We start from the raw sequence: 57,671 nt of genomic DNA on the forward strand, positions 1-57,671 counted from the left end.
GGCGAAACACCAACAGATCCTAACGATCCATGTGACTTAAATGGAGATGATATATCTTTAACACAAAGTTTAGAATGGATAGAAGGTGACTGTGATGGAGATGGTATACCAAATGATCTTGAAGGAACTCAAGATACTGATGGAGACGGAATCCCTGACTTCTTAGATATTGACAGTGATAATGATGGAATTATTGATACAGTGGAAGCTGGTAATGATCCAACAATGCCTGTTGATACTGATGGAGATGGAATCCCTGACTATCTAGATCAAGATAGTGACGACGATGGTATCTTAGATAACGTTGAAGGTCAATCAACAGACGGATATATTCCACCAAGCGGAATGGACACTGATGGTAACGGACTAGATGATGCATATGAAGTAACACCAGGATCTGGAGAAGGAATTGATCCAGTAAATACGGATGGAACTGATAACCCAGATTACACGGATACCGATAGTGATAATGATGGAGCATTAGACAGTGTAGAAGGTCATGATTATGATGGAGACGGAATTCCAGATGTAGTACCATCAGGAAATGATGTTGACAACGATGGAGTAGATGATGCATATGATGGAGACACTTCTGGGTATGGTGATCCAAATGGAGCAGCTGTAGACGATCCAACAGATGATTTACCTGATACAGATGGAACAGAAGATCAAGATTATAGAGATGACGACGATGATGGTGATGGACTTCCTACATCAGACGAAAACCCAGATCCAAACGGAGATGGAGATAGTAGTGATGCAACGGATGCCAATGGTAATGATATTCCAGATTACCTAGAACCAAACAACTCGAATCCTTCAGAGGATGACTTGGAAATCTTCAACGCGGTAACGCCAAACGGAGATGGAGATAACGATGTGTTTACAATAAGAAACATCGAATTATTCCCAGACAACCAAGTACGTATCTATAACAGATGGGGAGTGCTAGTATACGAGACACAAGGATATGGACAAAATGGAAACTATTTCACAGGAATATCTAACGGTCGAGTTACAATTCAGAAGAACAAACTGTTACCAGTAGGAACATATTACTACGTTGTAGACTATGTAGCCAACGGTGTAAACAAAAGTAGAGCCGGTTACTTATACATACAACGATAAACAATACAAGCGTACATACTATTTCGGTAGTATGTACGCTATAACTAATAAACAAAAACATACCATACTATAATGAGAAATAAAATCATCATCATCATAGTCTTATTGAGCACTGTATTTTCCATAGAAATGAACGGACAACAGGACGCTCAGTATACGCAGTACATGTATAATACCATGACTATCAATCCAGCCTATGCCGGATCGAGAGGAGTACTTAGTATTGCGGGATTACATCGTTCACAATGGGTAGGTTTAGAAGGTGCACCACGCACGCAAACACTAAACTTGCATACACCAATAGGAAGAACAGGAAAAGTAGGATTGGGAGTCTCAATTGTTAATGATCAATTAGGACCAACCGATGAAACCTATTTTGATGTAGATTTCTCGTATACAGTAAAAACATCTGAACAAGGAAAACTATCTTTCGGAATAAAAGCCGGAGGACACTTATTAGATGTATGTTTTGACTGTTTAAATCAATACAATCCTAATGATGCTTTATTGCAGAGTAATATAGACAACAAATTCTCTCCAAATGTAGGAGCGGGAATTTACTATAGAAACTCTGAAAAATGGTATGTTGGATTATCAGCACCAAACTTATTAGAAACAAAACACTTTGATGAATCTTCACTATCTGTAGCAAAAGAACGTATCAATTTTTACCTAATTGGTGGATATGTTTTTGATATGAGTGATAGTGTACAATTTAAACCAGCAGTACTATTCAAAGCAGTATCTGGAGCGCCTTTACAGGCAGATTTATCAGCCAACTTCTTAATCAATGATAAACTAACACTAGGAGCCGCCTACAGATGGAGTGCCGCCTTTAGTGGATTGGTCGGATTGCAACTATCAGACAGTTTTATGGTCGGTTTTGCGTATGATCGTGAAACTACCGAACTAGGAAATACAAATTTCAATGATGGTTCGTACGAAGTCTTCTTACGTTTCGAACTATTCAATAACCGCGACAAAATAATCTCACCAAGATTCTTCTAAAACTAACTATGATGACACGAACAAAATATCTCATATACACTGTACTGTCTTTATTCGTACTTGTTGGTTATGCCCAAGAACGAAAACTTGACAAAGCAGATAAAAAATATGATAGCTATGCTTTTATCAACGCCATAGAAATCTATGAAGAAGTTGCGGAAGAAGGGTACAAATCAAAAGAACTGTTTGAAAAACTAGGAAACGCATACTACTACAATGCCGATTTAGCAAGCGCAGCAAAATGGTATGACGAACTATTCAAACTAGGTGAAGAAGTAGCACCAGAATATTACTTTCGTTACGCACAAGCATTAAAATCAGAAAAACGTTATGCAGAATCTGATCAAAAAATGCAGGAATTTAGCAAGCTTACAGGAAGTGATATCAGAGGAAACAAATTCATAAACACACGAAACTATCTAGATCAAATTGCAGAACAATCAGGTCGTTTTCGTATCACAAACTTAGGCGTAAACTCTCCTTATTCAGACTTTGCACCATCATTCTATCTAGAAAACAACTTAGTATTCTCATCAGCAAGAGATACAGGTGTAGCAAAACGATACAAACACAAATGGAATGCACGTCCATTCTTAGACTTATACGGAGCTGAAGTTGCAGACAATGGAAGCTTAGCAAATGTTGACAAGTTCTCAAGTAAACTCAATACAAAATACCACGAGTCTACTACAGTGTTTACCAAAGATGGAAACACAATGTACTTTACGCGTAACAACTATTACAAAGGGAAGTACAAAAAAGACAGAAAAGGAATCAACAAACTAAAAATATTCAGAGCAACACGCGAAGATGATCGTTGGACAAACATTGAAGAATTACCATTTAACAGTGATTTATACTCAGTTGCTCATCCAGCGTTAAGCGTAGACGAGAAAAAATTATATTTCGCTTCAGACATGCCAGGAACAGTTGGTCAGTCAGATTTATTTGTGGTTGATATTAATGATGATGGAACTTTTGGTGAGCCAAAAAACTTAGGAAAAGGAATCAACACAGAAGCACGCGAAAACTTCCCGTTCATAAGCAAAGACAATGAACTATACTTTTCATCAGACGGACATGTAGGTCTTGGAGGATTGGATATTTTTGTAATGCGTTTAGATGATGAAGAACAAATAATTTACAATGTTGGTGAACCAGTAAACAGTCCTGTAGACGACTTCTCATTCATCATCAATACAAAAACTAAAAAAGGATACTTTGCGTCCAATCGTGATGGCGGACAAGGTGATGATGATATCTACTCATTCGTAGAAATGAAACCAATTCAATGGGAATGTGAGCAAGAACTTGTAGGTGTCATAAAAGACAGCAAAACGAATGAAATTCTTGCAGGAGCACAAGTAAAACTATTCAGCAATGACAATACAGAATTAGAAAATACGTATAGTGACGATCAAGGTAATTTCAGATTCAAAACAATTCTTGAATGTGAGGAAGTATACTTTGTAAGAGGATCTAAAAAAGATTACAACACTGCGGAAGTATTATTGCCAAAACAAGAAGAACCAGGAGTGCGTTCAACAGTTTTACTACTTGAAAAAGAAGAAGTTCCTTTTGAAGTTGGTGATGATTTAGCGAAAATCTTAAACATTCCAATCATATACTTTGACTTTGATAAATCTAATATTCGTCCTGACGCTGCGGCGGAATTAGAAAAAGTAGTCACTGTGATGAAAAAATACCCAACACTTAAAATCGACGTACGCTCGCATACGGATAGTCGTGGAACTGATAGTTACAACATGAAGCTATCACAACGTAGAAACGAATCTACACGTGCATACATCGTTTCAAGAGGAATTGACGCAAGCAGACTCATCGGAGCTGGTTACGGAGAAACACGCCACGTTAACAAATGTAGCAATGGTGTAAAATGTTCTGAAGAAGAACACCAACTAAACAGACGAAGTGAATTCATCGTTACAGAACGATAAACTAAAAAACCGACAACATATCAAAAAGCATTCTAATTTACTTTAGAATGCTTTTTTTATTGATTTTGATTTTAATCGAGAAAGAAGTAGTTTCGATTCATATAAAAAAATGCAATTAAAATGACACATCCGTTGCGCCAACATATTGAAGAAATCATTCATCTCACAGATGAAGAATTCAATTTTGTGTTGAGTCATTTTCAACAAATAAAAAAACGGAAACATCAATACATTGTTCAAGAAGGTGAATATGTAAACAGAGAATATTGGATCATAAAAGGCTGTCTCAAAAGTTATTTTATCACAGACAGAGGAAAAGAACACATTCTTCAATTTGGAATGGAAAACTGGTGGATTACAGATTATGAAGCCTTTATAAAACAAACAAAATCTAAAATCTCTATTGATTGCATTGAGGATAGTGAACTCTTATACATTACGTATGAAAATAGAGAAAAGCTAACTGCAGAAATGCACAAAATGGAACGCTTCTGGGCAAAAAAAAGTAAGATGGGACGAATTGCGCTTCAAAACAGAGTCTTATCACTACTCAAAAATTCAACAAAAGAACAATATGAAATGTTGCTTGAGCAATATCCTAAGCTCTTTCAACGCGTCCCTAAAAAAATGATTGCAGCTTATTTAGGTGTTTCAAGAGAAACGCTGAGTAGGTTAAATTCTTAATTAGCGTGAGTTCGCTATAAAAGTCAATAGATGATTTTAACTTTGAATATGATTATTGTAGTCATAATTAGTATTGAACTTCTATAAAAAAAGGTTTAGTCATCATAAAAATAACAGAAATTCTAGTTATTCATACATTGCCACACAGTATAATGAAGTATTTTTTTTTCTGAAACAATTTGATTAAAAAATGTTCAAACACCTTTTAAAACAAGGGTTTGCTAAGCTTGATTTGTTATTTACTTCTTTCCTTATTTTGATTAATCAGTTAAAGTAAACACATAATCGATTCAAGTACTCCGATTATCAACTTGCTATAAATTTAGATCTGTTGACTATCTAAATTTATAATTGATTTTAAAATCTAAGGAGTAACCCGAAAATCCGAATTTTATAAAGAGTAGGGAAAATTAAAATTTTTTATTATGCCAAATTTAGTAGCAGAATTAAACAGTTTGGATTTCAATAATTATATTGGAGGTCCATTACAAGCAGCTGTGCAAGCTCAACATGCAGCAGCGATGTCCCAAGTTCAATTTATTCAAGAAGTAGGTTTTGAATCTGGAACAGATCCATCTAAATTAAGATATGTTGATTTCAAATACATAAAGTCTGTCCCTAACGATGCAGGAACTGATTTTATAGATAAAACGGTTGAAATAAAAGTTCCTTTTCTAACGATGTTAACTATTCCTGCATTACGTATAGAAGAAATGACAATAGACTTTAATGCGAAGCTTACTTCAACAGAAACATCAAATGTTTCTAGTGAATTTGCAGCTTCAGCTTCTTTAGGGATTAATTACAAGGTTGTTAATTTTAAAGCAAGCGCATCATACAAAAGATCAACCTCTAGAGGAACAAACGTAGAAAAAACATATAATTTAGGTGTTCATGTACGTGTTGTAAATGATGAAATTCCAGCTGGACTTGATAGAATTCTAACAATGCTAGAAGATAGTATTGCAAGTGTTAACGAAGCAGCCTAACCTAAAAACAGTAAATTATGATAAAGCTAAATGATTATTTAGGAACATTAATCTCTAGCATAAATCAAGCGCGAGTAATGGCAGACATAGAGTCTGCCAGGGTCGCGAAAGCTTATGCTAATGATGATTTATTAAAACATTTTTCAATCCCAAGATTTAGAGCGCAAGACATAGAGTTGGACATACCAGTTGCAATAGATAGCTTCAATGAAAGCCCAGTAAAAGATTACCAACCTATTGATAACAAATCATTCAATTCGCATTGTTATAACACAATGAAAGAGGTAGCAAAAGTTTCTTCTTTTTCTAGAAAGACATCAAAATTCCTCAATTCTGATATAGCAAGTATTTCTAGAGAATTAGAACAAAACATGAAAGCAAGCATCTCAAAAGAAAAAGCTTATAAAAAGTATGAAGAAAAAATGAGTGATGTTTTTATAAGAGGAATACAATCCGATAAACTAAAAGTTAGGGATATTCAAAAAACTAAAATAGTATTCCAAAATTCGTTAAAAGAAAAATTATACAACAGTATTCAAACTAAAGAATCAACAAATCAATTAGAAGATGCAAATGTAGTTGTTGAAGCTTCAAAGTTACGGGAAATACCTAGCGAAAATATTATTCGAATTAAAATGAAATTATTTGAAGACGGTATGGAATGGCATACTTCCGAAAATACTAATGGAGATATAGAGTCTCGACTATTACCTGAATAATTATGAAAAAATCAGTTATTGAACCAGCAAATGTTCTTCAAGAAAAATTATTTGAAATTCCAGCCATTGTGACTTCTTTCGGAAAACAAGAAAGCAATATCTTAAAAAAATGGCTACATTGGTTAGAAGAACTAGAATCAATTTTCGAAAAATATAATTTCACCCAATGCGCAGAAATAGCAGGATATAGAGCTTCCCTAATATCCAGTTATAGCTTCCCTACTGAAAAACGCACACAAAAACGCAAACAAGTAAATCATGCTGCCTTAGTAAGTGTGCAACCTGTACAGCAAATTTTAAGTGATAAGAGTAATGAGTTGAACGAAAAAATAAATCAAGTAAGAACGCTTATCAAACAAATACTGATACCAGCAAAAGATGCTGGAATGATAAATTATGACCCTAAAACTGATTTTACTGCGTTTATGGAATCTTTGCTTATTCAATTTAAATCACATGAGCAAGTACGACCTAGCATAAATAGTGCAATAGCATTAATTGGAAAATATGATGTAATAAGAATACTCGCGGAGGAAATAGAATTATAAAATAAAACCTGTAGCAAGTCGTGTATAATTAATTGCTGGTTTTAGTCAAGTAATGAAAGTCCTCGCGGACTTTCTATCTGTGATTTATTTGCTAACTTTAATCCCTAAGTACACAACTAATCATACACAAACGTTAGTAATCATTTATAGAACGCACGTGAAAATTGAATGCAATGAACATTTTAAGTAAAAAAGATGAAATTTTAGCAGCTCTTGGAAATATAAGAGCAATGGAAAGATTACACGTTGATACCCATACTGAAAAGAAAATTAAAAATATTTCTGGAATTAAAATCGCAGAATCAAAACAAGGCCAAATTTGGGTAAGTTTTCAGGAGTTAAACGGGTTTTTATTTATGAATTCTACTATTCTGAGTCATCTGAATTTAAAAACAATACGTGGAACTAAAATAACCATACTTACAAACGATTATGAAATTGAAATTGACTCAGATGAAAAAGAAATAGAATCTGACTTTTCGAATGTTTCAAATACTTGGATAACTAAAGTAAGTTTTGTTCTTGACGCAAAAGAAAAGGAAATAATTGAAAATAGGAATTTTGAGGAAATTGAATATCAATTAAAAAAAGGAAAACTGAAATTCCTTATGAAAAAATAAACAAAACCATACACAAAATCTTTAGCTATATTAATGAAAAAACTAACTCTGATACTAATGCTACTTGGATTGACATGTACTCTAAATGCACAATCAAATTATGGAAAGGGAAGGTATACAGTAAAATTTGAAACAGCAATTGGATGTCTTGGTGAAATTCAGAGTAACAATTTAAAATTCACAAAAGAAAAGCTAAATCAGATTATTCCTTTATTGGTTAATTTCCCTTCAATGGATAAAGGGTATTTCAATGAATTTAAACCATTATCAATCTTTCCTTTCAATAAAAAAGGGCTTACGAAAAAAGATTATCAAGAATTTGCACAACAGCAGTTTGATTTAATAAAACTAAGAACTAAAAAACTTTTAAATTTAGACATCCCAATAGAATTTGAAAGTTTAAGAAATGCTCATTTGAATAATAGAAAAATAAAAATGCCTTTTTATGAAGCATTAGTAGAATGGACTAAAGATGGTAATGAAAAAGTGTTTCGTGAAAAAATAATAGCGCTATGCAATAATAATACTGAAGTGAAAGCTTTACTAGACACAATATTTAATCTGCCTGAATGGGAAGAACAATTCTTAAAATTAAGTGTTGAAATGAGTAACTTGTACAATAAAATTAATCGAGAATCTTTTATTTCTGCCAGAGAAATTGAAAAGCAATTATTCTTGAAATATGATATCAAATGTCTGACTGATCCAGAATGTACAGACTGTTAAAAATTACTCTGACTTGTATGTTAGGCTAATTTAGTTACTGAAATACACGATGAGATCGTTAAAAACAATATTAAAAACCGCTTATGGGAACTTACGGAACAGGAATTTCTTCAAATGATGTTTACGAAGATATAAACTACAAATTCTTTGAATTATACAATCAAGGAATGAAAGTTCCTGCAATTACAAAAAAGTTAATCAAAGAAAATAAGGAGCTAATTGACTCTTACGAAGACCAAAATAATTTTTGGATTACCATAGCCAAATCTCAATGGGAATGTAAAGCACTTGAACCAGAAATATTCAATCGAATTAAAGACATTGTTGCGTCTGGAAAGGACATTGAATTATGGAAAGAATTGGAGTCTTCTCAATCTGACGTAACAAAACGGAAAAAAGTATTAGAGAACTTTCTTGAAAAAATATCGACTGAAAAGAAAACTGCCAGAAAGCGAAAAGTAAAAAAAATAAGAAATGCAATTTTTGAAAAAGGAGACTGTTTAGTTTTCAAATTAACTAACGGAGATTTTTGTGGTGTTTTTGTTCTAGAATCGGAAAAAGAAACTGAACTTGGACTAAATTTAATTGCTGTTACTAACATAAAAAAAACTGATAAACCTAACTTAGAAGACTTCGAAAACTCTACTATTTTGTTTGGGTTAGAGCAATTTGGAAAAACTGAATTTAGACCTAGAAAAAAGATAAGTTGGTATTATGCACAACATTTCAAAAAATCAGAAACGGAATTTGAAAAAATTGGACAATTAGAAGTTGATAAAAAATATGATTCCTCTAAAGATTATCAGAGCTTTTCGAATTGGGATAATTTAAAAACGTTTCAAGACTACTATTACGCTGACTTGAAAAGAAACAAGTACGAAGGTAATGTTTCACTACAAAGTTTAAGAAAAAATACGAGTTACAAAAACGAGCATACTTCATTTTGGCAAAAACTTAAAAGAAAGTTTAGTTCATAAATCACTCTTCTCACGCTAAAACAGCTCACAAAAGTGACATACATCACATCAAAATAGTGATTCAGCTCCTATTGGATTGACATTCAATCACTGAATTTTGCATCATACTAATTTAAAAACAATTAAAAATGGATGCACAAAAAAAGGAACAGTACAACAACATAGGATTGTTAGTACTAAGATGTACCATTGGAATACTCATCTTATTTCATGGTATAGCTAATATGAGTTCTAATTATGCCTTTGTAAAAGGACTATTGCAAGGATATCAAATTCCAAGTCTTTTAGCCTATGGAGTTTTTGTTGGAGAAATTATAGCGCCTATTCTTATTCTAATAGGATATAAAGTTAGACTCAATAGTTTGATTGTTGCTTTTAACTTTCTCGTAGCAATATTACTCGCACACAGTTCAGACATATTTGCGCTCAATCAATTTGGTGGCTGGGCAATAGAATTGCAAGCACTATACTTATTTGGAGCTATCACCTTATTCTTTACAGGAGCAGGAAACCATGCAATAACAACAAACTCAAAATGGGATTAATACAAACGCTTAAAATCATAAAATTATGCCATACGTAAATATCAAAATCACAGACGAACAAGTTACAAAACAAGAAAAACTTCAATTAATAGAAGGAGTTACAAAATTGTTAGTAGATGTATTAGACAAAGATCCAAAAACCACACATATAGTCATTGATGAAGTGCAATTAGAAAATTGGGGTTTTAATGGAGAACAAACATCTAAAAAGGAAAAATAACAATGGTGTAAAATGTATAGAAGAGAAAATCAATTCAAAAAAAGGATAAGTTTATAATCATAGAAAATTGAAAAAGAGAACATTTATAAAGTAAAACTTATAAATGTTCTCTTTTTTTAAAACTTAATTAGTTGTATTACAAAGATCACTATGGCAAATACCATAGCACGATTTAGCTATCGTTAAAGTTATCTTTCTACCTCCTGTTACTTCATTAGACTTAAAGTTAGAAACAGCTCTTTTGTTTAATTGTAATGAATTTAAATGTTGTTTTTTCATAATAAAAAATTTTAAAGATTAATTACGATAAAACTAAATCAAAACAATATTTTTTTAATCATGCAAAGTGTAGTATTTCTTTAGAATACACATAAAAAGTGGATTGAAATTTCTTTTAACAAAGAGTACGTAAAAAAACAATTTATTAGCGTTTCAACATTTTAAACACTTCCTTTTTTTGTTTGCTCGTTATTTCAATAAAATACATTCCTGCTTCAAACTTCGATACAGGAATTTTGATGTCTTCATTTACTGCTGGATAAAAATTCAACAACATTTTCCCTTCTATATTAAATAGTTTAATGGAATCAATATGTTCTTTGGATTGTATATTCACAAAATCATCTACTGGGTTTGGATACAAAACAATTCCTAAATCTAAATTCACTTCAGAAGTCGATAATACTTGAAATTCATCAACCTGAATTTGATCAATAGCTATATCACTTGAATGTGCAGCAGTAGCGCTTGGCATAGCTGTAAATCGGAGCCTTATTTCACCAGAAAAAGCACTCAAATCTACAAGTGCACTTAACCAAGGATCATTGCTAGCAGTTTGTTGTTGTCCAGAAATAACGTGTACATCTTGTGTCCAACTTCCATTACTAAAAACATCAACTTTCAAGGTACCTATATTAACTCCATACATATGATAATAAAACTTCAAAGCAGGAGCTGACAAACTCGATACATCTATAAAAGGCGAATAGATAGTGGTAACAGCGCTAGCAGCAATAATAAAACTATTACCGCCATTAATATGAGACGATTCAATATGAAAATAATTAGTTCCTTCATACGCTTGTGAAGGTCCAGTATTAACACTAGTAGTTCCACCACCATTGTTCACAATATCCCAACGGTATAAATGTGTGTCATATCGATCCGTTTTCCAACAATTATTTATAATTCCTCTTGTGGTTCCTGATTGCGATTCAACATCTTCTGTCCAAGGTGCCATAAAAGAACAAACCGTTTGAAAACTTGAAGCTACGAGTGCACTATCATTATCACCAACCATTGCTCCACATACAGCTTGTACATATACATCATAATCTGTTCCTGCCGTTAGTCCAGTAAGCATATAAGAAGCTTGAGAAGTCTGTATAATTGTTCCAGTTCCTGGCGTAAAACCAATTGGACCATATTCTATTTCCCAATTCGTTTCTATATGTCCAGCATTCCAAGTGATGTTTGCAGATTCTTTTGTAATTTCTTCGTAACTAATTGCAAGATTTTTTGGGGAAGGACAAGCAGGAGCTTCCTTTACTTCAATCATATCAATTCCTGTAAAATTTGTATTACTATAATCTCCAGAATACCAACTAACCCAATCAGTGTCAGAATATGTAAATCGAATTTTGACAACGCCATCATATCCATCTAATAAAATCGTTTTCTTTTTCCAAGGATCACTTATTTCCAATTGCCTTTCTTCTTCGGTTATGCTTCCAATAGTATTTGTCCATGTTCCGTTATGATAAATATCGATAGTTACGGGACTTTGATATTGTCCATACACATGATAATCAAAACTTAATTCGGCTAAACTTAATGTGCTAATATCTATCTCCGGACTAACTAAATGGATTTTACTAAAAAGATTAGATCTCCGAGTAGGTGAAAAAACCTTCGTTCCGTTTACTGGTGTTGGAGCATTTGATAAAGTATTTACATCAACAATTCCCCATGTGGAGTAGGTGTCAGGTTGCCCATTTAAATCAATCGAATAAAATTCCCAACAAGCTATATTATCTCCGGGAGTAGCGTTAGGAGTAAAACTCTCAATATCTTCTGACCAAGGTGTTGCGGGATTATTCAGAGTAAGATCAAATTGGATGGTAACTTCGTTGTTAGAAGGATCTGAATCTCCTGGTAAATCTGTCCAAACTCGCAAAGTGTTCATTCCTTGAATAGGACTAATCTCCTGTGAAAAACCGATGTTTAGATTTAAAGATGAGATAAAATTAAAGTCTTCTTGAACTATAGCATCACCATTTAATTGATAAAAACAGGGCACTATTCCGTTATAGCCTGAACTATAATCTGGTTTTATCCTAACAGTGAATGTTTCAGAAATATTTGCGCAGTTATAATCTGTATCTGGCGAAATGATTTCGGTAATTCCTACATTTTGAGCAGGAACAAATAGAGAAAAGAGCAATAAAAAAAGTAAAATGTAATTTTTTTTCATAAATAATTTTTGGTTAGGTTGTTAATGTAATGTACCCTATTAATATAGCGGAAAATTATAGACACTTATATGGTAACTGTTTCTAGAAGAGCGAGGAAACAGGAAAAATTGTCTTTACAAATTACTATAAACTTATTAAAAAACTTAATGATGCTAAAGAAACTTATGTTAATTTTAACTAAAAAATAATAAATAAGTGCAATCTTCACAAAAAGCGATTTCGTAAATTTGTGTCCCAACAAAAAATATGACAAAAGAAAACGTAATCTTAGTAAACGAAAATGATGAGCAAATCGGTTTAATGGAAAAAATCGAAGCGCATGAAAAAGCATTGCTTCACAGAGCTTTCTCAGTATTCATTCTCAACGACAAAGGCGAATTGATGTTACAACAACGCGCCTTACACAAATACCATTCTCCTGGTTTATGGACCAATACGTGTTGCAGTCACCAACGTGAAGGTGAAAGTAATATAAGTGCAGGTAAACGAAGATTACAAGAAGAAATGGGATTTGTTACGGAACTTGCGGAAGCAGTTTCGTTCATATACAAAGCAGCTTTTGATAACGGATTAACAGAGCATGAATACGATCATGTAATGACAGGAACGTACAATGACGAACCTATCATTAACCCAGATGAAGTAGCTTCTTGGAAATGGATGGATGTGCAAGCAGTTAAAGATGACATTACGGAAAATCCAGATCAGTACACAGCGTGGTTTAAAATAATATTTGAAAAATTTTACAAACACATAAAAGTCGATAGATGAAGGTAACCGTAAGTAGAAGAGCACACTTTAACGCAGCGCACAGATTATATCGACCAGATTGGGACGATGCTAAAAACAATGAAATCTTTGGCAAATGTAACAATCCAAATTATCACGGTCACAATTACGAAATGATTGTAAGTGTAAAAGGTCCTATAAATCCAGAAACAGGATATGTATTAGATGTAAAGATTCTAAAAGATTTAATTCGTTCGGAGATAGAAGATGCGTTCGATCATAAAAATCTAAACTTAGATGTTCCAGAATTTAAAAATTTAAACCCAACGGCAGAAAACATTGTAGTTGTTATATGGAACAAACTAAGAAAGCATATCAGTCCATCTCTAGAACTAGAAGTAGTACTGTACGAAACGCCAAGAAATTTTGTAACATACAACGGAGAATAAAAATATGATATTACATCCTTTAAAATTTGAATCAATCTACAAAGAACGTATTTGGGGCGGTGAAAAATTACGAACGCAGCTCAACAAAAACATTTCGGGAGAAGCTATTGGTGAAAGTTGGGAAGTATCGGATGTAAAAGGAGAACCATCTGTAGTAGCAGAAGGCCTACTAAAAGGCAAAACACTACAAGAACTTAGTGAAACATACCAAGAAGAATTATTGGGGAAAAAAGTATATGATGCATTCGGAACAAAATTTCCATTACTCATCAAATACATAGATGCCAAAAGTGATTTATCTATTCAAGTACATCCAAACGATCAATTAGCGAAAGAACGTCACAACTCGTTCGGAAAAACGGAAATGTGGTATGTAATGCAAGCAGATAAAGGTGCCAAACTTATGGTAGGTTTCAATCAGGAAGTCACCAAAGAACAATATCAAGAACATCTTGAAAACAATACGCTTACCGAAATTCTAAACTTTGAAGAAGTAAAAAAAGGCGATGTATATTTTTTGCCTACGGGCAGAATTCATGCCATTGGTGGCGGAATTGTATTAGCGGAAATTCAACAAACATCAGATATCACGTACCGTATTTACGATTGGAATAGAGTAGATGCACAAGGGAACGGGCGCGAATTGCATACAGCTTTAGCATTAGATGCGATCGATTACAAATTATACGATAACTACAAAACGGACTATCAAGAAACACAAAATGAAATTACAACCATTGTTGATTGTCCATACTTCACCACAAATCTTATTCCCTTTACGAGAGAATTGGTCATAAACCATGATGAAAAAGATTCTTTTGTAATATACATGTGTGTAAAAGGAAACGTAACCTTTGAAACCAATATGTACAAAGAAGTGCTCAAATTTGGAGAAACGTTATTACTGCCAGCAACGCTCAAAAACATAAAAATAAGCACAGACGAAGCTTCTGAACTCTTGGAAGTATATATAAAGTAGTATTGAGAAATCAGTATTAAGTATTCCCGATTGTCATTTCGAGTGGCAAATCTATGATTTATTGTATCGAGAAATACTTTGAAACTCTAGCGTAAATTTAATTTATCTTGAACTTATTGAAGTAACTCATTCCCTTCTAGGCGGGAATTCTTGGACACGCTTTGCTTTAGTATCGCTGTCGCTCTTAGATTGTTGAATATGTTTCACACAAACGCTAGCGTGAGTTTCCAACTCGTGCCGACAAATAAGCTTAAAGTATTCGTGCCAAAAAAAGTAGACTAAGAAACAGATTGCCTCGTCATTCTTCCTCGCAATGACGTTTCAAACACGCTATAAATCTAAGTAGTCTAACAATCTAAGCAAGTCTAAGTCAGTCTAAAAATCTAACCAAAAAAAATCCCAAGCATAAACAACTTGGGAATTTTATAACTCACGATACTTTACGTATTGGTCTTTCTTTCAAAGGAAACCCAAACAGCGCATTACAAATAATCTCTTCGGTATTTGATTTTCTTTTCGATTTGGTGACCATAATGCGCACCATTAACCTTTTTTCGTCTTGTTTAATCAATTGTGCTTGAATTGTCAAAGAATCGTTTAAACGAGCGCTTTTGGTCATTTTAAAGTCATAATCAACAATACTTGGGACGTCATGAATATAAAATTCTCTAATTGGATACGTCGCTACTATTTGAATTTTATCAAAAAGTATATGCGGATGTAAAAATCCATTACTATTTGTCACTTTCTTCGTGACTAAAAACTGAATATTAGTTTGGATATTATTTTGTGCTAATGTGTTCATACTGTAAAAGTTTAATGGTGTAACAAAAGTGGTATTGGTTCAATTGGTGTATGTGGTTTTGGATTACCAAAAAAAGATTGATAAACACGAATAGATAAAGAGATCATTTGGGTGTAATTAAATGTACGTTTCATAAAAAAAGGTTTTAAAAATTAAACTGATTAAAAATAAAAAAGGTGCTTTGTAAAAAGCACCTTATAAGTTTATGATATAGATATATAATTGTTAACTAATACTTACGTTGATGCTTGTGGTACGGACGTTTCATATTCGATACAGGAATACAAATCATAACACGTTGGGTTTTCGTATTGCGATTCATTAATTGGCGATATATGTGTACTAAAGCATTCATAGGCTAAAATTAAAAAAATTAAATGAGACCTTGTAATATTTGTGGTATTTATAACAAATCATATGCCATTTTAGTTTAAATTTGCAAAAAATTATAAATCATGTCAAATAAAAGAGATTTAAAGAAAGACTTAAATTACGTTTTTGGAGATATTATTGATGCTGCTCTAATATGGCAAATTGCTAATCCAGGAGAAGATACTTCAAAGAGTGAAGCAATCATCGATGAGTCTATCAAAAGCTTTGATGAATTGATCGCAGAAGCGAACAAAAGAGGCGTTGAAAATGCAAAGGCACACTTCAAAGGAATTAGACAATCATTAGAGACAAAAGCAACAGATTTAGTAACAAAAATCAACAGTCTTTAAAAAAATAAAAAAAAGGTTTGCAAAAAATAAAAAGGTTTTTATATTTGCAACCGCTTTGCCGATGTAGCTCAGCTGGCTAGAGCAGCTGATTTGTAATCAGCAGGTCGTGGGTTCGAGTCCCTCCATCGGCTCAAAGTTTAAAAGCTCCTTTTAAAAGGAGCTTTTTTTATGCCCAAAAATTAAGTGCGTTAAAAGTATACTATTTATTTGTTGAGTATTAGTAATCAGTTATTAATATCAAAAAATAGTGCCTTCTTCTTCTATAATCATATCTTTTTTGAAGTCATAAATATCAAAAAAACATAGGCTGAATAAACAGCTATTTCTTTCAAGATCGATTTTAAAAATGGAAAAAATGGACATTCAGAGAATTCAAAATCACATATAGAAAATGTGAGGATAGGTAGAATGTTTAGGTTTTAAATAAAAAAACAACCTAAAATTTGACGTGATTCTTATAAAAATATTGAATTATTAAAAAAAGTTTATAAAAAAAGCGAAGATGGTTCATTAGAAATCATCTTCGCTTTTTCAGTTTACTATTTATTTTTCAGCTATAAAAACTGCTTTATAAACTCCTTCAGACATTTTTAGAAATTCGGAACTCTCTAATAGGTATTGGCGGTCTTTACCAAACATTTCCTTAGCACGTACATCATATATTTTTTCGAAACCTTGAAATACGTCTGCAAGGTTGGTTAGATAATTTACAAATGTATCGTTATCATCATAAGTTACGCTGATTAAATATGCTATTGATTTTTTATCAACATGCTTTTTTACGAATTGATATACTTCTTCTTTATAATTTACTCCAGTACTACTTAAATTAAGCTGAAGATACTCAATACCATTTAGTGTCGCTACATTACCTTCTATTGTGGCATTCGTTAAATCAAATTTTGGATATAAAGAATCGTCACGAGAAGGATTTGCCCAATGAAAAGGCGGAACTAAAAATGGCTGAATCATTTGCTTCCCTGAAGCTGTTTCTCCATAATAAATGACCTTTCTTCTATCTAACTTTCTTAACTCTGTCTGAAACTCTCTTACCTTCTTCATTTTCTGATTGCCATCTATTTTTAGCTGTACAGTATAATGTCGACCTATACCTGTTTTTTTAGGTGTAGACTTAACTTTATTAACTTCAGAAGGCTTTCCGTTATTCTTCGTTATTTGAATACTGTCTATTTTTGAGGCTAGGAAATTATTTAGATCTATTGCTGCTTTTTCAAGAACAGGTCCAACTTCACTAATTTCAGAAGGTTTTCCATCAACAAATAACTTGTCATTTGAAATAACAAACATGGGTCTTGGTGGCATATTAGCTGTATAAATACTATTTTTATCTATCTTATACTTTTTCAAACTAGCTTCTAATTTATTCGAAACTTTTTCTTTTTCTCCGTCAGTTATTGAGTTACACTGAAATAATACAAGGCTAAATAAGATAGCACAAGTTATTGTTAGCGCTACTTTTAATTTTCCTTTAAATCCTGATTTTTTATTTTTCATCATGGTGATTCTTTTTTTTATAAATGATAAATTAAAATTGTGTACCAACCCGCATGAGTTGTTGCTAACTAATTGTCTCAAAAGTAAGGTCTGGTAATCAACTAAAGAATAACCTGCTTTAATTATTTTCTTGTCTGCTATATATTCATGTATTGCTTTTAAAGAGTTAATAAGCATCCAAATCAGTGGATTAAACCAAAGAAATGCTGCTAAAAATTGTATACATATTAAATCAATAGAATGTTTCTGTTCAATATGTGCTTTTTCATGTGCAATAACCTGACCCTGTTCTGGTGTATCAAGTATTCCTTCATAAACAAAAGCGTATTTTAAAAATGAAAATGGAGCAATTGGCTGTGAAATCTTCACAACAGTTATTCCATCAATTTGTTCCTGAGGATGCATCAAAATCATTTTTCGAAGCCTTCTAAAATTCCAAAAAAGTTTAGATAAGCAGAATAAAACCCCAATGATATATATGCCAATTATAGATATTAATAAAATGGATATCCAATCGACGGAAGCTGTTTCAATCACTTGCGTAGTAGAATCATCTAAAGAAACTGGTTTTTTATAAACTTGATATTCTAGTGTTTCTGCAGTTTCATAAAAAGACATTCTAAATTTACTAAACTCTTCAATAGAGTTATCTATCACGGCTATTTTACCTTGGCTAAAATCAAAACTCATTAAAGGCAATAGCAATGAAAAAACGACAATTCCCAGAAGGAAAAAACGATTCAGATTAAAAAAAGTCTCCCTTTTCATCACAACATAGAGTAGATAAAATACGGCTAATATGGCACTAGACTCTAAAAGATATATGAGAAATTTGATCATTTTTTCTTAGCCTTTAGTTCTTCTAACATTCTCATTGCTTCATCCAATTCCTTTTCATCTAATTTTTTACTTTCTGTAAAAAAATTGACTACTTGAGAAAGTGAATTGTTATAATAATCAGTCACTAAGCGCTTCATTTGCCCTTTACTATATTCTTTCTTACTAATTAATGGATAGTATTGGTGTGAATTTCCATAAGCTTTATAACCTACAATCTCCTTTTGAACCAATACTCTTACAATTGTAGATACAGAATTGTAAGGTGGCTTTGGATTCGGATATTGTTCAATAATATCTTTGATAAAACCTTTTTTAATATCCCAGAGAATCTTCATTATTTTCTCTTCTCCCTTAGTTAAAGTGACCATTACCTTATGAGTTTTATTAATTAGCTTTACAAGTATACAACTTAATTTTAAGTTAACAAACTTATTTTTAAGTTGAATAACGTAAAATTAAGTTGAGGTATTTATTTTTAAGTTGAATTAAAATGTATTTATCAAAATGAATTTAAAAGAAAACAGAGTTAATTGTTTTATAGTTAAGTGTTTGTTGAGGTTTATTAATTTAAAAGATTTGATGAAAAATATAGCAGCATAAAACGAAGCTTCATGTATCTTTGCGCAAAATCGTTTTTATAAAAATCCAGTTGCATGAACTTCAAAGAACTAAAACTCAATAAACCTATTGTACGCGCTTTATTCGAAAAAGGATATGAAGAACCGACTTTAGTTCAAGAACGTGCCATTCCTGTTATACTACATAAAAAAGACATTATTGTCTCTGCGCAAACAGGAACAGGAAAAACAGCTGCGTATGCATTGCCTATCCTACAATTGTTATTCGACAAGCAAGACGCACCTAAAAAAGGGAAAAAAATTAGAGCTTTAATTGTGTGCCCTACGCGGGAATTGGCTATTCAAATTGAAGAAAATTTCAAAGTGTATAGTGCGTATACGAACTTACGTACAGGTGTAATTTTTGGAGGCGCTTCTATACAACCACAAAAAGAAATGCTCAAAAAAGGTGTGGACGTTTTGGTTGCTACACCAGGACGATTGTTAGATTTACACAAGCAAGATATTGTCAATCTCGATTATGTAGAAACATTAGTTTTAGATGAAGCCGATTTAATGTTGGACATGGGATTCATCGACGATGTCAAAAAAATAGAGCGTTTATGTCCAGACGGAAAACAAACGTTATTATTTTCTGCAACAATGCCGTACAAGGTAGAACTCTTAGCAAATTCTATTCTAAAAGAACCAGAATACATTGAAGTATCACCAACTTCTTCAGCAGCAAAAGGTGTGCATCAAGTAGTGTATTATGTGCCAAAACCTAAAAAGATAGAATTGTGCCTGCACTTACTTCGAAACAATATAAAAGGAAGTGTTATTATATTTAGACGTACCAAATACGGAGTTGACAAACTGGAACAAACCTTATTGCGTAATAACTACAAAGCAGTAAGTATTCACGGAGATAAAGCACAATCACTTCGACAACAAGCACTGAACGAATTCAAAAAAGGAGAAGCTAGAATTTTAATTGCAACAGATGTAGCTGCAAGAGGAATTGACATCAAAAATGTAGATGCAGTGATTAACTTTGACATTCCAAATATAGCTGAAACCTACGTGCATAGAATTGGTAGAACAGCTAGAGCTGGCGCATCAGGAGCAGCATTATCTTTCTGTTCGGCAGATGAAAAAGCGTATGTTAAAGACATTCAGCAACTTATTAATCTTGCAATTTACGTAGAAGAAGAGCATCCATATCCGTTAGATCCAAAAGCAAAACCAGAAGTTCACAAAAAGAAAGGAAGCAAACACAAAAAAGGACGTAAGTCAGAAGCCTCTAAAAAGAAGAAAAAACGTTGGTACTAATTGATTTTTGATGTACGATTTTTGATGTACGATTTTAGATTGTTGATTGCTGATTGTTGATTGCTTATTTTTGAAGTAAACCCAAACGTCTCTTCGAGTGGCGAATCTATGATTCGTTGTATCGAGAAGCGCTCAGAAACCCTGATGCTACACTTTTAATTCTTTTTCCTATCTTTCAAAAAGCTTTCAAAATTACCTATGACGCTCAAAAAAAGATGCTTCGGCTTTTGCCTGATGATACTTTTTGTATCCATAACTTCCTGCACGCAACAAACACCAACAAAAGAACACGACACAGATCGAATCTTGGCATACGAAGTCAATCCGAAAAAGGATCAATTGCATTTCTATTGGAAAAATGAGCAGGGTGAAATCTATGGAAATGCTAAAAACCTAAAAGAACAACTGCAAACAAAGCAACAAGAACTAATCTTTTGCATGAATGGTGGCATGTACAAAAAAGATCAATCGCCACAAGGTTTATACATTGAAAACGGAGTTACCTTAACGCCATTAGATACGAAAGAAACAGGATACGGAAATTTCTATTTGCAACCAAATGGTGTGTTTTATATTACAGAAGAAAACAATCCAATACTATGTACAACAAAAACATTCAGGGGAACTAAAAACATCAAGTACGCGACGCAATCTGGCCCGATGTTAGTCATTGATGGAAAACTACATAAAAAGCTTACCAAAGGCTCTAAAAATCTTCATATTCGGAATGGAGTAGGCATATTGCCCAATGGAAATTTGTTGTTTGCAATGAGCAAAGAAAAAATCAATTTCTATGACTTTGCGACTTTCTTTCAAGAAAATGGTTGTAAAAATGCTTTATACCTTGACGGATTTGTCTCAAGAACCTATTTACCTGAAAAAAACTACGAGCAAGTTGATGGAAATTTTGGTGTGATTTTTGGTGCAATAAAAAACAAACCGAACTAATTTTTAGAAAAGAAACTTCTAAACATTAGTACCAACCAAAACACACAAAATGAAAACGTATTTACTACTTCTACTAAGCATCATTTTTTTATCAAGCTGTGAAAACAAACCAAAATCATCTATTGAAGGACTCTGGCAAGTCACTTCGGTAACTGCGGGCAAAAACGAAATGACGCCAAATGCTCGTTGGGTACAGTTCAATGCAGATGCTACACAACAATCGGGAAATGGTTGGTTTCAACATTCAATAGGAACGTGGAAATTAAATCAAACGACAAACGAATTATCAATTGTAAATACAAATGGTTTAAAAGATCTAGCGGATCCGTTTCAAATAAAAATCAACCAAAATAAAATGACTTGGAGCAGAGAAGAAGAAGGTGAAACCATTACAGTTCATTTAAAAAAAATAGAAACACTTCCCACAACCTATGGAGATCAACTATTAGGTTTATGGAAACTAGAAAACGCAGTTGGAAAAGGAGACTATTTTTCCAATTCAGAAAAAGCAAATACTTCTCTTTATTTCGGATGGGACAAACGTTTTAGAATTAGAACCGAAAATGGCCGCATAAGCGGAGTATACAATGTACACGGACACAAATCGGAAGTGCAATTTATTCCATATAATAAAGAGCTAAAACGAAGCTTTTGGAGTGTTCAATTTAAAGAAAACGCGATTGCATTAAAGTTATTGAATTCAGATAGTTTAGTTGCGAGAACCTTTAAAAGAATTCATGAATTTCCTAAATAAAAAATGAGCAATAACTTTAAGCTGGATTTAAAACCAAAAACCATCACAAAAAATACGCTACAAAAACAGATCGTACAGAACTAATTATTTTCTTTTTAATACATTCGCTTTCATAATAAAAAATGAAAACGATTATGTCGAAACTATTCTTTACTTCCGATCATCATTTTGGACATACGAATGTGATCAAATTTTGCGATCGCCCTTTTGAAACGGTTGAAGAAATGAACGAAGTATTAATTCAGCGTTGGAACGAGAAAATTTCACCAGAAGATGAGGTGTATCATTTAGGTGATTTTGGAATGACAAAAGACCGCGAAATGATTTTAGATATTATAGATCGCTTAAACGGAACCATATATTTAATTGTTGGAAATCATGAAGGTGCTGCGCTCAATCATCGAAAAAGATTCAAATGGGTAAAAGATTATTTTGAACTCAAAGTAAAAGATGAAAGTTGTCAAAATGGAGTGCAGCGTATTATCTTATTTCATTATGCAATGCGTGTTTGGCGTGGCGATTACAGAGGGACTTGGCATTTATACGGTCATAGTCATGGAAACTTGCCCGATTTAGAAGATCGTTTCTGCTTTGACATTGGTGTCGATTGTCATGATTTTTATCCTTTGTCTTATGCTGAAGTAAAAGCAATAATGCAAACAAAAAAGTGGAAACCACCATTCAATTCGCTTGAAATGTAACGTCCTAAAAACAACTCAACGGAAATTTTAATAAACTCATCGGAGTTTGAAGACACAGCAAGAACTTTTTTTAAAAAGCTTTAAATATATTGTATCTTAGACTCATACAAAACGTACTAATTCGATGAATCAATTACAGATGAAAAAATATATCTTTCTTTTTGCGATGCTTTTTGCATTACAATCATATGCACAAAAAGACAAAACGGTTTTTGAATTAAAGCCATCTCAAAGCATGTTAATGACTGGAAAAGGAGCTGGACAAGATGGAGCCATCAATCCGTATAAAGACGGAAACAGTATTGCTATGATTAAAAATTTGGGCGAAAATGAATTCTCAATTCGTATTCAACGCGATGGAAAAATAATTAAATCACGTACTTTAGCAGCTGGAAAATCAACAAAAATTGCCTTATCAAAAGGAACAGAATTATACTTTGATACTGAACAAAAAGCGAAAGTTAAGTTAGAATTTATGGACGGTCTTAACTAAAGGCTGAATTACAATATAAAAGAAAAGAGATGGTTTTTACGCCATCTCTTTTTTTGTTAAAAGTATATTACAATTTGTCTTCAAAATGTTCTTTCATGAAGTCTTCAATTTTACCAACTTCTGTTTTTTCTATATCGTGTACTTCTTTTTTAAGTACACCTTCCATTTCAGTTTCTAAAGTACCAAGAGGCTTAAATTCTTTGCCATCAAAATAACGTGGTTTTGTGCCAGGTCCTGTTGGACTTCCGTGATCTGCTTGAATAGATTTTCTCCAACGTTCAGCATGTGTACGCCATTCTTCTCTATCAACCAAAGTTGGAGCAGTAAACCAAACATTCCAAGTTAAAGTATTTCCTTGCTTCAACATATTTCCAGAAGCAGTATTGAATGCAAACATGACCATTTCATTAAAATCATCTACCACTTTTTTACCGGTCTTTTTAATACCACCAATTTCTACATCAATATGACCTACATTCCAAGCTTCAGCTTCATGTCTGGCAAAAGGAGGACTTTTAAAACGCGGAGTTTCTCCCTGACTTACAGGAAATATTGGTTGATTTGGATTTTGAAACTTATGAGTTTGTACTTTAATTGCTTTTGCTTTAGAAATAGGGAAATCAAGTCCTAAATCATTAAAGAGCTTCCAAAGTTTCTTTACCCATTCTTTTTGTTGTGCACTTGGACTAAACCAAATTGTACCTTCAACAGTCATATCTGCATAAAAAGTTTTGGTAGTTTCATCAACCCAACCGCGTTGACCAGTTACGGTAACTTCTACATTCATACAACCAAATGTTGGTGAACAAGCACCTTGTTGCGGACAAATAATAGAATACACACGACCTTCATCTGTATATCCAAGTCTGGAAATATACGGGGAAAACATCTGAAAACATCTTGATTTTTCATCTCCATGAATAGTTTGCCAACTAAACTCTGGCCATTTTACACCTTGTTGACGTTGTAACAAATCAATATTATCCATATTGTCCAACATTGGTAATGAAGATAAATCTGGATTTGGATATGCAAATGCGGGATTCGACTGTGCAAATCCACCTTTCCATCCTGGAGGAATTTGGGTACTACTCATGGTATGTTAGTTTTAAAATTTATAGATACCCAAAGTACTTCTTTTAAAAAGAATACGTAAACGTATAAGTACGGTATTTACAAGAATTATTTTACACGTATATTCACTGCAATTGAAAATGGAATTTGTAATTTTACTTGAATCGAATAATGAACTTTATAGAAAAGAATGGGGCAACGCGGTAACTACGTTATAAAATCTAATGAAAAAACTGAAATCTACTACACACATTGGAGAGCAATAAATGTTGCAGATGATTTAATGTTAGGTTCTGAGAAATTTATAAAGTTTATACAGGGATTTGAGAAAAGAACGTACTTAACTAGCGAACCTTGGATAGAATCATGCGTGCATGTTGATATGGATGCGAAAGAATTGCTTTTTTGGGAAGGAGATGATTTGACACTTACTTCTGTAAGAAGACGTTATTTAGAGTTGTTAAGTCAGCGATGGAATGGTTGGAATGTCAATTATGCAACGCAAGAAATGTATGATATTGAAGAGAAAATGCAGATCAATTACACCATTGAGCAAGAATACGATTATGAGTATGACGTTACCATAGAAGATTTTATAAATGAAGAAGTAGATGAGTATGAAACCTGTATTATTATCTATATAAAAGATGGAAAAACGTATGTAAAATGCTCCTATGATTATGACATGGAGGAGTTTATTTTCTTCGGAGAGCAAATATTGCCAATACTAGATAAAAGACAAACATTCAATATTTCTAAACATCTCGAAAAAGACGTAAATAATGTGATGATGATTGATTGCGATCAAAAGAAACTCACGATCAATTATGTGCATAGCGGTTTTAAAGAAAAACTAGCAAACATATGGAAAGGTTGGACAATTAATGTTGGTAATTATGGCTATATTGGTATTTTGGAAAAAGGAGGAATTGACACTTCAAACCTAAAAATGACTCCAGAAGAAATAGAAAAACAAATCCTAGAAATATTACATAAAGACGATAGTTTTGATCCGAAAATTTTTGCTGAAGACATCCTAAAAAAAGACAACACAGCACAATTTCATCCAAGCTTCTTTCAAAACAATAAACCATCACAAATTGATTAAAATATGCAGATAAAAACTACCATAAAACTCTTATTAGTACTTTGTTTAGTGAGTTGCGCTACTACAAAAAACGAAGTTGTAGAAGATCCGAACCTTACCAAAAATCTGAAAATTGATAAAAACGATTTGCAAATCATCACACCAAACATAGAACTTAGTGAAAAGAAAAACGGAAAATTTCTAAAACATCCTGCCAAAAGAGAAGAGCTACGAAAATTGGTATTGCAAGCCATACGAATAAAGTTTCCAGATATGCCATTTGTTGAGGTACCATTCTTATATAAAGGTTCGTATACGATTAATAAAGCTTTAGAAACTGAACTCAACTTCAAAAAGAAAAAAGCACCAGAAGAAATTTTGACAGAAGGAAAAAGATATAGCATTTATATAAGTACAAACGGTTATTTTGGAGATTTAGAAAGAGGTGTGATTAATCTCGTTTTGATTGATAATAAGAAGAAAACCCGCAAAACATTGGAACACTATCGATACAAACACAGTCCGCTAGAAACCGAAAAATTTAAGCGTAAAATTTTAAAAGTTTTGGATAAGTTGTAATCGAATTTTCGTTAAGAAAAATAAGCTTTCAAAAAGAGAATAAACTTTTATTTCAAATTTGCCGTTATATACAATAACCAACCTTTTCTTGATATGAATCTTAAAAGCGTAAAAGTTATAGTATATGTAGTCTTGTTATTTTCTTGCACACAGATGTTTGGACAAAACCTTCGTCCTGAGATAAAAAAAATAGTGGAAGTCATATCTAAAGGAGAACAAGTAGAAGGTCTTCGCCTTGGTATTGCAGGATCAAGGTCGATTCTATATTCTAGATTTGAAAAGCTTAAAGAAAACGCAACAGAAAAGGAACTCTTGTCATTACTAGAGCATAAAAGTGCTGTCGTTAAAGGATACACAGCTTGGGCTTTGGCTGAAAAAAAATATCATGATTTAGAATCAATTTTTAAAACGTTTCTAAAAACAAAAGAAACGGTACAAACGCAAAGTGGCTGTATTGTATCAGAGGATCTTTTAGCTGGAATATTGTATTCGAAAGTATTGTACCCTAGCAATAAAGTTGTGGTAACTGATGCTGATAAAAAATATTACAAAGAACAGCTTCAAAAATTAGATCATATCATACTTAGAAAAAGAGGGGAAGTTTTCTTATTAAGCAGTGCACTTAAAAACAATCAAGCAAATCCTGAAAATTATGCAATCGTTAAAACACTAGCTTTAGAAGACAATAATTTAGATGCGCTTGCTGAATTGGCTAAATATCAAAAAGAAAGTGATATTGACCTTATTTTAGAAAAAGGAACTGACGCTTATAAAGCAATGTCATACTTTCCAAATCCTAAGTTTTGGAATTTTTTAATAAAACATAAAGCTACAGCAAACTCTTTCGAGTATTTTAAAGCAATTGCCGCTTTTCAAAATGACGATGCAGTAAATACATTAACAAGTATTTATAAAACAGTACGAAAAGAGAAGAGAAAAGGTGTTACGAATCTAACGAAAGCAATATTGGAATTGTATTGTCCGAAATATAAAAAGCTATCATTGCAAATATTTGAAGAAACAAAAACAATTAATATTACACATTTACGAAGACTCTTAAAAATTGCTCCAGAAGAATCAACACCATATTTTGTAAATGGATTGTTATCTGATAGTGAAAATAATTTCTTAGAAGATTATTTTAAGTTTGAAACTAAAGATTCAATAGTACCATTACTTCTAAAAAACATAAAAAAGTATCAACCCAAAAAAATACCTGAAATATGTATTCATAATGTGAGTAGCGCAAAATTTATGGAGTTAACCACATTTTTAGATATCATCATAGAAAATAAAATTGAAACGGCAAAAAAGCCTTTGCTACAAAGATTGCAGAAAAAGACATATCCTTTTGAAACATTTCATTTGACAAGAACGTTACTTTCTTTTGAAGACAAATCTTTACACAAAGAAATTAAGGAAACGTTATTGGCTTCTCGAGAAAAATGGGATAGAGGAAATTGGTCAGCTGCTTTTAAAGAACTCTTTGAAAAATATGGTATTAATATATAACTATTATGAGGAAAACAAGTAACTATTTTGCAATTGCCATTTTATTAGTATTGACAGTCGGATGCGCACAGAAGTCGGAAGTTGAAACATACGGAGCGCATTATCAAAAACACAAAGACTATAAAAGTCTCAGTAAAGTAGTGGAGCTTATAAAATTAGAATCTGATACTTCGTATGTAAAAAAGATACTTGGTGAGCCTATTGATATGGGATTCGATTACAGATACCTAATAGATTCTACAGGAGTGAAAGGCTGCCCAATTGGCGCTGTATTTCACATAAGTGAAGCTGGTAAAATTGATCAAAAATGGATTGATGAAATTTGTGAGTAAATTGAAATGACAGGAAGAATGAAAAAAGTACTAATTCTAATCCTAATTTTATTTTCAAGTTGTGAGAGTAAAAACGAAAAAGATACGATTAAATCTAATGACTTAAACAAAAATGTAACCTTTAAGGAGACAAAATCTAATGTGTTATCTAATGAAGAGTTAAAGAAAAATTCAAAGGATTTAGAAAAAATTTTAAAGAGCGCATATAACTATAATCCAACATCTGTTACTTTTAGATTAGATGATTCATTAAACTCGTATGATTTAAAATATTTATTTCAAAATACAAATTCAGACATTGAAATAAAGGATGAAATTTCAAAGATTCTACTCTTAAAACTATTAAAGTTTCAATATGAAAGGTCTCAACATAGCTATAATGTATATAATGATTTAGGGGATTGTTGTTCAGAGAATGCAAAATCGATCATTAAACATTATTTAAAAAGAAATAATATTGATACTGTTGCGGTAGATGTTTTGCCATTAGGAAATTTGTTAGATAGAGAATGGCACAAGAAAAACAGTGAGATAGTTTCTTCTTTGATCAAGGATATTGATAGTCTTCTAGAGATCGATTAAAAATAATAAAGCATAAAAAAATCCTAACTTCTTTAAGCTGGGATTTTTTTCTGTTTATATAGAAGTTGCTTGTCAAGTCGAGCAGTCGAGACTCTATGAAATACTGAGTTATAGAGCATCTCGACTGCGCTCGATGTGACAAACGTTTAAAAATCTAATCGTCTAAAAGATCTAAGCAGTCTAAGCAAGTCTAAAAAATTACTTACTCTCCTCAATCTTACGTTTCTCCACTAACTCTTTCAATTTTTTTCCATACTTAGATTCCGCAATTTTTGGTGTTAATTGCTGATAAATAGTATCTAAAAAACGAATATTAGCATCATATGTTTCTGTAGTAACTACGTACGGTGTAATTTCTTTATCGTTATTAGTGAATGCATAATTTAAAATATAACGCATACGACTCTTTGCATAGCTTGCAATTTTATCATTGATTTCCATCACTGTCTTAGCATCATCTTCTTTTTGTGCATCCATTCCATCGCGTAACAACATCAATTCTTTTGTGTTGTATTTGGTCATAAACTCTTTAAAATCAATTAAATCTTTATGATTTTTAGAACCAGTAACTTTCGCATCTCTTACGAATCTACGTAAAGTTGTATTGAATGTCATTTCGCCAGGTTCCGCAAAGAACTCTACACGATCATTCAAATCATTAAAATCTTTCTTCTTCAAATAGAAATACAATACTTCTGGTTCTTCAATAGTCGTGCTAAATGTAAAATTAGCGTCACCATTTACCACAAGTGAATCTAAGGTAACCAAAGTAGTATCTTTTATCTTTTGTAGAAACAACGTTCCTTCTTTTAGACCATCTATGTTTCCAGAAATCGTTAAATTTCCTTTCGCATCTTTTCCACAAGCAATAAATCCTAAAACAACGAGGACTACCAAACATTTTTTGAACATCATATTGAATTTTAAAGAGGGCAAATATCTACAATTTTAAGCAACTTTAGAAGCCATTTCCATCAAAATTGTACACAAAATTGCTCCATAGGTTCCAACTACATACCCAAATACTGCCAACAATACACCAACCGAAGTCAATGATGGGTGAAAAGCAGAAGCTACAATTGGAGCAGAAGCAGCGCCACCAACATTTGCCTGACTTCCTACAGCGAGGAAGAAAAATGGTGCGCGAATGAGTTTAGCTATTAAAATTAATAGTCCTGCATGGAATGTCATCCAAACCAATCCGATGATAATCAACCCTGGATTTCTCCAAACTTCGGTCAAGTCCATTTTCATTCCAATAGAAGCCACCAAAATATAAATAAAGATACTTCCTATTTTACTGGCACCAGCACCTTCATAGTTTTTGGCTTTTGTATAGGATAACATAATTCCGAAGGCAGTTGCAATGGTAATCATCCAGAAGAAAGAAGAACCTAAAAATGACAATGCGCCATCATCATTCTTTACAATATCAAACTGTCCTAAATAGTCAGTAATGATGTTTGCGCCAAAATGCGCTAAGGAAACACCACCAAATGCCAAGGCAAGAATGATCATTAATTCGGTAAGAGTTGGATTCCTTTTTACTTTAGCTGTAAACTCAGAAACACGTTCTTTTAAGCGTTCGATAGCAGAATTGTCGGCTTTGAGCCATTTGTCAATTTTTTGAGATTTACCAATTCCGAGTAATAAAATTGCCATCCATAAATTGGCTACTACAATATCTACCAATACCATAGCGCCATATTTATCTTGATTGTATTCATAAATTTCTAACATGGCAGCTTGGTTTGCGCCACCACCAATCCAACTTCCAGCAATGGTTGATAAACCACGCCAAACGGCATCATATTCCAAACCGCCAACTAATTCTGGAGAAAAGAAAGAAATGATTAAGATTGCCAATGGGCCACCAATAATAATTCCAACGGTTCCTGCAAAGAACATAATCAATGCTTTTGGACCTAAATTAAATACAGCTTTTAAGTCAATACTGAGCGTCATTAAAATCAACGCTGCAGGTAATAAATAGCGACTTGCCACTTGATATGCACTTGAATAATGATCAGAAATAATTCCGCAAGAACTTAAAATTGCAGGCAATAAATAGCAAATTAATAAAGCCGGAATGTATTTATAAAACTTTTTCCAGACAGGATTTTTACTAGATTCAGTATAAAACACAAAGCCTAAAAGTAGCATCAGAATTCCAAACACGACTTTATCACTCGTAAAAAAAGGTTCCGAATAAACGGTTGTGCTTTTTACTGTGACACTTTTTGGTTCTGTTACATCGAATATATGAATGCTGTCATAATTTGTAGTTGACGCTTCTATAACTTCATATACAACACGTTGAAATCCACTTTTCGGAGTTGTTTTGAGTTCAAATAATGTAATTGATTTTTTTCCAACGGTTATCGCGTCGATTCCTTTATATGAAATGGTTGCAACCGAATTTTCTACGTTAAATTTAAAATCACCTTTTTCAATAAACTTAGTATTGATATTGACAATGTTTTCTAAGGTAACTAATGAATCGTTTGCTTTTATTTTGAGTTCAAATCCAGTGAATGTAATATGATCGACAGTAACTTTTGTATTGAAAGTTGTTTCATTACTTTCAACACGTTCTAATTTGAGTTGCTGTGAAAACACAGAAAACGTACTGAATAATAGGAGTAAAGCAATGGCTTTTTTGAACATAGTTGGATGGTTTATGTTGCAAAATACCAAAAATTGAAATTATAAATGTTAAATATTGAATTTTAAATCGAAAAGTCTTTTTTCTTTAATATCAAAACGTCAGTTCGAGTGGCGAATCTGTGTTTCGTTGTATCGAGAAGTACTTTGAAATGATTCTATTTCATAGCTGTTCTCGATACAATTTTCTGTCTATTTCGACTGCGCTCAATATGACAGAAAATCACTCGAACTGACGTTTGGAAATTATAAATGTTGAATTTTAAAATTATTCTTGAGAAACTAAAAACGTCATTGCGAGGAAGAATGACGAAGCAATCTGTTTTTTTACAAGCAGATTGCCGCGATTTTACAAATCTCGCAATGACGTTTTAGAATTTTATGTGCTAAATGATATTTTTTAAGACCCAATAAAGTTTAAAAGTTTATAGGTTTAACAGTTTAAGTTATAATTTAATATGTAACGTAAATAACTAAGACCTAAAACCCAACACCCAAAAACCTAGTTCTTAAGCCACGCTTTTCGCAATTGTACTTCTTTGCTGTTTTCTGGTAAATCTTTTACTGTAATTCCAGTACCTTTTGTAGTTGGTTTTGTAATGTTTCCAGCAAGTGTTTTTGCTTCTCCGTTACGTTTTACGGTCATTGTAATTGCATCACCAACTTTCCAAGTTCTTGAAGCGCCAATTAAATCATATACATTTTTAAGTGTGTATTTTACACCATTAATTTCATCAATAACATCTCCATTTTGTACTCCTAAATTGGTCAAGAATGAATTCAAGGTTCCCTCTGGAAGAATAAATACTTCTTGTGTGCTTTCGTCTGCGCCAATGTATGGAACTTGTCCGTTTAAGAAATACCCTGTTTCTACTTCAGTTTCTCCCAATTCTAAACCTACTTTTTCTAAAAAGTCATTGTAGGGAATTGGTGTGTTTCCAACAATATATGTATCAATTACACTTCTCAATTCAGGAGTTGTGAATTCAATAATTTTATTAAAAAGTTCGTCATCTTTAAATGGTTTTTCACTTCCATACGTAGTAGATAGCTTCTGCATCAAATCTAAAATTCCAGTTTCTCCATTACTTTCCGCACGAAGCGTTAAATCGATTACCATGGCAATTAAAGTTCCTTTCTCATACACATTTGCATATTCGTCTTTATATTCATCCGAAAGAATATTAGCACTCATTTCAGTAAAAGACAAGGCATCGTTATAGCGTGAACGCGAGTTTGTAATTTTGTCGTTGATTCTCTTGTAAAAAGCTTCTTCGTCAATTAACCCTTGATTAATCTGGAATAAATTGGCAAAATATTCAGTTACACCTTCATACATCCATAAGTGTTGCGACATTTTTGGGTTGTTATAATCGAAATAATGAATCTCTTCAGAGTGTACTCTCAATGGCGTTACAATATGAAAAAATTCATGCGAAACTACATCTTTCAATGCACCTTCAATAGCAGCTTTTGGCATTTGCTCAGGCAATACAACAACCGTTGAGGTATTGTGCTCTAAGGCGCCAAAACCACCAGCATCTGTTTCAGAAAGTGTAGATAAGTATAATAAAATAGTATATTGCTTTGTATCATCTACTTTACCTAAAAACTCTTTTTGCGCTTTAATCATTGTTTCAATATTCCCTTTTAAGCTTTCCGCAGAATATACACCTGTTGGCGAATATACACTAAGCGTAATATTCATGTCATTTACTTGAAAACTTGCCGTATCTGGCTCAGAATACATAATTGGATTGTCGGTTACTTCTGCATAACGTCTTGCACCAAAAGTATCTACATTAAATGTTTCTTTTTCAGAAACTACTTTTGGAAGTGATGTAACACCTTCTAGGTTTTTTGGGTAGTTTACTTTAATTTGATATGGATATTGTTCGCTTCCGCTGAAATAACCCACGAACGCATGTAGATTTAAAACGAAATTTTTATCCTTCAAAATATTTGATCCGGCAGGTGAAAATACCACCGATTTGTCTCCGTTTTCTATATCATACGTATCGTTTACCCAATACGAAACTTTATCTACTTTCTTTGCATTTGGAATTAACCATGAGTTTTGATCAATTCGAGTTGCAGCAACTTCATTTCCTTTATAATCGTATGCTTTAAAGCCATCTATATATTGTCCGTAATTATCATCGCTATACGTTCCAGGAACGGTTTTAGGAATGTTGAATGTGGCAGTTTCGGTTTGAAACTTTCCAGGATTGACTTCTACTTGTACTTTATCATCTACAACGTTTACTAAGTCGATTGTTGTGACAACATCTTTATTGGCATTGATTCCAACTTTTCCTGAATTACAGCTTGCTAACGTAATAAGCGAAACCGCAAGAATTCCTAAATTTTTTTTAAGCATAATTTTTTTCTGTTTACATTCAATGCTGCAATTAGTATGTTTTTTTTGAAAACGTAACAGATTATAGTGTTAATTAGTGTTAAGATTTATGAATTACCTCAAAATATTGCTTCGAACAATAAACTTTCTGTAGATAAGAAACTTAATAATTCGGGTTGCTTCCTTGAGTAATGAATGCATTTGTGCTTCAGATTCAATCTCAAAAACTTCAAAAAAATCATTTAAGACTTCTTTTACGGATGTCGTTTCTTGAAAAAGTTGCAATACGTAATATTCATACTTTGTCAAATGAAATTCTAGCACGTTTGTTTGCAGTACATCATCAAACACATCTGTTTGTTGAAAAACAAAGTAATATTCATCTTTTGGAAATTCTTGAATTTTATCAAGCAATTCGGTATTATCAGTTTCGTTTATAAAAACAAATTTCCAATCGGTAGCATAACAAGTTACATACGAGCTTTGTTGTAAAGTGACATTTTTTAAACCTTCTAAAGAAAGGTGTAGGAGGTTTTCTCGATCATGATTAAAAGTAGCGTATTCGGAAAGCAGTTTTGTTTCAATTTGTGCTGAATGAGTATTTCGGAGTGAAAATTTTTCTTGTTCAACTTCTAAAATCTGTTGCATCATTTCTAGTTGTTCACTCGATTGAAACTGTTGTAGTGTATATTCAAAGAAAGCTTGATTAATTTCTGCTTGAGCGCTATTTTCTTTGCATGAAAAATGATGCATTAAATCGTAACCAAATACAGTTGCAATAGTGATCGTTTTATGAAAAATATGGTGTAAATTATTCATAAAGCTACGATTGAGTTTTTATATATGTTTGAATGATATCGTAATACTTAGGAAAATTTGTTTTGAGTTGATCGCGCAAATCGTAACAATATTCCATTTCTTTTTTACGCATTGATAACAAGTGTACAAACTTCTTTTGTTGTGTGTATTTGTTGAAAAAGGTGTGACTTTCTTCTGATTTGTCAGGTTTGTTTTCTAAGTAATATTCGATTGTAATTCCTTTTTCTTGGGCTAAACAATGAAACAAATATTGTTCATACAATAAAGCATAGGACGTTCCGTGAATTTTTGTTTTATTCTTGTTTCGATCAATAATATCAAAAGATAGTTTGCAATATTCTTTAATAAAATCTAAGTCGTTGCCACCTATAATTCCAGCATTACTAGAAACCATTGTTTGACCGTTTTGAAATTGTTTTAACATGATTTCGGGAAAATGATAATTTTCACCTAATGCTTCTTTCATAGCATGTGAATAATGTCCAAAATCTACATCTCTTTGTTGTGATACTAAGGCCGCTTTTTCAATAATTTCTCCAAATCGATTCCATACATATACGTCACCATCAACATGTATAAATGGTTCTTGCTGTATTTCATAAGCTTTAAGCTTTCCAATTGCCCAAAATTCCTTGGGATAGTGATTCAATTCGTCTAAAATGACTTCTACATTTGTATATGGAAGTTGCAATTTGTTGATTAATAAGTCGTATCCAAAAGTATCCGTTACTAGTGTAATATTCTTATATACTTCTTTAAAAGTCAAACAACTCAAAGCCCAACTCATATAAAAGTATTGTACATGTCGCCAACCAGTTTCACCAAGAGTTCCATCTGGCGTACGCATAGGTTTTGACCATAAACTGTGAATAATTTTCATAAAGTAGGATAGAAAGATTTTTACGGTTTAACTATCTGATTATTAATGTTTAAATTTAAGTAAAATCTTTCATCTTTTGTATCTTATAAGAAGTTTAATCAAATAAAAAATTAGTTAATTATGAAAAAAAACAAAGAAATCAAGTTGAACTTGAAAAAGGAAAAAGTAAGTGAGTTAAACGCAGAAGCGGCAAGTAAGATTAAAGGTGGATATTGGACTTGGGAAATGCAATGTGCAACATATCCAACTTGTTATTGTTATACTGGCCCAAAGCGTTGTTAATACAGCGTGTATAAAAACGAAGCTATAATTCTATAGTAAACCTACAATGTTTTTATACAGAAAAGAAAACACAGCAAACACCCAATGATTAGTCTGGTGTTTGCTGTGAAGTATTATCTATCTTATGAAAAGAAAAAAGCGAACCGAAGTTCGCTTAAAAAGCTCAAAATATTATAATCCATAAAATATAGTTGAACTTGTTTTTTAATCGCTAAGAGTTGTTTTGTCTATCGGACATTCGTCACTATATGGACATGCAAGTGTATAACAATATACCGCTGAGCATTTATAAATAATTGTGGCGCATGTATATTCTCTAGTACGACCATCTCCACCTAGAATATTCCTTTGTTCCAACTTAGCAATTTCAACTTTATTAAACTTCAATTTGTTGTTCAATTCTTTTTTCTTCATAATCTAAATGTTTTGTGTAAATGTTATTTAATAGTTTCAGTAACAAAGCAATAGATAAAAGGAACTCAAGTCAATTGAAGCCTATCCTGTTTCCTTGAATTGTGATACGAATTCAGTGAATTATTAGAAACTTTCGTCAAAAAGAGCAGAAGTTGAAGAAGCAATTCGGTTATATTTGTTGGAAAGGTGTTAGATCGAATGAAAAAAATAATCACATGTTTTTGCCTGTTTTTTGTTGTAATGATTTCTTATGGACAAAAGGAAACTACTTTATTGGATGAAATTGAAATTCTGAATCAGAAAGTGTATCAAAAAAGCGTGAGTTTTGAGGAATTTAAAATAGATGTTGAAGTCTATCTAAAAAAAGCCAAGAAGCGTAAAAGTAACTTATTGATAGGTCGTGGCTATTATATGTTAGGTATAAAAGCACCTGGCTTTGAAATTAGAAATACCTATTTAGATAGCGCCGTTTTTTATACAAAGCATATAAAGGATAATCCTGATTTCCCTACACTAATTTATATAGCTAAAGGAAGTGTTTTGTATGAAAAAAGACATTATAACAAGGCTTTAGATCAGTATTTATTGGCAGAATCTCAAATACAGTTGACTAAAAATTCTACCTATGAATATTATGTGAAATTTAATATAGGTTTTTTAAAACGAGTTTTAGGAAATTATGAAGAAGCAGAAGTATTATTTAAAGAATATATTGTTCATATAAAAAATCAAGAGCCAATAGACACTTCTAATTATTTGTATGCGTTGTTTCAATTGTCTTCTATTTATTATGAATCGGGTCAAGTAGAAAAATGTACAGCGATTAATACCCAAGGAATACAAATTGCTTCAGATAATAATGAAAAGGAATTAGCCTATCTTTTTGTTATTAATGAAGGAATTAATTTGAATATAAAAGGACAGTATCAAGCTTCGATAGATAGTATAGAGAATGGAACTCCATATGTATCTGCACGAGATAGAGTTGTTTCTGATTTTTATTTAGCTAAAAGTTATGCTGCTATAAATAAAAAAGAAAAAGCAATCTATTACTTTAAAAAGATAGACTCCATATTTAATAAAACTAACAATTTATTACCACCTTTACGTACTACGTATGAATATTTGATTAAAGATAGCAAGTCTAAAAAGGATTTAGAATTGCAATTATACTACACGAATCAACTCTTAAAGTTTGATAGTATTATTCATGCTGACTATAAAAATTTATCTTATACAATTACCAAAGAATATGATAATTTAAAATTAGTAGCGGACAAAGAACATTTAATAGCATTATTAAAAAAAGAAAAAGATGCCGCTATTGATGAAAGAGATTGGACTATTGAGATTGCCATACTTATTAGTTCTTTATTGTTGGGCGGATTGCTGTATTATTATCAATCGAAAAGAAAATATAAAAAATATAAAAAGCTATACGAAGCCATTGTAAATAAATCGAATGCACGTATAGAAGAAGAAATTAAAGTACAAAATATTAAAACAGTAAAAGTAGCAGTAGATATTGATGAAGATGTCGTTAAAGAAGTTTTACAACAGTTAGATGCGTTTGAAGTAGAACATCTATACCTCACAAATCAGCTTTCATTAAAAGATGTCGCAAAAATTGTCAATACCAATTCAAAATACTTATCAAAAATCATTAATTCTCACAAGGGAAAAAACTTTACAACATATATAAATGATTTACGAATAGATTATTTAGTAGACCGTATTCAGCATGATCCTGTGTATCAAAAGTATACTATTACTGCCATTGCTACAGAAGGCGGGTTTTCAAATCCACAAGCTTTTTATAGAGTTTTTCAAAAGAGAACAGGATTAAAACCTGGTTATTTTATCAAAAAAGTTAAGGAAGACCAACAAAAGGACTAACAATTCACGGAAACGTTATAAACACCCTGTTTTTCTGGGTTCATTTCAAGTTTTGAATATGTAGCTTTGAGTTGTAAATAGTTTAATAATCCATAAAAGATGAAAAAAAATATAAAAGAACTTCGATTAAAAAAAAGCAAAGTAGCAAAATTGAACACAGATTTTATTAAAGGTCGAGGACCTGGTGTTGATGTATATTCGAAAAATGGTGAATGTACAACAGAAATAGATAAAACATGTACGGAAACTTTGCCTGTAACAAACCTGAAAAATAAGTGTAATGAAACAGGAGAAGAAGGTTGTCTTGTTGTTAGCGGATAAAAACTAAAAAANNTCAAATTTGATAGCCTTTTTTATACATAGTAAACAATAATTCAGTTAAAAACATTAGTTTTCTGCTGTATCGTCTGTTTTCTTTTTAGGTTCTCTTTTTGCATTTTTTAAACTCTGCATCAGCATCCATTCTATTTGTCCATTGGTACTGCGAAATTCGTCTGCAGCCCATTTTTCAATAGCTTTCAGCATCTCTTCATTGATTCGTAATGCAAAGGCTTTCTTTTTTGCCATAATTATTATTTTGACTTTGGAGCTTTTTGATTTTTCAACATAAATACAATTAAAACAATTGGCATCATTACGGAATATGCAATGATAATATACATGAGCGCTGACTTCAAGAAAAAGTCATTTCCTTGTGCTTGTTGTATGATGGAATAACATACATACGCTAGCAAAAGTAAGGTTAAAAAATTAACAATACGCAACATACGGCTGCTCAATTGATAGTTGTGTGCAGCATTATCTTCTGTGATTTTTACCATATAATTGTGAATGTGCGGAAACTTCGTTAAAACATACATTCCAATGGTAATAAGTGTCGAAATTCCCAATAAGAACCATATTGTTGTTTTGTTTCCTGTACCATCAACTTCTCCAGTAAGATTTACATGAGTTGGCACAATTTCAGGTAAAGATGTATACGATATTAGTGTATAGACCCATAAAATGACAAGCAATGCTGCTGTAACTGATTCTAAGATCATGTCCATAGGCTCTAAAGCCACTTTTATTCTGGGTCTATTTGCGTACATAATTATCTGTTTTTATTACGTTCAAAAATGACTTGTATAAAGCCTTCATGTTTTGTTACTGTATGCAAAACCCAACCTTGTTTTGCATGATTGTTTAGAATCTCTTCTAATTTTATGCTTCTGTCTCGCCAACCTAAGTTTGGTTTTAATACTTTATATTCTTTCATCGTCTATTCAAAATTAATGAGGTTATTTTTGTTCCTTATCCTCGTCAAAAACTACGAAGCTTAAAACAACACCAATAATAGTTCCAATAATGGAGCCAGCTAGAGTTCCCATAGCAACATCGCCAATAACGGTACCGACAGAAGTTCCTATACTTGTTCCTAAGGCAGTGCCAAGCCCAATGGCCGTAATTTGTTTATTGTTCATAATTATTGATGTAAAGTACCTGTGTTTACTACTGGGGCAGCTTCTTTGTCGCCACATAAAATTACCAATAAATTACTTACCATAGCGGCTTTTTTATCTTCATCAAGCATTAGTAATTCTTTTTTGTTCAATTCGTCAATAGCCATTTCTACCATACTTACGGCACCTTCTACAATTTTATGTCTTGCAGCTACAATGGCAGTTGCTTGTTGTCTTTTTAACATGGCACTTGCAATTTCTTGCGCATACGCTAAATATCCAATACGTGCTTCTAATACTTCAATTCCTGCAATAGCCAAACGTTCTTCCAATTCTTTTTCTAACGCTTCACTTACTTCGTTTACACTAGAACGTAACGTAATATCTTCATCGTGACCTTCATCAGCAAAATTATCGTATGGATACATACTTGCCAATTTACGAACGGCTGCATCTGTTTGTACACGCACAAAATGTTCGTAATTATCTACATCAAAAGCTGCTTTGTATGTATTGTTTACTTTCCAAACTAAAATAGTACTAATCATGATTGGGTTACCTAGCTTGTCATTTACTTTTAAGCGTTCACTATCAAAGTTACTTGCACGTAACGAAACTTTCTTTTTTGTATAAAAAGGATTTACCCAATAAAAACCGTTCTGTTTTACCGTTCCAACATACTTTCCAAATAATAATAATACGCGAGAGTTGTTTGGATTTACCATTATAAAACCTGGCGCAATAAATAATACTGGAACTAGGATTGGCAAAAATTCAGGGTTTTTAGTAAAAACTGCTACTGCAATTGTTCCAAAGAACGCTGCTAAAAATATAAATAACATTAAATACCCATTCGCAGGCACAATAATTTTCTCTTCTTTCATATGTAGATATTTTAGATTGATATTAAAATGATATCATAAATATATGAAATTAAATTTTAACTTTACAAGAACTTTAAAAATATATTTTTAACAATCATTATGAAAATGGTTGTTAAAGTCAATAATAATAAGAGTTTTTGTGAGAAAAACGAGTTTGGCACACCATTTGTATATGTAAAAGTGTAGCAAGGCAATGACATTTAGCAGAGCTGGTTACTTTCTAAATAGAGCTTGTTACATTTTGGTTGGTTAGTTAAAGAAAAGAGCATCCTTCGGGATGCTTTTTCATGCAATAATGCGAAATGTAATATTGATACGACCTCGAATTGGTTTTGCCGTTTTCGGAATTTGATGCAGCCATTTGTGCTGTGTTTCACCTTTCATTACTAGTAAGCTTCCGTGTTCTAATACTAATTTGTGTTTTAAGGTTTTGTCTGTACGATGTTTGAGATGAAAAAAACGAGCTTGACCAAAACTTAAAGAAGCTATGATCGGATTTGTTCCTAATTCTTTTTCGTTATCAGCATGCCAACCATTACTGTCTTTTCCATCTCTATAGTAATTGAGAAGCATGGTTGTAAAATTTGTTTCGCAAGTTTGATCTACTTTTTGTTTTAAATCTAATAAAGTTGGCGTCAATGCATGCGGCGTCATTTCTATGTTAGAATAACTATATGTTTTTTGATTGATTCCGTACAAAGCTGTCAAACGCGGTTGCGCGTATACTTTTCCAAAAACCTTAATGTCATCTTGTTGCCAAGGAGTTTCTTGCAGTAATGCTTCAAAAATGTGTGTAGCTTCTTTGCTTGCTATAAAATTTGGATAATAACAAATGTCTGCGTCTGGTAAATGCAAAGGAAACCCTTGTTTATTCTGCATCTTTGAAAATGTTTTTATAAGCTTCGGAGTTTGTGAATTCTTTGTATTCCTCTTGAAGTTCAAGTGTAAGCTCTTCTTCATTGATTGAAAAGTGTTCTTTCATTTTGGCTATTAAAGTTAACGCTTCACTCGTTTTATCTTGTAACAATAAACTATAGAGTTTATAATAATAACCACCATAAAAATTTGGAATTTCTGTCACTAAACGATCAAAAAATGGTTCTGATTTTTCATAATCTGACTGAAGATTAAACAGAATACCTCTGTATAAATCAAAAATTGGATCTTCACCTACATATTTTTTTAAATCATCAATAGCTGCATTTAGTTTGTCTAAATCGCCATGAACAATGTTTTCTTGAAAATTTAAGTAAGTATGTAATCGCTTATCGTCAGGTTTGAACGCTTTCATTTCGGTGATGACTTCTATTAATTTTTCATCATCATAATTTGAAGCAGCGATTAATAAAAATTGATAGTGAAACGAACTCCTTTTTGCCGTTGGAATAGAAACGAGTGACGTATAGGCTTCTTCATAGTTACCCGAAAACAAAAGGTTCTTTATAGGCTGATATATTTTTATATCCGCAATATCGATTCCTTGTGAGTTTATAGCTTTATAATACATATCTGATGCCATTTCAGAAAATAAAATTCCCGAATAAAAATTGTACATATCTTTTATGATGATTTTATCTTTTTTGATACCAAGTGTGAAATCTATAAAATTGATAAAATCTGGACGATACAATCTAAATACGATATGCGGTATACCATCTTCTTTATAAAAGTTAGTATACTTAAAATCGTTTGTAGACACTAGTTGCGAACTTATAGAACTGCCTACTTTTAGATACGATTGTAAAAGTTCTATCCCTTTTCGCTTGTTGTAACTTTGAGCCAATTCACGCTTAGAGAAATTAAAAAATGAAGCGACATCAATACTATTATCAAACATTTCGGGGTTTTCTGCATGAATTGATTCTTCTAGTTTTTTAGCAAACCCAATATAGTTTTCATCTGAAAACTGATTATAAAATTCCGTAATTTCTGCTGTTTTTTGAGTCTCTTTATATTTCTTTCCAAAATAAACTGCTGCAACAAGTACAATTCCAACAACAACAATTGTGATCATGCTTTTCCAAAAACGTTTTGTACTTTGTCCATTAGAATCATTCATGTGCTTTAAATGTGTATGTTTGTATTCAGTTGAAATATTACTATGCTAAAATCAATAAATATACTATTAATTCTTGTAAGTGCGCTTACAATACAGTCTTCATCACAACTGCCTAAAGGCTTTGTGTATGTAACTGATTATATTCCAGATATCACCATAGAGTTGCGCTATTTTTGTTCTGATAATTTTGTAGGAACGCATATTGATGGTTATGAAGAGGAAAAATGTATTTTGTCTTTACCTGCAACCTTAGCGCTTCAAAAAGTACAAACTGTACTCAAAAAACAAAACTTAGGTATCAAAGTCTTTGATTCATACAGACCACAACGCGCAGTAGATCATTTTCGTCGTTGGGCAAGAGATTTAAGTGATACTTTAATGAAGCAAGAATATTATCCTGATGTTGCTAAGAAAGATTTATTTCGACTTGAATATATCGCAACAAAATCGCGTCATAGTAGTGGGAGCACGGTTGATATTACACTGATTGATTTAGACACTAAAAAAGAATTGGACATGGGAAGTTCATACGATTTCTTTGGTGAAATTTCTTGGGTAGCGTATCAAAAATTAACCAAAAAACAATTGCACAACAGAAAACTATTGCAAGAAGCAATGTTACAAAATGGTTTTCGAAACTATCCACAAGAGTGGTGGCACTTTACACTTCGCGGTGAACCATATAGAAATCAATACTTTGATTTTCCTGTACACTAATAGATTTTTTGTAACTTCATCTAAACTAGTATTCAATTAAAATCGAAAATTATGTTAGACAAATTCCAAGAATTCGAAATTACAAATGTAGAAACAATTAATGGCGGCGCAGGAGCTACCGAATATATTATTCTATTATAAACTTAATAGAATATATAAAAGATCTTAAAAGCGGACTTCCAGGTTCGCTTTTTTTACGATATTCTATCTGTGATCTTTTATAAAGAGTCATAAGCTTTTCTTTTTTTCTGTGTAACTAATTGATTACTTAGAGTATTATTAATAATTAAATAGTTTTAAATTATGAAGAAAAGAAAATTGAAAGGACTTGAACTTTTAGCACTTCACAAAACAGTTGTGAGTAAGTTGTATGGAGGAATTACAGATGATGATGAAGATGATGTAGAAGAAGATGAAGATGGAGTTGCAGCTAGTCAAACCGTTGTTCCTGCAAGACAGCGAAAAAAGTAATAATTCTTGTAAATTATTTAGCGGACTTCGGTTCGCTTTTTTAATGAAATACTGTTTGTGATCCTTTTTGATAAATAAGTAAGGTTTAACCGTAATTGTTAAGAAAAAACATTTGATATATTTAGCTGTAAATCAACAACTTATAATTATGAAAAAACAGAGTTTAAAAAGCTTAAAGCTTAACAAGAAATGTATTTCTAACATTCAAGAGAGTCAAACTAAAGGAGGAAGAACTTACATAGGTTGCACCGACGGAACTTACAATTGTCCTGCAAGTTGGATTACAAGATGTAATGCTTCGCATTGTATATGTCAATAATTCTTGTGTAGTCACATTAAAAATTTAAAAGTGAGCGGACTTCGGTTCGCTTTTTTTGTCTAGCAAGTAATCTAATTGTGAAACTTCAAGAATCGTCTAGCTTCACGTTCAAGAAAAATTTTGTACTTATTTGGCGGACTGATCGTAAAAGATATTTTTTCTCTCGTTTTTGGATGTGTGAATTCAATAGAAGTCGCACATAAAAACAAGCCTTTTTTATAGTTTTCTTCCTTTTTTCCGTACAATTGATCGCCAATGATTGGATGATTGATACTTGCTAAGTGAACTCGCAATTGATGCGTTCTTCCCGTAGTAGGAAATAATTCTACTAGTGACAAATGTTCATTCTGTAAGGAAGGAACAGTTTGTATGGTTTTGTAGTTAGTAAATGCTTCTTTTTCAGCTACAGCTGAGGTAATTTCGCCTTTATTAGTTGTTTTACCAATTACAATTGTCTGATAGGTTTTTGTAATTTGTTGTTGCTCAAATTGACGATACAAATCTCTTTGTGCATTTTTAGTTTTTGCTACAATTAAAATTCCACTCGTAGGATTATCCAAACGATGAACAGGTTTAGGGTAGGTGAGTGCATCCATTCCTGTAGCAGGTTTTAGATTATGTGGTAGAGCATTTTCTATGGTTTTAAAATAGTTGCCATTTGTGGGAAATCCGGCAGGTTTATTAATGATGGCAATATCATCATCTTCAAAAATAACAGGAATTACAAGCTTAAATATTTTTTTAACAATCGTTTCTTCAGCGTAAATTTTAATAATATCATTTTCTGAAACATATATTGCGGTAGTTGCTATTTTTCCATTAATGGTAATCAATTGTTTTTTTAGACTTTTTTTTAACGCACTTTTTGTTGCAATACATTCAAAGTTTGCTACATCATATTCCTGAATACGAACAGATGAATTGGATTTAGGGACAATATGTGTTTCTAGAAGTTTCAAAAAATATTTTTGTAAAAATAGAAATTGATAGCTATTTATAAGTATTTCATCTCTATATTATTGATACATTTTAATAGTGTAAACGTATTGTGAATAAAAAAATGTAAGGGTTTATAGATTATGTCTTATCTTTAACAAAACTTAAAAAACCAACCATGAAAATAAAGAAGTGTATATTTAGCTTTTTATGTGTACTTATTTTATTTGCAACAGCTTGTACTTCAGATGACGTTACCTCCGAAGAATCTAGAGTAAGAGAAACTGCACTACAACCACACATAACACCAGTATCAACTGACGTTCGCGTTGTTCAAGATGAGGTTATAATAGTAATAGATACTATGGAAACCAAAAGAGTCTTAAGTAATAATCATACATCTACAAATCCACGTCGTAGAAATTAAATCGGCTCTAAAAGAAACGATTTTTCAGATTGCAAATAGCTCCAATTGAAATGAGTAAGTTGGAAATAGAGCAAGTCTGTTGATGATTTATGTTTGGTAAAATTGAATTTAGAATTAAATGTTTTAATCATAAAAGTGGTCAATCACTAGTAAGTACTTCACTTGTAATTGATTGAAGAGATAAAATTTTCTGCTTAAATAAAATAAAACTTACAAAAATTTTTACTGTTTGCGGATTTCCGTAAGGTTTTACTTTCTTTACTGTTTATATTTGACTTAAATAAACTAGTAAATTATGAAAAAAAACCAACTAACTCTTGTCTTGTTATGCATACTGACCATGTTTATAACAAGCTGTTCTTCAGATGATCTCACAATTGAAGAAATGACTTTAAGTAAATCGGAACAAGATGCCATTGTAAAATTGGTAAAAACTAATGTATCTATTACAAAAAACGCACAAATCACTATTGATTCAGTAAAATTAAAAAAAATAGAGGATACATATTATTTGTCTTCATATCACGGAGATGAAATCACAACAACATTATTGAAAGTTGAAAATGAAACACAGCTTAAATATGCAGGGATTTCATGTACTTCCAAGAGTTGTGCAACAAGTGATGGTTGTGTACCTCATAAGGATGGGAAAAAATGTACCAAATGCCCTTGGAGTGCTGATTGCACAAAGACGGTGACATCAGATCAATTAACAGAATAAATATATTTCCCTATATTCTTTTTCATAAAAAAAACACGAATCTATACAATTGTTAGATTCGTGTTTTTTATATGTATATACGGTAGATTTATTTAATTTTTTTTCCTTTTGTTTCTCCGCCTCCTTGACTTAATGTCAAACTAATAGGCAACTTTGTAGTTTCATCAATTTCAAAAGTAATCGTTGCAGGAACTACTTTTAAAAAGAAATTATCTTCCGATTCGGCGAACATTTCTACTTTAGATTGGTTTGTTGCTTGTCCAAAAATTTGATTTCCTTCTACTGTAATTTCAATGAAGAAATTTGGAGCCAATTCATACGTTCCAATATATTTCTTTAATGTTTCTTTCGAAAGTTGAACCTCTTTTTTAGGTTCAGGCATTTTTTCATTACTCCAAACACCTTCCAATTCTACTCTATTATCTCTAAAAATAGCTTGCTTTTTTGTTTCATCAGAAAAAATTAATTCAGCAAAACTATCGTCAAAGAAAAAGCTGTTTTCAGAAGTTGGATAAATTTTAAACTTGCTATTACTGTCAAGGCGCTGACTAAATAATTGTTTGCCTTTCAAAGTGATGAATCGGGTAGAACCATCATCAAATTTGTAAGCACCAACCCATTTTTGCAATTTTTCTTTACTAAGTTTAATGGCGTCTGAAGCTTTCAGATATGTTTTTCCAATTGTAATGGCTGCTATTTTATAGGCAACATTTGTTGGCGAAACACAATCACAATTTGTCAAAATAATAATGTATGCGTTTTCACTAGGCACATAAATTCCTTGTGTTGTATATCCAAAAATACCACCACCATGTTCAATTACAGGAACATCCTTAATTTTGTGAGTAAACCAACCGTATCCGTAATTGATATTGTTTCCGTTATTTATTTTGTAGTTTGTAAATGCTTTTTTAGTACTTTCTTTCGAAATTAATTTGTGGTTGCGAATTGCGGTGTTCCACTTTAATAAATCATCTACTGTAGACATGATAGAGCCAGCTGCATACGGAATTGTCATGCTAATATAATCTGCATTTCTATATTCGTTTTCACGTTCTTGATACCCATACGCTCTATTTTTAATGATTTTTGACTTGCTTCCATAATGTGAACTATTCATATTCAATTTGTCAAAAATTCGCTTTTGGATAAATTCTCCATACGAACTTCCACTAATTTTCTCAATAATATATCCTAAGAGTACATAACCAGAATTGTTATAGCGAAATTGTTCGTTAGGTTTAAAATCCATTGGCTCATCTTTAAACGCGTCAATCAATTCTGTAACCAAAAGATCTTTTCTAGCAAACTCTCTTAACGAAGGAATTGAAGTATAGCTTTTAATTCCGGAAGTATGTGTCAATAAGTGATGAATCGTAATTTTTGTGTCTTGCGTAGGATAATCGGGAATATATTTAGTAATTTCATCATCTAGCGAAAGCTTTCCTTCTTCAAGTAACATTAAAATTCCAACTGCGGTAAATTGTTTGGTAATGGAGCCAATTTCGAAAACATTTTCAGGAATCATGTCAATATTAAATTCCGTATTAGCTTTTCCATAGGCTTTTCGAAAGACAACTTTACCTTCTTTAGCGACCAAAATTGTAGCACCAAAATTATCGTTTTGGTATTGATCGTTCATGAGTTGATCAATTTGAGTTTCCATATTTTGCGCATATTGCACGGATGGAATCGCTATAAAAAGCGCTAAAAAGAATACGTTAAGGATGAATGTTTTTTTCATGTTTAATTTATTTTATTGTTTTTGATTGAATAGTAATACGACGACCTTACTCAAAAATAGTTACAAAAAAAGCCTCTTCTTTTCGAAGAGGCTTTAAGGTAAGATTATTTTTTTTATCTATTTAATCATATCATAACTACGCTTGATGAATTGTGTCAACTCTTCACCTGTCAATAAGTTTTGAGATAAACGTGCTAAATCGAGAGATTGTTTGATTAAACGTTCTTGTTTTTTTCTTGTTTTAGTATTTAGAATTTGACCAACTAATTCGTGATTTGTGTTTACGACCAAGTTGTACATTTCTGGGAAATTCCCCATTCCAAACATACCGCCACCGCCTGATTGTTGCATTTCCTTCATACGACGCATAAATTCTGGCTGCGTAATCATAAATGGTGAAGCGTTTGAATCCATTGCTTCTAACTGAACAGTATACTTGTCAGCAGGGACAACTTCTGTTAATGTAGTTTTTAAGGATTCTTTTTCTTCATCAGAAAGTTTTGAAATTTGCTCTTCGTCTTTCTTGATTAAATTGTCAATATGATCTGCATCTACACGCGCAAATGAAATTTTCTCTTTCGATGTTTCTAACTTTTGAATTAAGTGTGAAACAATTGGAGAATCTAGTAACAATACTTCGTACCCTTTGTCTTTTGCAGCTTGAATGTAGCTGTGTTGTTGATCTTTGTTAGAAGCGTATAAAATGATAGTCTTATCATCTTTATCCGTTTGTGTATCTTTAATTTTTTCGTGTAACTCTTCATACGTATAATACGTTCCATCTACAGAAGGATACAATGCAAACTTGTCTGCTTTATCAAAGAATTTTTCTTCTGAAAGCATTCCGTATTCAATCACAATTTTAATATCGTCCCATTTTGCTTCAAAATCTTCTCTGCTATTTTTGAATAAAGAGCTTAATTTATCTGCCACTTTACGTGTGATGTATGAAGAAATTTTCTTCACGTTTCCATCAGCTTGTAAGTATGAACGCGATACGTTTAATGGAATATCTGGAGAATCAATAACACCTTTAAGCATTGTTAAAAACTCAGGAACAATTCCTTCTACATTATCCGTTACAAAAACTTGGTTTTGATACAATTGGATTTTATCCTTTTGCATGTTCATATCGTTTCCAAGCTTCGGAAAATATAAAATACCAGTTAAGTTGAACGGATAATCTACATTTAAGTGAATGTTGAATAACGGTTCTTCAAATTGTGCTGGATATAATTCACGGTAAAAACTTTTATAATCACCTTCTTCTAATTCAGACGGTTGCTTTGTCCATGCTGGGTTTGGATTATTGATGATATTATCAACTGTAATTTTTTCAGCTTCAGCACCTTCTTCTGCATCTTCTGGAAGTGGTAATGTTTCTTCTTTTGTTCCAAATTTGATTGGAATCGGCATGAACTTATTATACTTTACCAACAATTCTGTAATTCTTGAATCTTCTAAGAATTCGGTAGAATCTTCAGCAATATGTAAAATAATTTCAGTTCCTCTTTCTGTTTTGTCATGCTCTTCCATTGTGTATTCTGGAGAACCATCACATGTCCAATGTGCAGCTTTTGCATCACCATGACTTTTAGAAATGATTTCAACTTTTTCTGCAACCATAAAAGCAGAATAGAAACCAAGACCAAAGTGCCCTATAATTCCTGAATCTTTGGCAGAATCTTTATATTTTTCTAAGAATTCTTCGGCTCCAGAAAAAGCCACTTCATTGATATATTTTTGGATTTCCTCAGCAGACATTCCGATTCCTTGATCGATAATGTGCAGTTTCTTTCCTTCTTTATCTACTTTAATTTCAATAACTGGATTTCCGTACTCGACACTTACTTCTCCAATGTTTGTTAAGTGCTTCAACTTTAGAGTAGCATCCGTTGCATTTGAAATAAGTTCTCTTAAAAAGATTTCGTGATCGCTGTATAAGAACTTCTTAATTAAAGGAAAAATATTTTCTACAGATACATTAATATTTCCTGTTGCCATTTTTTATCTTTTTAGTTTATTATTAATTGTTCGTGTTTTACTGTGAACATACTTCCCAAAAAAAATACCATTCTTACACAAGTGACAAGATGACATAAATTCTGTCAAAAAGTGTGAAAAAGAAAACTCCGCCAAAAGCGGAGTTTAATACCTGTTATCTATGAACGAAGTGATCTAAGAGTTTCTGCTACAGCAGAAACGAGTTTAACAGCAAAGCTGTCCAAAAATCTATTTCGTCTTTTTATTTTTTACATGCAATTCTAACCAACGATCTTGTTCCCATAATAAGTGCATGATTGATTCTTTAGAACGATATCCATGACTTTCTTTCGGTAACATAACTAAACGTACAGGCGCGCCCATACCTTTTAAGGCATTAAAATAACGTTCACTTTGTAGTGGATAGGTTCCTGAATTGTTGTCTGCTTCACCATGAATTAGTAACAAAGGTGTTTTCATTTTATCAGCATGCATAAAAGGTGACATGTTGTAATACACTTCAGGAGCTTCCCAATAATTGCGTTCTTCACTTTGAAATCCGTATGGAGTTAGAGTTCTGTTATATGCGCCACTTCGGGCAATTCCTGCTGCAAATAAATCGGAATGTGTTAGTAAGTTTGCTGTCATAAATGCACCATACGAATGCCCGCCAACTGCAACTTTAGTTCTGTCAATATATCCAAGCTTATCAACCGCATCAATTGCTGCTTTTCCATTGGCGACTAATTGTTTGATAAATGTATCATTTGGTTCTTCGTTTCCTTCGCCCACAATTGGGAAAGAAGCATCATCTAAAACTACATAACCTCTAGTTACCCAATAAATAGGCGAGCCATAATATGGATATGTAAATTTATTAGCGTTTGCAGTTACTTGACTAGCATTTTTCTTGTCTTTATATTCTCTAGGATATGCCCAAAGAATCATTGGATATTTTTTCCCTTCTTCAAAATTTGTCGGTAAGTACAACGTTCCCGAAAGATCCAATCCATCATCACGTTTATAGGTAATTATTTTTTTTGTTACATTTTGAATGCTTTCAAAAGGATTTTTAAAATTCGTTAATGGTACAGCCGTTTTATTCTTTTTTAAATTTTGAATGTAGTAATTAGGGTATTCATTTTTAGATTCTAACCTAATAAGAAAAGTTCCTTTCTTTAAGTCTAAAGCATCAACGATATTTAACGTTTTTCCTACATAATCAGATTCGTAAATTCGCTTTGTTTTTAAGTTTTTTAGATTCAATTTGTCTACAAATGGCTTTCTTCCTTTTTTGCTGTAACCGTCACCAATTAAATACAGATTGTTTTTTTCAATATTCAATACATTTCTATTGTATTCATTTTTTGAAGTAACAAAATTTCCAGGATCGCTATATTTATCTTGATAACTTCTGTCAGAAATCATTTTTGGCGCAATTTTATTATTAGATGGGTTGAAAAGATATGTTTTTGTATTTCGTGTATTCCACCAATAATCATACGCTATAGCAGTTGTGTTGTTTCCCCAATCCATTCCGCCAAAACGACCTATTGTTTTTAATAAAGAAGTTGCGTTTCCTGTAAATGGCGCTTCTAGCTGAAATACTTCATCTCTGTGTGAAACTTTTTTGGCAGGATCACCGCCATCTAATGCTTCTGCCCAATAAATAGTTGCAGGTTTGTCTGAACGCCAAGAAATGTTTCTGCGTCCTGTACGTGTTGACATAAACCCTTTTGGTAAATCTTCAATGAGCGGCACTTTTAATGCTTCGTATACTTCATTTCCGTTCAAATCATAAATGATAGAAGAAAAAGGAAATCTTGAGTACGTTACTAAATATGAAAACGGTTTCTCAATTGTATTCAGCATGATAAACTCTCCATTTGGTGATAATGACATGCCTTTATACATGTTTTGCGCCATCCAAAGTGTGTTTGTACCATTCAAATCGACTTTGTATAATTCTGAAGTAGCTAATTGCTCAAAGTTAAATTCGTCATTCTTATTTTTCAATAAATCTTGATAGGTTCTGTTTTGCGCTTTTACACCTTGCTCACTTACTGAAATTGTAGGTCCAGTAGGAACCGAAGTAGTAGTATTTATAAGCTCTTTTCTTTTAGAAGGTACTTTTTTTACAAGCAATGCATTGCTGTTTTTTAACCACATGTAGGAAGCTCCAATGTTGGCATTCAAATTCGCGTCAGTTAGTTTTTTTGCAGATTTTGTGTTGAAATTAATTACCCATAATTCTACTCCAGTTGCAACAGTATTGGTAAGTGCGAGTTTATTTTCGTCTGGCGACCAACTAAAGTTAGAAAAACGTCCTTTTGTAGGCAATCCTGCTACAGCTTCTTCTTTGTTGGTACGACCAACTCTGATTAAAATTTCATTGTAATATGTTTGTCGGCTGCCAATATTTGTTTTTGGATTGATACGTAAACCTGCTAGACGCAATTCTTTTTCAGAAAGTTCGGCAATGCTTTTAAAGTTGCTTCTATAGGCAAAATAAAATTTTTCACCTTTGTTATCCATACTCACTCTTGGAGCAAGTGGAGCATCAGCAAGTTCTAATATTTCTTCAGGCGGTTGTTGGTAGCCAATATTTTCTTGTGCTTTTAATCCAAAAAATGGAAGAAAAAGTAAAAATAGTAAAAAGGTGTTTTTCATAGTTATTCCTTGTATTTATGGTTGTAGGTGTATAAAACTATTTAAAATACTCGGAATTTTTATAAAAAATAACAGTTTTCTTGTAAGGATTTTAGAATATTCTCGATTTACTCTGTAATGATTAAGGATAGAGACTGTTATCGAAAACGAATAATTCCTTAATCAATTGTTTATTTATTGGTTAGGTTGTTTTAAAGCACATTTATGTTTCATAGATGTGCTTTTTTGCTTAACTACACGCGATTAAAGGTTAAGAAGTAATTATTAATGTGTAATTTTGTATTCTGAATTTTTAAGAATTCGTAATTTATAAGACGTTTTCACACTAAAAAATAAAAGTCAATAATTTATGTATACATCTAAAATTATAGGATTAGGACATTATGTTCCAGATAATGTGGTTACCAATGAAGATTTATCCAAAGTAATGGATACAAATGATGCATGGATACAGGAACGTACAGGAATTAAAGAAAGAAGATTTGCCGTAAAAGGTACAGAAGATACAACTTCGGGTATGGGAATCAAAGCTGCAAGAGTAGCTATTGAACGTGCAGGAATTGATAAAGATGATATCGATTTTATCGTTTTTGCTACCTTAAGTCCCGATTATTATTTTCCAGGACCTGGTGTTATGGTACAAAAAGAATTAGACATTAAAACTGTCGGTGCACTTGATGTACGCAACCAATGTTCAGGGTTTGTGTATGCAATTTCTGTTGCAGATCAATTTATTAAAACAGGAATGTATAAAAATGTTTTGGTAATTGGTTCAGAATTGCACTCACATGGTTTAGATATGACAACACGCGGAAGAGGTGTTTCTGTAATTTTTGGAGATGGAGCAGGAGCAGCCGTTTTAACACGAAGTGATGATAATAGTCGTGGAATTTTATCAACACATTTACATTCGCAAGGAGAACACGCTGAAGAACTTGCATTAACAGCACCAGGAATGGGAACACGTTGGGTAAATGATATTATTCACGATCATGAGAATGGTGTAGAAGACACTTCCTACTTTCCACACATGAATGGACAATTTGTATTTAAAAATGCAGTTGTTCGTTTTAGTGAAGTTATTATGGAAGGTTTACACCAAAATGGCTTGAAAAAAGAAGACATTGATATGTTAATTCCTCACCAAGCAAACTTACGAATTGCACAGTTTATCCAAAGAAAATTTGGTTTAGGAGACCATCAAGTGTATAATAATATTATGCGCTACGGAAATACAACTGCAGCTTCAATTCCAATTGCATTGACAGAAGCATGGGAAGAAGGAAAAGTAAAAGAAGGAGATACGGTTGTATTAGCTGCTTTCGGAAGTGGATTTACTTGGGGAAGTGTAATTATAAAATGGTAATATAATAACAAGAAAACTATATAGAAAATAAAATCCCAAGTGCTAACGCGCTTGGGATTTTTTCTTAGATAGAATATCTAGTATACCTTATTAGTAATTAATGGGTGTCTTTATAGAGTGCTAAATTCGAGTAATTAACCTAAATAACAATACAGTATACTTCAATTAGAATACAAAATTGGTTGTTTTTTTTCAAATATGATTACTCCTTGATGTAATTTTAACAGTTTTTTTGTTAAAACACCTTACTTTACGGATTAAGAGTATGTTAGATGATCTTTAAAAACAGAAAACCTTAGTTGTGCACAACTAAGGTTTTCATTTATTAATAACATTCAATTAACACTAACCATCAATAATAATTGAAGTTATTAACTTGTTATATGTTCTAATTAAATGTAGTTTTTATAAGAATCCGCCGCTTCCAGACTTTTCGTCGTTATCACGTCTCTTACGAGATTTTGCTCTGTATTTTCTACCTCCAAAACGGTATGAAATGCTAACGTTTACAGTGTTACTTTCCCATCTAAATCCTCCTTCTTGACGGAAAGGTCTTTGGCCGTCAAAACCAAATTCCATGGTGTTGAAAATATCATTATAGTTAACACTTAACGTTCCGTTTCCTTGTGCAAAAGAGTAACGTGCTCCAATATTTACAAAATACATTGGTTGCATTTCAAATTGTAATCCTTGTACACTACCTCTGTAGAAACCAAAAGCAGATAAGTTTAATTTTTTAGTTACTCTAAAGTTGTTAAACATTCTAAAGTTCCAAGCTGCGTTATCAACTTCTAGCGTTTCACGAATAATATTGTCAGTAGTTGCTACATCGGTTGGTGCATTCAATGATTCTGTAATTCCTTTCTGTTTTTGTGAAAAGAAATCAAAACTTGTATTGAAACTCCACCAGCTAGTTGGTCTAAAATTACTTGAAATTTCTACTCCATAAGCAGATGTATTGTCAAAGTTGTCATGTGTTAAAATTAATCTGTTAATGTCAGTACGATCTACAAAAACAGCTCTGTTTATTTCATCCTCAATAAGTCTATAAAAAACACCTCCAGTAATAGTTCCTTTGTTTCCAAGTTTTCTAGTGTAATTTGCTTCCATAGAGTTTGTAAACTGTGGCTTTAAGTTGATATTTCCAAAAGAAGAGATCAACGGAGTACTCCATTCTCTAATTGGATTTACTTGCCCAATTCCTGGTCTGTCTACACGACGACTATAACTAATTTGGTATGAATTTTTTTCAGATGCAGTATATGTGAAAAATGCAGATGGATAAAACTCAACGTAATCGTTTTCAAAAACAATATCAGTTACATCTGTAGTTGCAATTTCTCTGGATAATGCATTGGCGTCAACTTGAACACTTTCTGCTCTAACACCAACTTGGTATGACCATTTTTCAAATTGCTTTCCGTATGTTCCATACAATGAGTAAATATCTCTACTGTAGTTAAAATCAGTACTTGGTGTTCTACGGAAGTTCCCTAATTCGTCAAAAGAAAATCCAGTAGATTTATAATCAATACCAGAGTTAAACAAACGTGCTTCTGCTCCAAGTTCTAACTTCGCTTTGTTTTGCATTGGGCGAACATAATCTAAGTTAATTGTAGTACGATCTCTGTCTGTTTCTGTATCGTCAACATAATCAGGGAATATATTTGCTCCAGAAAATACAAAATCAAAACTATCAGTTGCATCAAAAACATTATAATCTACTTCCAATTCAATGTTATGTCCTTCATCATTAATATCATACTTATAGTTAAAGTTATATTGAGAAGCAAGATTTTCATTTTTTGCTAAAAAGTCTTGAAAAGTATTAAACTGTGGATCATTATTGAAAAATACATTTGTAACACCATCATTCTTACTATCAGAAATATTTTGATTTGTAAAGAAAGAAACGGTATTCTTTTCGTTTAAGTAAATATCAAGTCCAACTTTAAATAAGTGCGTTTTTTGATTGTCTAAAAAACTAAATATTTGTTCAGAATTTTCATCTGGACGGAAGATATTTCCATCATTTGCATTTTTAGAAATATTATTTGAGTAGTTTCCGAAAACATTAAACTTTCCATTACGATAGTTCATGTCAAGAGCACTATTAAATTTAGCTTCACGCTCACGTGTTAAACCGATATTTACGTTTCCATTAAATCCAATATTTACATTTTTACGCAATACAATATTGATAATTCCACTCATTCCTTCAGGATTGTACTTTGCAGAAGGATTTGTAATTAATTCAATTTTTTTGATCGAATTTGAAGGCAACTGCTTTAATAATTGTGCAGTAGGAATGTTTGAAAGTTTTCCGTCAACCATAACACGTACGTTCTGGTTTCCACGCAAGCTAATAGCTCCAGTTTGCTGATCTACATTTACAGAAGGTAAGTTGTTCATAATGTCAGAAGCTGTTGGCCCGGCAGTAACCAGGTCTTTTCCAACAGTAATAACTTTCCTGTCTACTTTCTGTTCAATCGTAGTTCGTTCTGCAACTACTTCAACTTCATTAAGTGTTGTAGCACTTTCTGCAAGTGAAATAGTTCCGAATTCTACTACTTTATTGTCGTTTGAAATTGTAATATCTTTTGAAATTGTTTCGTAACCGATAAATTGAATATCTACGATTAAAGCTCCGGCAGGAATCTTTTCAATTTTAAAATTTCCATTGTCATCTGAAATTGCTCCAGTAATTACTTTACTGTCTGCTTTCGATTTAATAACAATTGTTGCATAAGGAATTGCTTCGCTAGTAGTAGCGTCAATTACTTTTCCTTTAATAGTTCCGATTTTGGGGGCTGGATTTTGAGCATGTAAAGCAAAGCCTAGCATTACCATGCACAGTGTGAATAGTTTTTTCATCTAATTAGTTCGTTTTTTTTGTTGTTGATGATGAATCCATACTTTTGGAATCATGCATACTTGACGAAGTAATTCCTATTGTGTTACGAGCTTTAACAACTTTTAACATATTTTAACAAATAAGGTCGTTACACATCAAAAATCACTAAATTTGTAGCCTCATTACCAGTGAGCAATATCCAAATCGTAAACCTAAATATCGTAATCTATTGAAAACATTAGTGTTGGGCGCTTCTATGAAGTCGCATCGCTTTTCTCATAAAGCCGTAAATAAATTAGTTGCAAAGGGACATGAAGTTGTAGCTTTTGGACTAAAAGAAGGAGAAATTAATGGCGTTACCATCGATACCGAATTAGTACAATACAAAGACATTCATACAGTTACCTTGTATTTGAATCCTACTGTACAGCCTGAATATTATGACTATATACTTTCGTTACAACCTAAACGTGTAATTTTTAATCCAGGCACAGAAAATTCAGAATTTTGTACAACATTACATGAAAAAGATATAAAATGCGAAGTTGCATGCACCTTAGTCATGTTGGCGTCGAATACATATTAAACCAATAAAAGTTAGCAATCCGTTAATTGGTAATAATTCGTACCCAAACTGATAATACATTTTACTCGATAGTTTTGTAGCTTCCACTAGATTGGTAACATCTTCGGTGAAGTAAACATAGTATGTTCCAAAATTAGCCAATACATACGTTAAGCAGATAGAAACTAAAGTGACAATCCAAACGTGTTTGTCAATTACTTTGTATTTGGTGAAAATTCCAAAGGCAAACAAACCTAATAATGGTCCGTATGTGTAGCCAGCAATTACTAGAATGCTATTAATTACATTATCGTTATTTAATAATTTAAAAATAATTACCACAACAATCAATACAACAGACATTCCAACATGTACAAATTGACGTGTTCGTTTTTGTGTATGTTCAGGTTTCTTTTCAATGCCTAAAAAATCAACAGAAAACGAAGTGGTCAATGAAGTCAAAGCAGAATCGGCGCTAGAATATGCTGCGGCAATCAATCCTAACAAAAAGACAATTGCTAACGAAAGTCCCAATCCGCCTTTGAGCGCAACTTCTGGAAACAATAAATCAGTTTTTGGTTTTTCATTCATCAAAGGAACATCAATACTGTGT

Annotated in this window: 60 protein-coding genes and 1 tRNA gene (1 of these 61 running past the window's edge); 37 read left to right on the top strand and 24 right to left on the bottom strand. The window is 32.3% G+C overall.

Annotation, left to right across the window (positions count from 1 at the left end; translation table 11 throughout):
- From ACRBBL_RS03795 to ACRBBL_RS03850, 12 genes are all read left to right on the top strand, one after another.
- A partial coding sequence (locus tag ACRBBL_RS03795; RefSeq protein ID WP_431367689.1) for a gliding motility-associated C-terminal domain-containing protein occupies window positions 1-1,128 on the top strand: 1,128 nt, incomplete at its 5' end.
- 72 nt (window positions 1,129-1,200) lie between these two features.
- Window positions 1,201-2,136: a PorP/SprF family type IX secretion system membrane protein gene (locus ACRBBL_RS03800; RefSeq protein ID WP_431367690.1), complete on the top strand. Its 936-nt coding sequence runs from the start codon at window positions 1,201-1,203 to the stop codon at window positions 2,134-2,136.
- A gap of 11 nt (window positions 2,137-2,147) precedes the next feature.
- The gene (locus tag ACRBBL_RS03805) at window positions 2,148-4,094 is read left to right on the top strand and encodes an OmpA family protein (protein WP_431367691.1); all 1,947 of its coding nucleotides are present in this window, start codon (window positions 2,148-2,150) and stop codon (window positions 4,092-4,094) included.
- Window positions 4,095-4,214: 120 nt separating this feature from the next.
- Window positions 4,215-4,778: a Crp/Fnr family transcriptional regulator gene (locus ACRBBL_RS03810; protein WP_431367692.1), complete on the top strand. Its 564-nt coding sequence runs from the start codon at window positions 4,215-4,217 to the stop codon at window positions 4,776-4,778.
- A gap of 425 nt (window positions 4,779-5,203) precedes the next feature.
- Window positions 5,204-5,767: a DUF2589 domain-containing protein gene (locus ACRBBL_RS03815; RefSeq protein WP_431367693.1), complete on the top strand. Its 564-nt coding sequence runs from the start codon at window positions 5,204-5,206 to the stop codon at window positions 5,765-5,767.
- Window positions 5,768-5,784: 17 nt separating this feature from the next.
- Window positions 5,785-6,486, top strand: a complete 702-nt coding sequence (locus ACRBBL_RS03820; RefSeq protein WP_431367694.1) for a hypothetical protein — start codon at window positions 5,785-5,787, stop codon at window positions 6,484-6,486.
- A 2-nt stretch (window positions 6,487-6,488) separates the two neighbouring features.
- Window positions 6,489-7,034, top strand: coding sequence for a hypothetical protein (locus tag ACRBBL_RS03825; RefSeq protein ID WP_431367695.1), 546 nt, complete (start codon window positions 6,489-6,491; stop codon window positions 7,032-7,034).
- Window positions 7,035-7,207: 173 nt separating this feature from the next.
- On the top strand, window positions 7,208-7,654 hold the full coding sequence (locus ACRBBL_RS03830; protein WP_431367696.1) for a hypothetical protein: 447 nt from the start codon (window positions 7,208-7,210) through the stop codon (window positions 7,652-7,654).
- Window positions 7,655-7,687: 33 nt separating this feature from the next.
- Window positions 7,688-8,380, top strand: coding sequence for a hypothetical protein (locus tag ACRBBL_RS03835; protein ID WP_431367697.1), 693 nt, complete (start codon window positions 7,688-7,690; stop codon window positions 8,378-8,380).
- An 83-nt stretch (window positions 8,381-8,463) separates the two neighbouring features.
- The gene (locus tag ACRBBL_RS03840; RefSeq protein WP_431367698.1) at window positions 8,464-9,357 is read left to right on the top strand and encodes a hypothetical protein; all 894 of its coding nucleotides are present in this window, start codon (window positions 8,464-8,466) and stop codon (window positions 9,355-9,357) included.
- Between the two features lie 128 nt (window positions 9,358-9,485).
- A complete protein-coding gene (locus tag ACRBBL_RS03845) occupies window positions 9,486-9,902 on the top strand; it encodes a DoxX family protein (RefSeq protein ID WP_431367699.1) in 417 nt (138 codons plus the stop codon).
- A gap of 25 nt (window positions 9,903-9,927) precedes the next feature.
- A complete protein-coding gene (locus tag ACRBBL_RS03850) occupies window positions 9,928-10,122 on the top strand; it encodes a tautomerase family protein (protein WP_431367700.1) in 195 nt (64 codons plus the stop codon).
- Window positions 10,123-10,546: 424 nt separating this feature from the next.
- Here the strand turns inward: ACRBBL_RS03850 and ACRBBL_RS03855 are convergent, their stop codons facing one another.
- On the bottom strand, window positions 10,547-12,595 hold the full coding sequence (locus tag ACRBBL_RS03855) for a T9SS type A sorting domain-containing protein (protein ID WP_431367701.1): 2,049 nt from the start codon (window positions 12,593-12,595) through the stop codon (window positions 10,547-10,549).
- A 247-nt stretch (window positions 12,596-12,842) separates the two neighbouring features.
- Between ACRBBL_RS03855 and idi the strand changes: the two genes are divergently transcribed.
- The 3 genes from idi to ACRBBL_RS03870 are packed head-to-tail and all read left to right on the top strand — an operon-like array spanning window position 12,843 to window position 14,753.
- The gene (idi, locus tag ACRBBL_RS03860; protein WP_431367702.1) at window positions 12,843-13,367 is read left to right on the top strand and encodes an isopentenyl-diphosphate Delta-isomerase; all 525 of its coding nucleotides are present in this window, start codon (window positions 12,843-12,845) and stop codon (window positions 13,365-13,367) included.
- Window positions 13,364-13,774: a 6-pyruvoyl trahydropterin synthase family protein gene (locus ACRBBL_RS03865; RefSeq protein ID WP_431367703.1), complete on the top strand. Its 411-nt coding sequence runs from the start codon at window positions 13,364-13,366 to the stop codon at window positions 13,772-13,774. Before idi ends, ACRBBL_RS03865 begins: the two co-directional genes overlap by 4 nt.
- 4 nt (window positions 13,775-13,778) lie before the next feature.
- Complete coding sequence (locus tag ACRBBL_RS03870) at window positions 13,779-14,753, top strand: type I phosphomannose isomerase catalytic subunit (protein ID WP_431367704.1); 975 nt, start codon at window positions 13,779-13,781, stop codon at window positions 14,751-14,753.
- Window positions 14,754-15,183: 430 nt separating this feature from the next.
- Here the strand turns inward: ACRBBL_RS03870 and ACRBBL_RS03875 are convergent, their stop codons facing one another.
- Window positions 15,184-15,558: a hypothetical protein gene (locus ACRBBL_RS03875; protein ID WP_431367705.1), complete on the bottom strand. Its 375-nt coding sequence runs from the start codon at window positions 15,556-15,558 to the stop codon at window positions 15,184-15,186.
- Window positions 15,559-16,013: 455 nt separating this feature from the next.
- Here ACRBBL_RS03875 and ACRBBL_RS03880 point away from each other — a divergent pair, with 455 nt between their 5' ends.
- Window positions 16,014-16,280 carry a hypothetical protein gene (locus tag ACRBBL_RS03880; RefSeq protein ID WP_431367706.1) on the top strand — a complete coding sequence of 89 codons (267 nt, stop codon included), beginning with the start codon at window positions 16,014-16,016 and terminating at the stop codon, window positions 16,278-16,280.
- 57 nt (window positions 16,281-16,337) lie between these two features.
- Window positions 16,338-16,411 (top strand) — tRNA-Thr (locus tag ACRBBL_RS03885).
- A gap of 412 nt (window positions 16,412-16,823) precedes the next feature.
- On the opposite strand, the gene ACRBBL_RS03890 is transcribed toward ACRBBL_RS03885, so the two are convergent.
- Together ACRBBL_RS03890 and ACRBBL_RS03895 are read right to left on the bottom strand one after the other, a co-directional pair.
- On the bottom strand, window positions 16,824-18,635 hold the full coding sequence (locus tag ACRBBL_RS03890) for a M56 family metallopeptidase (protein WP_431367707.1): 1,812 nt from the start codon (window positions 18,633-18,635) through the stop codon (window positions 16,824-16,826).
- The gene (locus ACRBBL_RS03895) at window positions 18,632-19,003 is read right to left on the bottom strand and encodes a BlaI/MecI/CopY family transcriptional regulator (protein WP_431367708.1); all 372 of its coding nucleotides are present in this window, start codon (window positions 19,001-19,003) and stop codon (window positions 18,632-18,634) included. Before ACRBBL_RS03895 ends, ACRBBL_RS03890 begins: the two co-directional genes overlap by 4 nt.
- Window positions 19,004-19,288: 285 nt before the next feature.
- Between ACRBBL_RS03895 and ACRBBL_RS03900 the strand changes: the two genes are divergently transcribed.
- The 5 genes from ACRBBL_RS03900 to ACRBBL_RS03920 all read left to right on the top strand — a co-directional run bounded on the left by ACRBBL_RS03900 (window position 19,289) and on the right by ACRBBL_RS03920 (window position 23,420).
- Window positions 19,289-20,524: a DEAD/DEAH box helicase gene (locus ACRBBL_RS03900; RefSeq protein WP_431367709.1), complete on the top strand. Its 1,236-nt coding sequence runs from the start codon at window positions 19,289-19,291 to the stop codon at window positions 20,522-20,524.
- A 234-nt stretch (window positions 20,525-20,758) separates the two neighbouring features.
- Entirely contained in the window at window positions 20,759-21,472 is a 714-nt protein-coding gene (locus ACRBBL_RS03905; RefSeq protein ID WP_431367710.1) for a phosphodiester glycosidase family protein, read from the top strand.
- A gap of 49 nt (window positions 21,473-21,521) precedes the next feature.
- Complete coding sequence (locus ACRBBL_RS03910) at window positions 21,522-22,226, top strand: hypothetical protein (RefSeq protein ID WP_431367711.1); 705 nt, start codon at window positions 21,522-21,524, stop codon at window positions 22,224-22,226.
- 134 nt (window positions 22,227-22,360) lie between these two features.
- Entirely contained in the window at window positions 22,361-22,927 is a 567-nt protein-coding gene (locus ACRBBL_RS03915; protein ID WP_431367712.1) for a metallophosphoesterase family protein, read from the top strand.
- A 139-nt stretch (window positions 22,928-23,066) separates the two neighbouring features.
- Complete coding sequence (locus ACRBBL_RS03920; RefSeq protein WP_431367713.1) at window positions 23,067-23,420, top strand: hypothetical protein; 354 nt, start codon at window positions 23,067-23,069, stop codon at window positions 23,418-23,420.
- 67 nt (window positions 23,421-23,487) lie between these two features.
- Here ACRBBL_RS03920 and ACRBBL_RS03925 read toward each other — a convergent pair whose 3' ends face one another.
- Complete coding sequence (locus ACRBBL_RS03925) at window positions 23,488-24,516, bottom strand: hypothetical protein (RefSeq protein WP_431367714.1); 1,029 nt, start codon at window positions 24,514-24,516, stop codon at window positions 23,488-23,490.
- A 168-nt stretch (window positions 24,517-24,684) separates the two neighbouring features.
- On the opposite strand from ACRBBL_RS03925, the gene ACRBBL_RS03930 reads away from it, so the two are divergent.
- From ACRBBL_RS03930 to ACRBBL_RS03950, 5 genes are all read left to right on the top strand, one after another.
- Window positions 24,685-25,602 (top strand): hypothetical protein, encoded by a 918-nt coding sequence (locus ACRBBL_RS03930; RefSeq protein WP_431367715.1) that lies wholly within the window; start codon window positions 24,685-24,687, stop codon window positions 25,600-25,602.
- Between the two features lie 3 nt (window positions 25,603-25,605).
- Window positions 25,606-26,160 carry a hypothetical protein gene (locus ACRBBL_RS03935; RefSeq protein ID WP_431367716.1) on the top strand — a complete coding sequence of 185 codons (555 nt, stop codon included), beginning with the start codon at window positions 25,606-25,608 and terminating at the stop codon, window positions 26,158-26,160.
- Between the two features lie 93 nt (window positions 26,161-26,253).
- Complete coding sequence (locus ACRBBL_RS03940; protein ID WP_431367717.1) at window positions 26,254-27,672, top strand: hypothetical protein; 1,419 nt, start codon at window positions 26,254-26,256, stop codon at window positions 27,670-27,672.
- Between the two features lie 5 nt (window positions 27,673-27,677).
- Window positions 27,678-28,004: a hypothetical protein gene (locus tag ACRBBL_RS03945; RefSeq protein WP_431367718.1), complete on the top strand. Its 327-nt coding sequence runs from the start codon at window positions 27,678-27,680 to the stop codon at window positions 28,002-28,004.
- Between the two features lie 18 nt (window positions 28,005-28,022).
- Window positions 28,023-28,586, top strand: a complete 564-nt coding sequence (locus tag ACRBBL_RS03950; protein ID WP_431367719.1) for a hypothetical protein — start codon at window positions 28,023-28,025, stop codon at window positions 28,584-28,586.
- Window positions 28,587-28,784: 198 nt separating this feature from the next.
- Here ACRBBL_RS03950 and ACRBBL_RS03955 read toward each other — a convergent pair whose 3' ends face one another.
- From ACRBBL_RS03955 to ACRBBL_RS03975, 5 genes are all read right to left on the bottom strand, one after another.
- A complete protein-coding gene (locus tag ACRBBL_RS03955) occupies window positions 28,785-29,501 on the bottom strand; it encodes a DUF4369 domain-containing protein (protein WP_431367720.1) in 717 nt (238 codons plus the stop codon).
- 33 nt (window positions 29,502-29,534) lie between these two features.
- Complete coding sequence (locus tag ACRBBL_RS03960; protein ID WP_431367775.1) at window positions 29,535-30,749, bottom strand: DUF819 domain-containing protein; 1,215 nt, start codon at window positions 30,747-30,749, stop codon at window positions 29,535-29,537.
- A gap of 1,003 nt (window positions 30,750-31,752) precedes the next feature.
- Window positions 31,753-33,630 (bottom strand): peptidase M61, encoded by a 1,878-nt coding sequence (locus ACRBBL_RS03965; protein ID WP_431367721.1) that lies wholly within the window; start codon window positions 33,628-33,630, stop codon window positions 31,753-31,755.
- A 93-nt stretch (window positions 33,631-33,723) separates the two neighbouring features.
- Window positions 33,724-34,428, bottom strand: a complete 705-nt coding sequence (locus ACRBBL_RS03970; protein ID WP_431367722.1) for a hypothetical protein — start codon at window positions 34,426-34,428, stop codon at window positions 33,724-33,726.
- Between the two features lie 4 nt (window positions 34,429-34,432).
- Window positions 34,433-35,308, bottom strand: a complete 876-nt coding sequence (locus tag ACRBBL_RS03975) for a DUF6734 family protein (protein ID WP_431367723.1) — start codon at window positions 35,306-35,308, stop codon at window positions 34,433-34,435.
- Window positions 35,309-35,428: 120 nt separating this feature from the next.
- On the opposite strand from ACRBBL_RS03975, the gene ACRBBL_RS03980 reads away from it, so the two are divergent.
- The gene (locus ACRBBL_RS03980) at window positions 35,429-35,590 is read left to right on the top strand and encodes a class I lanthipeptide (RefSeq protein WP_431367724.1); all 162 of its coding nucleotides are present in this window, start codon (window positions 35,429-35,431) and stop codon (window positions 35,588-35,590) included.
- Between the two features lie 204 nt (window positions 35,591-35,794).
- Here the strand turns inward: ACRBBL_RS03980 and ACRBBL_RS03985 are convergent, their stop codons facing one another.
- Window positions 35,795-36,004: a hypothetical protein gene (locus ACRBBL_RS03985; RefSeq protein ID WP_431367725.1), complete on the bottom strand. Its 210-nt coding sequence runs from the start codon at window positions 36,002-36,004 to the stop codon at window positions 35,795-35,797.
- Window positions 36,005-36,202: 198 nt separating this feature from the next.
- Here ACRBBL_RS03985 and ACRBBL_RS03990 point away from each other — a divergent pair, with 198 nt between their 5' ends.
- Window positions 36,203-37,900, top strand: a complete 1,698-nt coding sequence (locus tag ACRBBL_RS03990; protein ID WP_431367726.1) for a helix-turn-helix domain-containing protein — start codon at window positions 36,203-36,205, stop codon at window positions 37,898-37,900.
- A 99-nt stretch (window positions 37,901-37,999) separates the two neighbouring features.
- On the top strand, window positions 38,000-38,221 hold the full coding sequence (locus ACRBBL_RS03995; protein WP_431367727.1) for a hypothetical protein: 222 nt from the start codon (window positions 38,000-38,002) through the stop codon (window positions 38,219-38,221).
- Between the two features lie 66 nt (window positions 38,222-38,287).
- Here the strand turns inward: ACRBBL_RS03995 and ACRBBL_RS04000 are convergent, their stop codons facing one another.
- From ACRBBL_RS04000 to ACRBBL_RS04030, 7 genes are all read right to left on the bottom strand, one after another.
- On the bottom strand, window positions 38,288-38,467 hold the full coding sequence (locus ACRBBL_RS04000; RefSeq protein ID WP_431367728.1) for an Arc family DNA-binding protein: 180 nt from the start codon (window positions 38,465-38,467) through the stop codon (window positions 38,288-38,290).
- Window positions 38,468-38,472: 5 nt separating this feature from the next.
- Entirely contained in the window at window positions 38,473-38,991 is a 519-nt protein-coding gene (locus tag ACRBBL_RS04005; protein WP_431367729.1) for a DUF1648 domain-containing protein, read from the bottom strand.
- Between the two features lie 2 nt (window positions 38,992-38,993).
- A complete protein-coding gene (locus ACRBBL_RS04010) occupies window positions 38,994-39,158 on the bottom strand; it encodes a DUF4177 domain-containing protein (RefSeq protein WP_431367730.1) in 165 nt (54 codons plus the stop codon).
- Between the two features lie 22 nt (window positions 39,159-39,180).
- Window positions 39,181-39,363 carry a hypothetical protein gene (locus tag ACRBBL_RS04015; RefSeq protein ID WP_431367731.1) on the bottom strand — a complete coding sequence of 61 codons (183 nt, stop codon included), beginning with the start codon at window positions 39,361-39,363 and terminating at the stop codon, window positions 39,181-39,183.
- Between the two features lie 2 nt (window positions 39,364-39,365).
- Window positions 39,366-40,226, bottom strand: a complete 861-nt coding sequence (locus ACRBBL_RS04020) for an SPFH domain-containing protein (protein WP_431367732.1) — start codon at window positions 40,224-40,226, stop codon at window positions 39,366-39,368.
- A gap of 285 nt (window positions 40,227-40,511) precedes the next feature.
- The gene (locus ACRBBL_RS04025) at window positions 40,512-41,105 is read right to left on the bottom strand and encodes an alpha-ketoglutarate-dependent dioxygenase AlkB family protein (protein WP_431367733.1); all 594 of its coding nucleotides are present in this window, start codon (window positions 41,103-41,105) and stop codon (window positions 40,512-40,514) included.
- The gene (locus ACRBBL_RS04030; protein WP_431367734.1) at window positions 41,095-42,285 is read right to left on the bottom strand and encodes a hypothetical protein; all 1,191 of its coding nucleotides are present in this window, start codon (window positions 42,283-42,285) and stop codon (window positions 41,095-41,097) included. The genes ACRBBL_RS04025 and ACRBBL_RS04030 overlap by 11 nt, the downstream gene beginning before the upstream one ends.
- 42 nt (window positions 42,286-42,327) lie before the next feature.
- Between ACRBBL_RS04030 and ACRBBL_RS04035 the strand changes: the two genes are divergently transcribed.
- From ACRBBL_RS04035 to ACRBBL_RS04045, 3 genes are all read left to right on the top strand, one after another.
- A complete protein-coding gene (locus tag ACRBBL_RS04035) occupies window positions 42,328-43,002 on the top strand; it encodes a M15 family metallopeptidase (RefSeq protein WP_431367735.1) in 675 nt (224 codons plus the stop codon).
- A gap of 303 nt (window positions 43,003-43,305) precedes the next feature.
- Complete coding sequence (locus tag ACRBBL_RS04040) at window positions 43,306-43,473, top strand: hypothetical protein (RefSeq protein WP_431367736.1); 168 nt, start codon at window positions 43,306-43,308, stop codon at window positions 43,471-43,473.
- Between the two features lie 148 nt (window positions 43,474-43,621).
- Entirely contained in the window at window positions 43,622-43,792 is a 171-nt protein-coding gene (locus ACRBBL_RS04045; RefSeq protein ID WP_431367737.1) for a hypothetical protein, read from the top strand.
- A gap of 71 nt (window positions 43,793-43,863) precedes the next feature.
- Here the strand turns inward: ACRBBL_RS04045 and ACRBBL_RS04050 are convergent, their stop codons facing one another.
- Window positions 43,864-44,751 (bottom strand): RluA family pseudouridine synthase, encoded by an 888-nt coding sequence (locus tag ACRBBL_RS04050; protein ID WP_431367738.1) that lies wholly within the window; start codon window positions 44,749-44,751, stop codon window positions 43,864-43,866.
- Between the two features lie 155 nt (window positions 44,752-44,906).
- Between ACRBBL_RS04050 and ACRBBL_RS04055 the strand changes: the two genes are divergently transcribed.
- Complete coding sequence (locus ACRBBL_RS04055) at window positions 44,907-45,155, top strand: hypothetical protein (RefSeq protein ID WP_431367739.1); 249 nt, start codon at window positions 44,907-44,909, stop codon at window positions 45,153-45,155.
- A gap of 295 nt (window positions 45,156-45,450) precedes the next feature.
- Window positions 45,451-45,876, top strand: a complete 426-nt coding sequence (locus ACRBBL_RS04060; RefSeq protein ID WP_431367740.1) for a hypothetical protein — start codon at window positions 45,451-45,453, stop codon at window positions 45,874-45,876.
- Window positions 45,877-45,964: 88 nt separating this feature from the next.
- On the opposite strand, the gene ACRBBL_RS04065 is transcribed toward ACRBBL_RS04060, so the two are convergent.
- From ACRBBL_RS04065 to ACRBBL_RS04075, 3 genes are all read right to left on the bottom strand, one after another.
- Entirely contained in the window at window positions 45,965-47,620 is a 1,656-nt protein-coding gene (locus tag ACRBBL_RS04065) for a serine hydrolase (protein WP_431367741.1), read from the bottom strand.
- A 117-nt stretch (window positions 47,621-47,737) separates the two neighbouring features.
- Window positions 47,738-49,624, bottom strand: coding sequence for a molecular chaperone HtpG (gene htpG, locus ACRBBL_RS04070; RefSeq protein ID WP_431367742.1), 1,887 nt, complete (start codon window positions 49,622-49,624; stop codon window positions 47,738-47,740).
- Between the two features lie 228 nt (window positions 49,625-49,852).
- Complete coding sequence (locus ACRBBL_RS04075; RefSeq protein ID WP_431367743.1) at window positions 49,853-52,273, bottom strand: prolyl oligopeptidase family serine peptidase; 2,421 nt, start codon at window positions 52,271-52,273, stop codon at window positions 49,853-49,855.
- Between the two features lie 349 nt (window positions 52,274-52,622).
- Between ACRBBL_RS04075 and ACRBBL_RS04080 the strand changes: the two genes are divergently transcribed.
- The gene (locus ACRBBL_RS04080; RefSeq protein ID WP_431367744.1) at window positions 52,623-53,639 is read left to right on the top strand and encodes a 3-oxoacyl-ACP synthase III family protein; all 1,017 of its coding nucleotides are present in this window, start codon (window positions 52,623-52,625) and stop codon (window positions 53,637-53,639) included.
- 405 nt (window positions 53,640-54,044) lie between these two features.
- On the opposite strand, the gene ACRBBL_RS04085 is transcribed toward ACRBBL_RS04080, so the two are convergent.
- On the bottom strand, window positions 54,045-56,513 hold the full coding sequence (locus ACRBBL_RS04085; protein ID WP_431367745.1) for an outer membrane beta-barrel protein: 2,469 nt from the start codon (window positions 56,511-56,513) through the stop codon (window positions 54,045-54,047).
- 209 nt (window positions 56,514-56,722) lie between these two features.
- Between ACRBBL_RS04085 and ACRBBL_RS04090 the strand changes: the two genes are divergently transcribed.
- Window positions 56,723-57,079 (top strand): CoA-binding protein, encoded by a 357-nt coding sequence (locus ACRBBL_RS04090; protein WP_431367746.1) that lies wholly within the window; start codon window positions 56,723-56,725, stop codon window positions 57,077-57,079.
- On the opposite strand, the gene ACRBBL_RS04095 is transcribed toward ACRBBL_RS04090, so the two are convergent.
- Window positions 57,050-57,671: the 3' portion of a sodium:solute symporter gene (locus tag ACRBBL_RS04095; protein ID WP_431367747.1), read on the bottom strand. Its footprint extends 896 nt past the window's final position; only the last 622 of its 1,518 coding nucleotides appear in the window; its start codon lies off the right edge, out of view — the gene reads right to left on this strand; it ends in the stop codon at window positions 57,050-57,052. The genes ACRBBL_RS04090 and ACRBBL_RS04095 overlap by 30 nt on opposite strands.

The organism is Kordia sp. (genome assembly GCF_050633145.1).
GTDB lineage: Bacteria > Bacteroidota > Bacteroidia > Flavobacteriales > Flavobacteriaceae > Kordia.

Coding starts and splice junctions, on each gene's coding strand:
- ACRBBL_RS03890 (WP_431367707.1), bottom strand. CDS start 18,635: ATGATCAAATTTCTCATATATCTTTTAGAGTCTAGTGCCATATTAGCC.
- ACRBBL_RS04025 (WP_431367733.1), bottom strand. CDS start 41,105: ATGCAGAATAAACAAGGGTTTCCTTTGCATTTACCAGACGCAGACATT.
- ACRBBL_RS03915 (WP_431367712.1), top strand. CDS start 22,361: ATGTCGAAACTATTCTTTACTTCCGATCATCATTTTGGACATACGAAT.
- ACRBBL_RS03905 (WP_431367710.1), top strand. CDS start 20,759: ATGATACTTTTTGTATCCATAACTTCCTGCACGCAACAAACACCAACA.
- htpG (WP_431367742.1), bottom strand. CDS start 49,624: ATGGCAACAGGAAATATTAATGTATCTGTAGAAAATATTTTTCCTTTA.
- ACRBBL_RS04035 (WP_431367735.1), top strand. CDS start 42,328: ATGCTAAAATCAATAAATATACTATTAATTCTTGTAAGTGCGCTTACA.
- ACRBBL_RS03835 (WP_431367697.1), top strand. CDS start 7,688: ATGAAAAAACTAACTCTGATACTAATGCTACTTGGATTGACATGTACT.
- ACRBBL_RS03925 (WP_431367714.1), bottom strand. CDS start 24,516: ATGAGTAGTACCCAAATTCCTCCAGGATGGAAAGGTGGATTTGCACAG.
- ACRBBL_RS03880 (WP_431367706.1), top strand. CDS start 16,014: ATGTCAAATAAAAGAGATTTAAAGAAAGACTTAAATTACGTTTTTGGA.
- ACRBBL_RS03845 (WP_431367699.1), top strand. CDS start 9,486: ATGGATGCACAAAAAAAGGAACAGTACAACAACATAGGATTGTTAGTA.
- ACRBBL_RS03965 (WP_431367721.1), bottom strand. CDS start 33,630: ATGCTTAAAAAAAATTTAGGAATTCTTGCGGTTTCGCTTATTACGTTA.
- ACRBBL_RS04065 (WP_431367741.1), bottom strand. CDS start 47,620: ATGAAAAAAACATTCATCCTTAACGTATTCTTTTTAGCGCTTTTTATA.
- ACRBBL_RS03910 (WP_431367711.1), top strand. CDS start 21,522: ATGAAAACGTATTTACTACTTCTACTAAGCATCATTTTTTTATCAAGC.
- ACRBBL_RS03935 (WP_431367716.1), top strand. CDS start 25,606: ATGCAGATAAAAACTACCATAAAACTCTTATTAGTACTTTGTTTAGTG.
- ACRBBL_RS03855 (WP_431367701.1), bottom strand. CDS start 12,595: ATGAAAAAAAATTACATTTTACTTTTTTTATTGCTCTTTTCTCTATTT.
- ACRBBL_RS03850 (WP_431367700.1), top strand. CDS start 9,928: ATGCCATACGTAAATATCAAAATCACAGACGAACAAGTTACAAAACAA.
- ACRBBL_RS03865 (WP_431367703.1), top strand. CDS start 13,364: ATGAAGGTAACCGTAAGTAGAAGAGCACACTTTAACGCAGCGCACAGA.
- ACRBBL_RS04060 (WP_431367740.1), top strand. CDS start 45,451: ATGAAAAAAAACCAACTAACTCTTGTCTTGTTATGCATACTGACCATG.
- ACRBBL_RS03815 (WP_431367693.1), top strand. CDS start 5,204: ATGCCAAATTTAGTAGCAGAATTAAACAGTTTGGATTTCAATAATTAT.
- ACRBBL_RS03955 (WP_431367720.1), bottom strand. CDS start 29,501: ATGATGTTCAAAAAATGTTTGGTAGTCCTCGTTGTTTTAGGATTTATT.
- ACRBBL_RS03950 (WP_431367719.1), top strand. CDS start 28,023: ATGAAAAAAGTACTAATTCTAATCCTAATTTTATTTTCAAGTTGTGAG.
- ACRBBL_RS03875 (WP_431367705.1), bottom strand. CDS start 15,558: ATGAACACATTAGCACAAAATAATATCCAAACTAATATTCAGTTTTTA.
- ACRBBL_RS03975 (WP_431367723.1), bottom strand. CDS start 35,308: ATGAAAATTATTCACAGTTTATGGTCAAAACCTATGCGTACGCCAGAT.
- ACRBBL_RS04005 (WP_431367729.1), bottom strand. CDS start 38,991: ATGTACGCAAATAGACCCAGAATAAAAGTGGCTTTAGAGCCTATGGAC.
- ACRBBL_RS04040 (WP_431367736.1), top strand. CDS start 43,306: ATGAAGAAAAGAAAATTGAAAGGACTTGAACTTTTAGCACTTCACAAA.
- ACRBBL_RS03800 (WP_431367690.1), top strand. CDS start 1,201: ATGAGAAATAAAATCATCATCATCATAGTCTTATTGAGCACTGTATTT.
- ACRBBL_RS03830 (WP_431367696.1), top strand. CDS start 7,208: ATGAACATTTTAAGTAAAAAAGATGAAATTTTAGCAGCTCTTGGAAAT.
- idi (WP_431367702.1), top strand. CDS start 12,843: ATGACAAAAGAAAACGTAATCTTAGTAAACGAAAATGATGAGCAAATC.
- ACRBBL_RS03810 (WP_431367692.1), top strand. CDS start 4,215: ATGACACATCCGTTGCGCCAACATATTGAAGAAATCATTCATCTCACA.
- ACRBBL_RS04020 (WP_431367732.1), bottom strand. CDS start 40,226: ATGAAAGAAGAGAAAATTATTGTGCCTGCGAATGGGTATTTAATGTTA.
- ACRBBL_RS03970 (WP_431367722.1), bottom strand. CDS start 34,428: ATGAATAATTTACACCATATTTTTCATAAAACGATCACTATTGCAACT.
- ACRBBL_RS04000 (WP_431367728.1), bottom strand. CDS start 38,467: ATGGCAAAAAAGAAAGCCTTTGCATTACGAATCAATGAAGAGATGCTG.
- ACRBBL_RS03985 (WP_431367725.1), bottom strand. CDS start 36,004: ATGAAGAAAAAAGAATTGAACAACAAATTGAAGTTTAATAAAGTTGAA.
- ACRBBL_RS03920 (WP_431367713.1), top strand. CDS start 23,067: ATGAAAAAATATATCTTTCTTTTTGCGATGCTTTTTGCATTACAATCA.
- ACRBBL_RS04030 (WP_431367734.1), bottom strand. CDS start 42,285: ATGAATGATTCTAATGGACAAAGTACAAAACGTTTTTGGAAAAGCATG.
- ACRBBL_RS04085 (WP_431367745.1), bottom strand. CDS start 56,513: ATGAAAAAACTATTCACACTGTGCATGGTAATGCTAGGCTTTGCTTTA.
- ACRBBL_RS03900 (WP_431367709.1), top strand. CDS start 19,289: ATGAACTTCAAAGAACTAAAACTCAATAAACCTATTGTACGCGCTTTA.
- ACRBBL_RS03940 (WP_431367717.1), top strand. CDS start 26,254: ATGAATCTTAAAAGCGTAAAAGTTATAGTATATGTAGTCTTGTTATTT.
- ACRBBL_RS03895 (WP_431367708.1), bottom strand. CDS start 19,003: ATGGTCACTTTAACTAAGGGAGAAGAGAAAATAATGAAGATTCTCTGG.
- ACRBBL_RS04055 (WP_431367739.1), top strand. CDS start 44,907: ATGAAAATAAAGAAGTGTATATTTAGCTTTTTATGTGTACTTATTTTA.
- ACRBBL_RS03960 (WP_431367775.1), bottom strand. CDS start 30,749: ATGCTACTTTTAGGCTTTGTGTTTTATACTGAATCTAGTAAAAATCCT.
- ACRBBL_RS04045 (WP_431367737.1), top strand. CDS start 43,622: ATGAAAAAACAGAGTTTAAAAAGCTTAAAGCTTAACAAGAAATGTATT.
- ACRBBL_RS04080 (WP_431367744.1), top strand. CDS start 52,623: ATGTATACATCTAAAATTATAGGATTAGGACATTATGTTCCAGATAAT.
- ACRBBL_RS03820 (WP_431367694.1), top strand. CDS start 5,785: ATGATAAAGCTAAATGATTATTTAGGAACATTAATCTCTAGCATAAAT.
- ACRBBL_RS04010 (WP_431367730.1), bottom strand. CDS start 39,158: ATGAAAGAATATAAAGTATTAAAACCAAACTTAGGTTGGCGAGACAGA.
- ACRBBL_RS03995 (WP_431367727.1), top strand. CDS start 38,000: ATGAAAAAAAATATAAAAGAACTTCGATTAAAAAAAAGCAAAGTAGCA.
- ACRBBL_RS03870 (WP_431367704.1), top strand. CDS start 13,779: ATGATATTACATCCTTTAAAATTTGAATCAATCTACAAAGAACGTATT.
- ACRBBL_RS04075 (WP_431367743.1), bottom strand. CDS start 52,273: ATGAAAAACACCTTTTTACTATTTTTACTTTTTCTTCCATTTTTTGGA.
- ACRBBL_RS03840 (WP_431367698.1), top strand. CDS start 8,464: ATGGGAACTTACGGAACAGGAATTTCTTCAAATGATGTTTACGAAGAT.
- ACRBBL_RS03980 (WP_431367724.1), top strand. CDS start 35,429: ATGAAAAAAAACAAAGAAATCAAGTTGAACTTGAAAAAGGAAAAAGTA.
- ACRBBL_RS03990 (WP_431367726.1), top strand. CDS start 36,203: ATGAAAAAAATAATCACATGTTTTTGCCTGTTTTTTGTTGTAATGATT.
- ACRBBL_RS04015 (WP_431367731.1), bottom strand. CDS start 39,363: ATGAACAATAAACAAATTACGGCCATTGGGCTTGGCACTGCCTTAGGA.
- ACRBBL_RS03805 (WP_431367691.1), top strand. CDS start 2,148: ATGACACGAACAAAATATCTCATATACACTGTACTGTCTTTATTCGTA.
- ACRBBL_RS03945 (WP_431367718.1), top strand. CDS start 27,678: ATGAGGAAAACAAGTAACTATTTTGCAATTGCCATTTTATTAGTATTG.
- ACRBBL_RS03825 (WP_431367695.1), top strand. CDS start 6,489: ATGAAAAAATCAGTTATTGAACCAGCAAATGTTCTTCAAGAAAAATTA.
- ACRBBL_RS03930 (WP_431367715.1), top strand. CDS start 24,685: ATGGGGCAACGCGGTAACTACGTTATAAAATCTAATGAAAAAACTGAA.